Annotated in this window: 41 protein-coding genes and 3 pseudogenes; 18 read left to right on the top strand and 26 right to left on the bottom strand. The window is 59.4% G+C overall.

Annotated features, from left to right (window positions below):
* The first annotated feature begins 28 nt into the window (after positions 1–28).
* Both C482_RS03090 and C482_RS03085 read left to right on the top strand, forming a co-directional pair.
* Entirely contained in the window at positions 29–583 is a 555-nt protein-coding gene (locus C482_RS03090; RefSeq protein WP_006166009.1) for a pyridoxamine 5'-phosphate oxidase family protein, read from the top strand.
* Between the two features lie 220 nt (positions 584–803).
* Positions 804–2,225 (top strand): glutamine synthetase family protein, encoded by a 1,422-nt coding sequence (locus C482_RS03085; RefSeq protein ID WP_006166008.1) that lies wholly within the window; start codon positions 804–806, stop codon positions 2,223–2,225.
* A 9-nt stretch (positions 2,226–2,234) separates the two neighbouring features.
* On the opposite strand, the gene C482_RS03080 is transcribed toward C482_RS03085, so the two are convergent.
* On the bottom strand, positions 2,235–3,488 hold the full coding sequence (locus tag C482_RS03080) for a methyl-accepting chemotaxis protein (protein ID WP_006166007.1): 1,254 nt from the start codon (positions 3,486–3,488) through the stop codon (positions 2,235–2,237).
* Between the two features lie 104 nt (positions 3,489–3,592).
* Here C482_RS03080 and C482_RS03075 point away from each other — a divergent pair, with 104 nt between their 5' ends.
* Positions 3,593–5,635: an FAD-dependent oxidoreductase gene (locus C482_RS03075; protein WP_006166006.1), complete on the top strand. Its 2,043-nt coding sequence runs from the start codon at positions 3,593–3,595 to the stop codon at positions 5,633–5,635.
* 14 nt (positions 5,636–5,649) lie between these two features.
* On the opposite strand, the gene C482_RS03070 is transcribed toward C482_RS03075, so the two are convergent.
* From C482_RS03070 to C482_RS03055, 4 genes are read right to left on the bottom strand one after another with little or no spacing between them, the layout of a single operon-like run.
* Entirely contained in the window at positions 5,650–6,471 is an 822-nt protein-coding gene (locus tag C482_RS03070) for an ABC transporter permease (protein WP_006166005.1), read from the bottom strand.
* Entirely contained in the window at positions 6,468–7,448 is a 981-nt protein-coding gene (locus C482_RS03065; RefSeq protein WP_006166004.1) for an ABC transporter permease, read from the bottom strand. Before C482_RS03065 ends, C482_RS03070 begins: the two co-directional genes overlap by 4 nt.
* The gene (locus C482_RS03060) at positions 7,432–8,526 is read right to left on the bottom strand and encodes an ABC transporter ATP-binding protein (protein WP_006166003.1); all 1,095 of its coding nucleotides are present in this window, start codon (positions 8,524–8,526) and stop codon (positions 7,432–7,434) included. The genes C482_RS03065 and C482_RS03060 overlap by 17 nt, the downstream gene beginning before the upstream one ends.
* 21 nt (positions 8,527–8,547) lie before the next feature.
* Positions 8,548–9,609, bottom strand: coding sequence for an extracellular solute-binding protein (locus tag C482_RS03055; protein ID WP_006166002.1), 1,062 nt, complete (start codon positions 9,607–9,609; stop codon positions 8,548–8,550).
* A 185-nt stretch (positions 9,610–9,794) separates the two neighbouring features.
* Here C482_RS03055 and C482_RS03050 point away from each other — a divergent pair, with 185 nt between their 5' ends.
* Positions 9,795–11,174 (top strand): glutamine synthetase family protein, encoded by a 1,380-nt coding sequence (locus tag C482_RS03050; RefSeq protein ID WP_049896428.1) that lies wholly within the window; start codon positions 9,795–9,797, stop codon positions 11,172–11,174.
* A gap of 1 nt (position 11,175) precedes the next feature.
* On the opposite strand, the gene C482_RS03045 is transcribed toward C482_RS03050, so the two are convergent.
* On the bottom strand, positions 11,176–12,333 hold the full coding sequence (locus C482_RS03045) for an NAD(P)/FAD-dependent oxidoreductase (RefSeq protein WP_006165999.1): 1,158 nt from the start codon (positions 12,331–12,333) through the stop codon (positions 11,176–11,178).
* Positions 12,334–12,472: 139 nt separating this feature from the next.
* On the opposite strand from C482_RS03045, the gene C482_RS03040 reads away from it, so the two are divergent.
* The 3 genes from C482_RS03040 (at position 12,473) to C482_RS03030 (ending at position 15,980) form a co-directional block, all read left to right on the top strand.
* The gene (locus C482_RS03040; protein ID WP_006165997.1) at positions 12,473–13,114 is read left to right on the top strand and encodes a type 1 glutamine amidotransferase; all 642 of its coding nucleotides are present in this window, start codon (positions 12,473–12,475) and stop codon (positions 13,112–13,114) included.
* 132 nt (positions 13,115–13,246) lie between these two features.
* Positions 13,247–14,632, top strand: coding sequence for an aspartate aminotransferase family protein (locus C482_RS03035; protein WP_006165996.1), 1,386 nt, complete (start codon positions 13,247–13,249; stop codon positions 14,630–14,632).
* 202 nt (positions 14,633–14,834) lie between these two features.
* The gene (locus tag C482_RS03030; RefSeq protein WP_006165995.1) at positions 14,835–15,980 is read left to right on the top strand and encodes an NAD(P)/FAD-dependent oxidoreductase; all 1,146 of its coding nucleotides are present in this window, start codon (positions 14,835–14,837) and stop codon (positions 15,978–15,980) included.
* 684 nt (positions 15,981–16,664) lie between these two features.
* Here C482_RS03030 and C482_RS03025 read toward each other — a convergent pair.
* Entirely contained in the window at positions 16,665–17,477 is an 813-nt protein-coding gene (locus C482_RS03025) for an IclR family transcriptional regulator (protein ID WP_006165994.1), read from the bottom strand.
* 221 nt (positions 17,478–17,698) lie between these two features.
* Between C482_RS03025 and C482_RS03020 the strand changes: the two genes are divergently transcribed.
* The 3 genes from C482_RS03020 to C482_RS03010 all read left to right on the top strand — a co-directional run bounded on the left by C482_RS03020 (position 17,699) and on the right by C482_RS03010 (position 22,474).
* The gene (locus tag C482_RS03020) at positions 17,699–19,372 is read left to right on the top strand and encodes a cupin domain-containing protein (protein ID WP_006165993.1); all 1,674 of its coding nucleotides are present in this window, start codon (positions 17,699–17,701) and stop codon (positions 19,370–19,372) included.
* 123 nt (positions 19,373–19,495) lie between these two features.
* A complete protein-coding gene (locus C482_RS03015) occupies positions 19,496–21,007 on the top strand; it encodes an aldehyde dehydrogenase family protein (protein WP_006165992.1) in 1,512 nt (503 codons plus the stop codon).
* A gap of 459 nt (positions 21,008–21,466) precedes the next feature.
* Positions 21,467–22,474 carry a hypothetical protein gene (locus C482_RS03010; RefSeq protein WP_006165991.1) on the top strand — a complete coding sequence of 336 codons (1,008 nt, stop codon included), beginning with the start codon at positions 21,467–21,469 and terminating at the stop codon, positions 22,472–22,474.
* Between the two features lie 118 nt (positions 22,475–22,592).
* On the opposite strand, the gene C482_RS03005 is transcribed toward C482_RS03010, so the two are convergent.
* The 9 genes and pseudogenes from C482_RS03005 to C482_RS02970 all read right to left on the bottom strand — a co-directional run bounded on the left by C482_RS03005 (position 22,593) and on the right by C482_RS02970 (position 34,671).
* Positions 22,593–23,963, bottom strand: coding sequence for a PKD domain-containing protein (locus C482_RS03005; protein ID WP_006165990.1), 1,371 nt, complete (start codon positions 23,961–23,963; stop codon positions 22,593–22,595).
* Positions 23,964–24,219: 256 nt separating this feature from the next.
* Positions 24,220–25,548 carry a PKD domain-containing protein gene (locus tag C482_RS03000; protein WP_241431875.1) on the bottom strand — a complete coding sequence of 443 codons (1,329 nt, stop codon included), beginning with the start codon at positions 25,546–25,548 and terminating at the stop codon, positions 24,220–24,222.
* A gap of 257 nt (positions 25,549–25,805) precedes the next feature.
* Positions 25,806–25,919 (bottom strand): annotated as a pseudogene (locus tag C482_RS22205) (hypothetical protein); the annotation flags it as partial.
* Positions 25,920–26,107: 188 nt separating this feature from the next.
* Complete coding sequence (locus C482_RS02995; RefSeq protein WP_006165988.1) at positions 26,108–27,847, bottom strand: glycosyl hydrolase family 18 protein; 1,740 nt, start codon at positions 27,845–27,847, stop codon at positions 26,108–26,110.
* Positions 27,848–27,931: 84 nt separating this feature from the next.
* Positions 27,932–29,737, bottom strand: a complete 1,806-nt coding sequence (locus tag C482_RS02990) for a glycosyl hydrolase family 18 protein (protein WP_006165987.1) — start codon at positions 29,735–29,737, stop codon at positions 27,932–27,934.
* Positions 29,738–30,048: 311 nt separating this feature from the next.
* A complete protein-coding gene (locus C482_RS02985; protein ID WP_049896439.1) occupies positions 30,049–31,224 on the bottom strand; it encodes an ABC transporter ATP-binding protein in 1,176 nt (391 codons plus the stop codon).
* 197 nt (positions 31,225–31,421) lie between these two features.
* Positions 31,422–32,348 carry a carbohydrate ABC transporter permease gene (locus C482_RS02980; protein WP_006165985.1) on the bottom strand — a complete coding sequence of 309 codons (927 nt, stop codon included), beginning with the start codon at positions 32,346–32,348 and terminating at the stop codon, positions 31,422–31,424.
* On the bottom strand, positions 32,345–33,331 hold the full coding sequence (locus tag C482_RS02975; protein WP_006165984.1) for a carbohydrate ABC transporter permease: 987 nt from the start codon (positions 33,329–33,331) through the stop codon (positions 32,345–32,347). Before C482_RS02975 ends, C482_RS02980 begins: the two co-directional genes overlap by 4 nt.
* Before the next feature lie 59 nt (positions 33,332–33,390).
* On the bottom strand, positions 33,391–34,671 hold the full coding sequence (locus tag C482_RS02970; protein ID WP_241431871.1) for an extracellular solute-binding protein: 1,281 nt from the start codon (positions 34,669–34,671) through the stop codon (positions 33,391–33,393).
* Positions 34,672–34,851: 180 nt separating this feature from the next.
* On the opposite strand from C482_RS02970, the gene dgoD reads away from it, so the two are divergent.
* Positions 34,852–36,003, top strand: a complete 1,152-nt coding sequence (gene dgoD / locus C482_RS02965) for a galactonate dehydratase (RefSeq protein WP_006165975.1) — start codon at positions 34,852–34,854, stop codon at positions 36,001–36,003.
* Positions 36,004–36,353: 350 nt separating this feature from the next.
* Here the strand turns inward: dgoD and C482_RS02960 are convergent, their stop codons facing one another.
* Positions 36,354–37,055 (bottom strand): PIG-L deacetylase family protein, encoded by a 702-nt coding sequence (locus C482_RS02960; RefSeq protein ID WP_006165971.1) that lies wholly within the window; start codon positions 37,053–37,055, stop codon positions 36,354–36,356.
* Between the two features lie 78 nt (positions 37,056–37,133).
* Positions 37,134–37,880, bottom strand: a complete 747-nt coding sequence (locus tag C482_RS02955; RefSeq protein WP_049896427.1) for an IclR family transcriptional regulator — start codon at positions 37,878–37,880, stop codon at positions 37,134–37,136.
* Between the two features lie 93 nt (positions 37,881–37,973).
* Here C482_RS02955 and C482_RS02950 point away from each other — a divergent pair, with 93 nt between their 5' ends.
* The 4 genes from C482_RS02950 (at position 37,974) to C482_RS02935 (ending at position 42,715) form a co-directional block, all read left to right on the top strand.
* Positions 37,974–39,206, top strand: coding sequence for an aminotransferase class V-fold PLP-dependent enzyme (locus C482_RS02950; protein WP_006165968.1), 1,233 nt, complete (start codon positions 37,974–37,976; stop codon positions 39,204–39,206).
* A 64-nt stretch (positions 39,207–39,270) separates the two neighbouring features.
* The gene (locus C482_RS02945; RefSeq protein WP_006165966.1) at positions 39,271–39,651 is read left to right on the top strand and encodes a Rid family detoxifying hydrolase; all 381 of its coding nucleotides are present in this window, start codon (positions 39,271–39,273) and stop codon (positions 39,649–39,651) included.
* Positions 39,648–40,709: a glucose 1-dehydrogenase gene (locus tag C482_RS02940; protein WP_006165962.1), complete on the top strand. Its 1,062-nt coding sequence runs from the start codon at positions 39,648–39,650 to the stop codon at positions 40,707–40,709. Before C482_RS02945 ends, C482_RS02940 begins: the two co-directional genes overlap by 4 nt.
* A gap of 494 nt (positions 40,710–41,203) precedes the next feature.
* Positions 41,204–42,715, top strand: a complete 1,512-nt coding sequence (locus tag C482_RS02935) for an aldehyde dehydrogenase family protein (protein ID WP_006165961.1) — start codon at positions 41,204–41,206, stop codon at positions 42,713–42,715.
* Positions 42,716–42,777: 62 nt separating this feature from the next.
* Here C482_RS02935 and hutH read toward each other — a convergent pair whose 3' ends face one another.
* The 8 genes and pseudogenes from hutH to C482_RS22195 all read right to left on the bottom strand — a co-directional run.
* Positions 42,778–44,391 carry a histidine ammonia-lyase gene (hutH, locus tag C482_RS02930; protein ID WP_006165959.1) on the bottom strand — a complete coding sequence of 538 codons (1,614 nt, stop codon included), beginning with the start codon at positions 44,389–44,391 and terminating at the stop codon, positions 42,778–42,780.
* Positions 44,388–45,707 (bottom strand): imidazolonepropionase, encoded by a 1,320-nt coding sequence (gene hutI / locus C482_RS02925; RefSeq protein ID WP_006165957.1) that lies wholly within the window; start codon positions 45,705–45,707, stop codon positions 44,388–44,390. The genes hutH and hutI overlap by 4 nt, the downstream gene beginning before the upstream one ends.
* Positions 45,704–46,681: a formimidoylglutamase gene (hutG, locus tag C482_RS02920; protein ID WP_006165956.1), complete on the bottom strand. Its 978-nt coding sequence runs from the start codon at positions 46,679–46,681 to the stop codon at positions 45,704–45,706. Before hutG ends, hutI begins: the two co-directional genes overlap by 4 nt.
* Positions 46,681–48,522, bottom strand: a complete 1,842-nt coding sequence (gene hutU / locus C482_RS02915; protein WP_006165955.1) for a urocanate hydratase — start codon at positions 48,520–48,522, stop codon at positions 46,681–46,683. The genes hutG and hutU overlap by 1 nt, the downstream gene beginning before the upstream one ends.
* Before the next feature lie 360 nt (positions 48,523–48,882).
* Positions 48,883–50,604, bottom strand: coding sequence for a nucleoside recognition domain-containing protein (locus tag C482_RS02910; RefSeq protein WP_006165954.1), 1,722 nt, complete (start codon positions 50,602–50,604; stop codon positions 48,883–48,885).
* A gap of 7 nt (positions 50,605–50,611) precedes the next feature.
* Positions 50,612–51,955 carry an NAD(P)/FAD-dependent oxidoreductase gene (locus C482_RS02905; RefSeq protein ID WP_006165952.1) on the bottom strand — a complete coding sequence of 448 codons (1,344 nt, stop codon included), beginning with the start codon at positions 51,953–51,955 and terminating at the stop codon, positions 50,612–50,614.
* On the bottom strand, positions 51,952–52,230 hold the full coding sequence (locus tag C482_RS02900) for a hypothetical protein (RefSeq protein WP_152421958.1): 279 nt from the start codon (positions 52,228–52,230) through the stop codon (positions 51,952–51,954). The genes C482_RS02905 and C482_RS02900 overlap by 4 nt, the downstream gene beginning before the upstream one ends.
* Positions 52,231–52,719: 489 nt before the next feature.
* Positions 52,720–52,959 (bottom strand): annotated as a pseudogene (locus C482_RS22195) (IS6 family transposase); the annotation flags it as partial.
* A gap of 102 nt (positions 52,960–53,061) precedes the next feature.
* Here C482_RS22195 and C482_RS02895 point away from each other — a divergent pair.
* The 3 genes and pseudogenes from C482_RS02895 to C482_RS02885 all read left to right on the top strand — a co-directional run bounded on the left by C482_RS02895 (position 53,062) and on the right by C482_RS02885 (position 57,441).
* Positions 53,062–53,669: pseudogene (locus C482_RS02895) on the top strand (IS6 family transposase).
* 249 nt (positions 53,670–53,918) lie between these two features.
* The gene (gene aceB, locus C482_RS02890) at positions 53,919–55,220 is read left to right on the top strand and encodes a malate synthase AceB (protein ID WP_241431870.1); all 1,302 of its coding nucleotides are present in this window, start codon (positions 53,919–53,921) and stop codon (positions 55,218–55,220) included.
* Positions 55,221–55,830: 610 nt separating this feature from the next.
* Complete coding sequence (locus tag C482_RS02885; RefSeq protein WP_006165948.1) at positions 55,831–57,441, top strand: thiamine pyrophosphate-requiring protein; 1,611 nt, start codon at positions 55,831–55,833, stop codon at positions 57,439–57,441.
* The last annotated feature ends 230 nt before the right edge of the window (positions 57,442–57,671 follow it).

Genomic DNA, 57,671 nt, shown 5'->3' with positions numbered 1-57,671 from the left:
TTATCATACTGTTCGCCAAACAGGCGGTATGGTCGACTCTCCGAGCGTCGCATCCGACGATATCCGATATCAGGGCAAGGCAGTTGCCCACGAAGACTGGATCCGGGAGTTCCTAGCCGGCCAGGAAACGGGCGTTCTTGGACTCACCGACAGTGAGGAACCACACCTCGTCACACAATTGTTCGTCTGTGAGGACGATTCGATCTACGTCCACGGTGCCAGCGACGGCCGCGCCTACGACCTCGTCTCGAGTACCGACGAGCCACAGGCGTGTTTCACGACGAGCGAGATGGGCCGGTTCATCCCCGCGGCGGAGCCGGTGAACTTCACCGTCGAATACGCGAGCGTCGTCGCCTACGGTCCGATCTCGCTTCTCACGGAGCGAGCCGACAAACGGGACGTACTCGAGTCCTTCATGGACAAGTTCGCCCCACAGCTCACCCCTGGCGAGGATTACGAGCCGATGAGCGACGAGTCGATCGACCGGACAGCAGTCTACCAGCTTGCGGTCGACCGCTGGAGCGCCAAACGTGGTGAGAAGCCAGCGGATGAACCGGGTGCGTACGACTCCCCGCTCCGATGAGGGCTGTGAGACGAGTCATGGAAGTCAGCAGTGTCCCATGTCAACGAGTGACTTAATACGGTCGAGTGAGACGGAAGACGGTACGAACAGACAATGGGAGCAGACACCTTCGAGCATCGACGAGATTCCAGCACAGCGGCGGGATGCCAGCAACTAGCCGAATCGACTGTGACCGCCTGCGACCACCACCATACTGGAACCAACAACACTGGAGGAACCAATGACTGACGCGAATGAGCCAACCCCGAGTACGCACGCGGACGACCACGTTGAGCAAATGCTCGACCTGCTTTCGGACCCAGAGATCGACCACGTCTTCGTCGAATTTCCCGACATCAACGGCATCTCGCGCACCAAACAGCTACGCACCGACTACTTCCTCGACTCCTGGGAGACCGGGTTTCCGGTGAATCTCCTCATCCTCGCACAGACGCCGCGCAACGCCGTCCCCGAGGGCTCCGGCGTCGGCGAGGAGATCGACTACGGCGACGGGACACTCCGGCCGCTCCCCCACACGGCGTGTCGCCTCCCCTGGCGCGACGACGCGGCCCGCGTCCTCTGTGATGTCGTCGTCGACGGCGACCTCGTCGGTGCTTCCCCCCGGACTGCACTCGCGCGGGTACTCGAGTCCGTCCCCGACGAGCTCGACTTCGAGTTCACTGTGGGAAGCGAACTCGAGTTCTACCTGCTTGACGACGCGGAGTCTGGTTCGGGTTACGAGCCGATCACCTCCGACAAACACGAGTGTGTTTCCTGGGCGACTGAGGAGGTTTCGGCGTTCTACAACGATCTGGCGGCCTGGAGCGAGGAGTACGGCGCAACGGTGACGTCGCTCATGCACGAGCATGGTGCCGGCCAGCTGGAGGTGTTGTTCGAGTACGGTGATCCAATGGGGCAGGCCGACGACACGTTCGATTTCAAGCGTCTGGTCAAGCAAACCGGCCGCTGTCACGATCTGTGGGCGACGTTCATGGCCAAGCCGTTCGGCGGGCGCGCAGGGAGTGGGTATCACCTCCACATTGGGGCGTTCCAAGACGGTGAGAACGTGTTCGAAGCGGACGACGCTGGCTCTAGCGCTGGTACTGATACTGATACTAGCGCTAGCGCTGATGGCGACGAAGCCAGTAACGACGAGGGCACACTCTCACGGACCGGCCGCCAGTTCGTCGCCGGCGTCGTCGACCACGCGGACGCCATCGCGGCCCTCGGCACGCCCACCATCAACGGCTTCAAGCGCTACGAACGCGGCTCGTTTGCACCCTACACCGCCTCCTGGGGCTACGACAACCGCATGACCGGCATCCGAATCCCCTCGGGAACTACCCGCATCGAGAACCGAATCCCGAGCGCCGACGCGAACCCCTACCTCGTCATCGCCGCCACCATCGCGGCCGGCCTCGACGGGATCGAACGCAACCTCGAACCCGAGCCACCAGTCTCCGGCGACCCCGCCGGCGACCGGCCGCCGCTTCCGCAGTCTCCCGAACTCGCACTCGCCGCACTCGAGTCCGACGAGACGCTGACCGCCTCCCTCGGCGAGGACCTGATTCAGGCGTTCGTCGCTGCCAAGCGAGCAGAACTCGAGTCGTTCCGTGACACGGTGACCGACTGGGAGCGAGAACAGTACGTCGAGACGCTCTGAGCCGGTTTTCTATTCTGCGCCGATGGCCGAGGACCGGTCACGCTCGCGCGCTGGCTCTGCCTCACCGTCGCGCGCTGCAGACCGCTCCGGCGCGATCTGTTCGTATTCGTCGTCGACGCGCCAGACGTAGCCCTCGATGGCGACGACGTCGCCGTTCTCGTCGTACCGACCCCGACCCTGTTCGCGGACGCGAATGACGTCTCCGCTGGCTGTGTTCATCCGGTACTCGAGTGCGAACGAGTCGCGCCGGTCAAGGTGCTCCTGGACGGTTTCCCAGATCGCAGCCTGGTCGTCATCGTGGACGATGTCGTCACCGACGGAGACGTCGCCGCTAACGAGCTGTGCCGACGTGTAGCCGGTGAGCTCGGCGATACCTTCGGAGGCGAACTTCACTGGCCACCCCTTTTCGTTTTCGTTGCGGTAGGCGTATCCGGGGAGGTTGTCCACGAAGGACGTGATGTGTTGAATCCGCTGGCGCTGTGCGTCGGCGTCGGCGTCGACCGCTGCCATCTCCTGTTGGACCGTCTGGGCCTGCTCAGAGATCGTGTTGAGTCGCGTTGCCAGTTCGGAGACGCTGACGGCCTGATCGTCGTTCGCGTCCGCAATCTCGCGGACGCCGTCGCTCGAACGTTCGACGGCGCGCTGGATCTCGCCCAGCGCGTCGGCCATCTGGTCGACCTGCGCGATCATCTCCTCGACGGACGCTTGCGTTTCGGTGCCGCGTTCGAGGCCGGTCTCGATGTCAGTCGTCAGCCTGTCGAGGACCGAGCGGATCTCGGTGGCGTTCGACTCCGTCTCCTCGGCGAGCGCTTTGACCTCGTCTGCGACGATGGCGAAGCCGGCACCCGACTCGCCGGCGTGTGCAGCCTGGATGCTCGCGTTGAGCGCCAGTACGTGTGTCTGTGAGGCGATATCGACGATGATGTCAACGATTTCGTGGACCCGGTCGGTCTGTTCGCCAACGGATTCGACGGCTTCTAGGAGTCGTTCAACGTCGGCAGACGCCTGATCGGCGTGCTCGCTCACCGCTTCGCTCCGTTCGACGCCGCTCGAGGCGGTGTCCGACGCCTCTTCTGTCAGTGACTCGACCTCGGTCGCACTCGAGGCGACCTCCTCCATCGTCGCGCTCAGCGTGTCGATCTCGCGGCGCAGCGCCGCGAGTTCTGTTGACTGTGTTTCGGTTACTGCAACCGTCTCACCGATGCGCTCGTAGACGGTCTCGGTGTGCTCGAGCACGTTTTGCAGTTCGCCACGTTCGCTCATGTCTGTAGGTTATGTGATACTGGCATAGCAGTTGTGGCCGTGATACGTTACCGATCGGTCACGGTCGTCGATACATTTGTGGTGCATGGTACCAAGAGTCGAATATGGGACGCGAGAGCCTTTTCGACCCCTTAGCAATCGGTGGCGTTACGCTGCGGAATCGAATTATGTCTTCGGGCCACCAGACGACACTCGTCTCGGATCATCTCCCGACCGAGGACTTTACCGCATATCACCGGGCCCGCGCACAGGGCGGGGCCGGCCTGATCGTCCTCGAAGCTCACGCGGTCGACGAGAGCGGCCTGCTGACCTCGCACACGATCGACGCGAGTCGGGACGCCATCGTCGACGCCTACGAACCGGTCGCAGAACAGCTTCACGACGACGGCGCGGTTGTCTTCGCACAGCTCTTCCACGGTGGTCGCGAGCGATACACGGGCGACTACGCACCGCCGGCCCCCGCGCCGTCAGATACGCCGACCGACCGGCTGAAGGTCATCCCGAGACCGCTGACGACCGCGGAAGTCCGCGAACTGATCGACTCCTTCGCCGCCGCAGCCGAGCGGATGGATCGCGCCGGACTTGACGGTGTCGAAATCGTCGGCTCGCACAGCTACCTCCCAGCACAGTTCTGGAGCCCACACTTGAACGACCGCACCGACGAGTACGGTGGCGACCTCGAGAGCCGCTGTCGGTTTACCGTCGACATCGCCACCCAGATCAACGAGCGAACCAGCGACGGCTTCGTCGTTGGCGTCCGGCTGAGTGCCGAAGAACGCCACCGCCGCGGGCTCGACTTTTCGGAGACGGTTCCAATCATCGAACACATCGACGCCGCCTGCGATCTCGACTACTGGAGCGTCGTCGTCGGGAGCTCGAGTACCCACCGAAGCTGTAGCTACATCGTCCCGCCGGCGACGAAAGATCATGGCGTCGTCGAACAGCCCGGCAGAGCCGTCAAGGACCTCGTCGACGTGCCGGTGATCGTCACGTCACGGATCAACGAACCCGAAATCGGCGACCGGCTGATCCGGGAGGGTGCTGCCGACGTGGTCGGGATGACGCGAGCGCTCATCGCTGATCCGGCGATGCCGCAGAAGGTGGCGAGCGGTAACCGCGAGGACATCACACCCTGCGTCGCCTGCAACCAGGGCTGTATCGGCAGGTACCAGGCGGGGCTTCCGATCCGCTGTACGGTCAACCCCGAGACGGGACGTGAGCGCGAGTTTGCAGACGACGAAGCCGTTGAGACGGCTTCGGCCGTGACCGTTGTCGGCGGCGGCCCCGCTGGGCTCGTCTGTGCGACGACGGCAGCCGAACGCGGCCACGACGTGACACTCCTCGAGCAGGCGGATCAACTCGGCGGTCAGGTTCGTCACTACGCTTACCTCTCCCACCGCGGTGCGTTCGGCGAGTGGATCGACACGCTCGCGACTCGTGCAGCGGACGCGGGCGTCGACGTGCAACTCGAGACGCGGTTCGAGCCAGCCAATCTCGGGACCGCGGACGCCGATGACTCGACGGATGCGGTCGTGCTGGCGACGGGCGCATCGGGCCGCGTCCCAGACATTCCAATTGTTGACGATGCGCAGGTGTTGACGCCTGGCGACGTGCTCGCAGACACCGATAGCGTCCGCGGCGACGCCGTGCTCGTCTCGGACTGGGACGGCAACGAGGCCGCACTTGACGTGGCCATGGCCTGTTCCGAATCTGACCGGGCTGACAGCGTCGAACTTGCGACGGCGACCTACTCACCGGGCGAGAACGTCCAGCAGTACGTCCAGAACCAGCTCCTTGGCACGCTTTCCGACCGCGGCGTTACGTTCACTCCGAACACGCGAGTTGCTGCGATCGGTGACGCGGACGCGGATGCAAGTAGAACGGATACGGATGCAAATAGGGCGGGCACGAGCTCGACGGGGACTGCCACCGAGGTCGTACTCGAGAACATCCACAGTGAAACACGCGAGCGGCGGGACGATATCGACGTGGTCGTTTTCGCCCACCGCGGGGACGTAGCCTACGGGCCGTTCCGCGAGGCGGCGACGCAGACGGACGTGCCGGTCCATCGGGTCGGTGATGCCTGGGCACCGCGGTCGCTCGACGAAGCGGTTCGAGAAGGATACGAACTGGGGCGGGAGTTGTAGCGGTCCCGTTTTCGCTAGAACCGCCGCAACCGCGTCGCCATCGCCGCGATGACGATGCTGATGAGCAACACGATCACGCTGATCGCGTACACTTCTGGCTCGATGTCAGCTCGAACCATGCCCCAGATACGGACCGGTAGCGGCACTGCGCCGCTCCCACTGACGAAGAACGAGATAAGGAACTCGTCGAACGAGAGCGTAAAGGAGAACAGCGCCGCCGCCACGATGTTCGGCATCAGTGCCGGCAGCGTCACCTCGCGGAACGTCGTCAGCGGGTCCGCGCCGAGATCCATCGCGGCCTCCTCGAGTGTGCGGTCGAGGCCGATGACGCCTGCACCGACCACGAGCGTCGCGAACGGCAACGTGTAGAGCACGTGGCCGACGACGATCGGGACGAAGCCGCGGCCGATACCGAGCTGCGTGAAGAAGACGAACAGCCCGATCCCGTAGATAATGATCGGCAGCGTGAGCGGGACGAAGATGAGGTAGGTCGCGATTGGCCCCTTTCGCTTTGGCCAGTCGAATCGTGACAGGCCGAACGCTGCGACGACTGCTAGCACCGTCGAGATGATCATTACAACGATGCCGATCTGGATGCTCAGCCACAGCGAGCCGATCAGGTCGCTTCGGGTTGCGAGGCTCGCGTACCACTCGGTCGTGAAGTCCCAACGCAGCCCGTATCGGCCGGCGTCGAACGACATGAGGACGACGACCAGGATCGGACCGTAGAGGAACAGGTAGGTGAGCAACGTTGCGAGCTTCAGTCCGCTCCCGGCCCCGTCGTTCGGGTCAGAGTCGGACCCGACTCGATCGCGGATGGAGTCGGCGACGCTCATAGGCCACCTCCGCCGAGTCCGCGAGAGCCTTTCACGTCAATCCCCCATCGCATAGCGATCCAGATGGTCCCGAGGACGACGACGACCAAGATGACTGCCAGTGCAGCACCGAAGTTCCAGTTAAACGCGGTCCCGAACTGTGTTTCGATCACCTGGGCGTACATTCGACCGCTGGTGCCGCCGAGCAGCGACGGCGTCACGTACGCTGCGGCAGTCTTGATGAAGACGAAGACGCCACCAGCGAGCGCTCCAGGGAGCGTCAGCGGGAAGACGACTTCCCGAAACGCTTCCCAGCGGGAGGCACCGAGGTCGCGTGCTGCTTCGATCAGCGACGAATCGAGCCCCTCCATGCTCGCGTACAGCGGCAGGATCGTAAACGGCACGAAGACGTAGACGAGCCCGATGATACTCCCGACGTAGTTGTTCAACAGCGGTAACGACGGTAAGCCCACCGTCGTGAGCGCACTGTTGATGAACCCGTTATTCGAGAGGATCGGAATCCACGCGTACGTCCGGATCAGGTAGGACGTCCAGAACGGGATGATGACGAGCATCACGAGCGCGATCTTCCAGCGCTCGGGTGCGTGCTGTCCCAGGTAGTAGGTGATCGGGTACGAGATCACGAGCGACAACACCGTCACGATGACGGCGATCCCGATCGACCGACCCAGCAACCTGACGTAGGACAGCTCACTGAACTGTAGCGACGTAATCGCAGAGACATCGACGAACCGACTGAAGTGCTCGAACGTCAGCCCCGATGCGAACGGGTCCTCCACGAAGATGCTGTAGACCAACAACAACGCGACGGGAACTGCGTAAAAGACGGTTAACAGGAGGAGGATGGGGCCGAGGCTAATCGCGCCTTTGAACACCTCGCTGTCTGCCCACTCGAGTACCCGCTCGCGAAGCGTGCCGGTCTCGGGCGTCGGTTGTGGGCGGACCGCGTCCGCAGCGACGTCATCCTGTGAGGACATTGGTGTTCTCCTGGTCCCAACTGATCGTACACTCGCTGCCTGGCGTCGGGAGGTTGACCGTGTCGATCACCTGCTGTTCGAGGACGAGTTCGGTCCCGTCGATGGTGATGTGTATCTTCGCGACGTTTCCCTGGTAGATGACGTCCTCGACTTCGCCGCGGAGTGTGACGGCGGTCTCGTTTCCGTTTCCGTTTCCGGTTCCGGTTCCCGCCCCATCGCCAAGTGAAATCTTCTCGGGACGAATGGACACGGAGAGCGACTGGCCGTCTGCAGCAGCCGAAAGCGAGTCGATCGGGACGTCGACGCTCCCGCACTCGACGGCAGCACTGTTCCCATTCTCGACGTAGGTGCCATCGAGCAGGTTCGTATCGCCGATGAAGTCTGCGACGAATCGGGTCTGTGGACTTTCGTAGATCTCAGTCGGCGTGCCGCGTTGTTCGATTTCGCCCTCGTTGAGGATGATGATCTCGTCGCTCATCGTCAGCGCCTCTTCCTGATCGTGTGTGACGTAGACGAACGTGATGCCGAGTTCTTCCTGCAGATTCTTCAGTTCGACTTGCATGTTCTTTCGCAGCTTCAGGTCGAGCGCGCCGAGTGGCTCGTCGAGCAACAGCACCTCGGGCTCGGTGATCAGCGCGCGGGCGAGCGCAACACGCTGTTGTTGCCCGCCGGAGAGTTCGTCGATGCCCCGGTTTTCGATTCCCGGTAACTCGATAAGTTCGAGCATCTTTGCGATCCGTTCGGAGCGCTCGTCGGCAGGAACATCACGCATCTTTAACCCGAAGCCGACGTTCTCGCCGACTGTCTTGTGCGGGAACAGCGCGTAGTTCTGAAAGACCATACTCGTCGGCCGCAGATACGGCTCTTCCGTGGTGATGTCGTGGTCGCCGAGACGAACCCGTCCCTCCGTCGGCGTCTCGAAGCCGGCGATCATCCGCAGCGTCGTCGTCTTGCCACACCCGGAGGGACCGAGCAGCGTCACAAACTTTCCTTGCTCGACGGTGAAGCTAACGTCTTCGACCGCGCGAACGCTGCCGAAATCCTTCGTCACGGAATCGACGTGAAGTGTTGAAGTCATAAGTAGAGAATTTCTCGGCGATTAGACGGTGACGTCCGTCCAAATCTCGTCGTACGTCTGGATCTGATCGTCGGTGTTGTACGCCGGGAACTCCGTGTTCTCGAGTGCCATCTCGAGATTGTACTCGTCGAGTTCCTCGTCGGTGTAGTCGACGGCGTCGGAGACGACGATGTACTCCGGCCCCTCGAACCATGCACGGGGGACCTCGGAGATCATGTAGTCGATGAACTGCTCGGCTTCCTCTTTGTTTTCCGAACCGCGGGCGATGCAGAACGAGTCGATCCAGCCGATGGTTCCCTCCTCCCAGAAGGCGAGCGATACCGGTTCGTCTTCCGCTGCGAGGCGGTGATAGGCACCGTCCCACGACGTTCCAATCGACGCCTCGCCCTGTTGGAAGATCTGGATCGATTCCGCAGAGGACGTCCAGTAGGTGTTCACCAGGTCGACGTGTTCGTTTAACGCGTCCGCGATCGCGTCCAGATCTTCGGGTTCATCCGGATCTTGTCCGAGGTACTTCGCTGCGGTCCAGATCTGGGTCGCAGCGTCGTCACGGCTCGTAATCTCGCCGGCGTACTCATCGTCCCAGAGCACGTCGTAGCTGATCTCGTCACCGAGGTCGCCGACTTCTTCGTGGTTGTAGACTGCACCGTCGAAACCGAACGTCATCGGAACGGCGTACAGTTCATCGTCGAACCAGAAGTCGTCGAGTTTCATCTCCTCGAAGATGTGTTCGTCCCAGCCGGGAACGTTGTCCAGGTTGATTGGCTCGAGGAGGTCGTTCTGGTACGCGCGCTCGAAGTCTGCACCCGGTGCGGACGGCGTCCAGACGTCGTACGTCCCCTCCGGTGCGGTCTCGATCTGGTTGATCGCGTCGGCGTTCGACTCGTAGGTTTCGGTGTTGACCGTAATACCTGTATCCTCCTCGAACGGCTGAATCCAGCTGTCGTCGATGTACGCGCCCCAGCTGAAGTAGTTCACGGTGTCGTCGTCGCTGCCGCCAAGACACCCAGCAACTGTTCCCAGCGCCGCAGCACCACCCGTCGCGGTGAGAAATCGCCTGCGTGATTGCTTACCAATTGGCATGTCAACAGTTGTGTGGTATGAAATGGTAGTATTAATATCTATGGGTTGGGCTGAATGTGAAGCGACAATATCGTATGGTGATTGGATAGTATTCATTAAGACATGGGCCGAGAGATACGCTCGACAGTACTATCGGTTCGAGGAACCCATATTTTTAAGTCGTCTACACTACTTCAGTACTGTCAATGGCTAACACGGAGACACGGATGGAGTCGATGGTACAGGCTGACGAGATCAATCACGTATTCGTTGAGTTCCCCGATCTAAACGGCCTGTCCCGGTCGAAGCAGTTCGATGCCGACTACTTTCTCGAGTCCTGGGAGGACGGGTTCACGATGAATCTCGCCTTACTCACACAAACGCCACGAAGCGATGTCGTGGAAGGATCGAAGTACGGTGACGAGATTGACTACGCTGACGCACTTGTCCACCCGGACCCGCGAACCTGTCGGCGCGTCCCTTGGCGTGACGACGCCGTTCGGGTCATCTCCGACTTCGAGTTTCGGGGTCAGCCGGTCCCCGGTGCGCCACGAACCGTTCTCAAATCCGTCATCGAGCAGGTTTCCGCGACCGGACTCGATGCATTCGTCGGCAGCGAACTCGAGTGCTTTCTTCTCGAATCGGTTAGCGCTTCGGGGGCGGGAAAGCGGAATGGGAATGGGAATGGGAAAACTGGATCAGCACCGGGAGACCGAACCGGGGCGCACTACGTCCCAGCAACGAGCGACAAGCACGAGAACCTCACACGGGCGACAGAGGAGGTGTCTCCGTTCTACGACCGCGTCTACGACTGGGCGTCAGCGTTCGGATTGGATCTTACGACCATCCATCACGAGTTCGGTGCCGGACAGATCGAGATCCTTTTCAAGTATGGCGACCCGCTCGGCCAGGCCGACCGAACGTTTCGGTTCAAGGAACTCGTCAAACACGCCGCGACGGCCTGTGAGCAGCACGCGACGTTTATGGCAAAGCCGTTCACCGACCGGGCCGGGAGTGGCTACCACCTCCACGTGAGTCTTTTCGACGATGGCGAGAACATTCTCGACGGGGCCGACGGCGACCTCTCAGAGCGGGGTCGCCACTTCGTCGGCGGACTCCTCGAACATGCCGACGCGCTCGCTGCGCTCGGCACGCCGAACCTCAACGGGTTCAAACGCTACCAGCCGGGCACGTTCGCACCCTACTCAGCCTCCTGGGGCTACGGAAACCGGATGACAGCAATCCGCGTCCCCGGCCACGGAACGACCCGCGTCGAGAATCGGATCTCGAGTGCCGACGCCAACCCCTATCTCGTCGTCGCCGCGACACTGGCCGCGGGACTGCACGGGCTGGAGGCCGAACTCGAGCCGCCTGCGCCGTCGGAGGGGGACCCGTCCGACTCGCGACCGACGCTCCCCCAGTCGCCGCGGGAAGCGATCGCCAGTTTAGAAGCCGACGAGGTGCTCACGGAGTATCTGGGCGCAGATGTCGTCTCCGAGTACGCCGCACAGAAGCGCCACGAGATCGAGCGATTTTACAGCCAGACGACGGCGTGGGAGCGAGACGAGTACATCGAGACACTGTAGTCTACGGACCGGTTTCGGCCGCCGTCGGCGCGATGTAGGGGAACTCCCACGACGGATTCGGATTGAATCGATCGGCTCGATACGGTTCCAGCGGGAACGGTACGTCTTCCTCGGCGACATGTGCACGGATCGCGCGGCCGACGGCTGGCCCAGCCATGATGCCGAAACCGTGGAGCCCGGTTGCAACGACAAGCCCTGTCGGCCCGTTTGGCGGCGAATCGATAATCGGGAGGTGGTCCGGCGTCGCGGCATCCCCGGAGGGGCAGGTGTCATCAGTCGCGAGTCGCGCGTCGGTCAGCGCCGGGAGCCGATCCGGAATCGTCCCGGCGACGAGTCGTTTGAACCCCTCGACTGTCGTCGACCGGATCGATCCCGGTTCGGAGACGTAGTAAGCGCCTCCACCGACGTGAAGGTCTCCGTTGTGTTCTGGTCGCCAGTAGAGTCGCGACTCCTGGTCCCAGGCGATCGGATAGTCTTCAATCTCAGCCCCGGTCTCGAGGTTCGCCGTCTGGTAGCGGAACGGACGAACCGGGAGATCAATGCCGGCGAGTTCTGGCGTGCGCCAGCCCGCGGCGACGACGACCTGGTTGGCGCGGACCTCACCGTCGTCGGTTCGAACCCCGCGAACAGCTCCGCTGTCGACGATGAGCTCGGTCACCTCGGTGTTCGTCCGTATCTCTGTGCCCTCGTTTACCGCCTCGTCTGCCAACGTGGCCGCGTACGTGTACGGATCGACCCAGCCGGCGTCATCGAAGATGAGCGCACCAGTGTGTACTGATACATCGAACACCTCCGGGTATCGGTCCGCGAGCGACGCACCGTCGTGTGCCGTCACTGCGAAGCCGTCGTCCTGAAAATCTGTGGCTTCCTCACGCAGTCCTGAAAGCTCTGGTGTCGTCCGTAGCTGGACGAACGGCCGCTCGTAAAACGAGAACTGGCCGGTGCCGTCGAACTCCCGAAAGAAATCGATCGAGTACCGGGCTGCCTCCCGCCGCTCGGCGTAGTCCGCGACCACGGTGACCAGCCCCGATGCGTGACCCGTTGCGCCACTTGCGATCCCGTCGCACTCGAGTACCGTCACGTCGTGATCCGGCGACAGTTCACGAGCTGCGCTGAGTCCTGCGATACCGCCACCGATGATGAGGATGTCACCTGTCATTGGTTCGGTGCCGACCGTCTCAGCCGGCTCGTGTGATCATGTGACATGGGTGAACATAAGTGCTCCTCTCACTTTGACTGCCTTACTCCGATATCACTCCCCGTCAGAGTCATTACGGACGCACCCTATGTGTGGACCAATGATACTCGTCCTCGATCTGGAAGTGCAACCCGACTACCGCTATCTCGCACCTGAAATCGCCCGTTTGACGCCGGGAGAGACGGAGTACCGCGTGTTCGTTGACGAACCCGTTCAGCCGGACCTGGAACCATACGATGGCGTCATCCTGTCCGGCAGTACCGCGAGCGTTTACGACGACGGGCACGCCGACTGGATCGAACCGGCCGAAACACTCGTCCGCCGCTGTCGCGACGAGGGCGTTCCACTGCTCGGCGTCTGCTTTGGCCACCAGCTCATCCACCAGGCGTTCGGCGGCGTCGTCGAGCAGGACGAACGCCGCGCGACGTTCGTCGAACTCGAGTCCACTACTGCTGACGACCGCGCACTTGCTGACCTTGACCCCGTCGTTCCCGTCTTGCACGCCGACCTCGTCGTCGAGTCGGCTGATGCACTCGAGTCCACCGCGCGGACCGACTATAACGCACACTTCTGTAGCCGACACGCTGAGGCACCGATCTGGACCGTCCAGTTCCACCCCGAGTTCACCGAGCGCGTCCGCGACGAGCCAAGCGACTGGGCCGACGGCGACTACGCGTTCGAGGACTCGAACGCGACGCAGGTACTCGAGAACTTCAGGAACTACTGTCACGGTGACGAGTAGGATAATCGAACCGTCCAGCTCCACTCGACACGCGCTACCTCTCGTATCTTGTCTGAACTTTGACCGACATTCCGAATAATCTCCGGCAATCCTCCCAAAAGTATTAATAAAATACTCCCCTTCCCTCCTACAATGAGCCCTGGTGACAACAGGCATGACCACAGTCGACGACTTCGTGAGCAGACGCCACAAAGCGAGCAGTTACACGAGCGAGCGGCCGAGGTAACGCCGCTTGGCGTCGAATCGAACGTTAGATCGTTCGACCCGTACCCCTTCTACATCGAAGAGACATCGGGCTCAACGGTGACGGATATCGACGATAACGAGTATCTCGATTTCCTGCTGGCACTCGGCCCGATCATCCTCGGACACAACCATCCGGATGTCACTGCGGCGGTGAAAGCCACGGCCGAACGAGCCGATCTGACGGCCACGCCACAGCGGGTTGCGATCGAGTTCATGGAGCGAATCGTCGAGATGACGCCGAGTATCGAACAGGTTCGACTCGCGAACAGCGGGACCGAAGCGACGATGCACGCGATCCGAACCGCGCGGTCGTACACGGGCAACGACCTCATCGCGAAGCCGGAAGGCGGCTACGCCGGGGCACACGACTACGCGCTGATGAGCGTCTACGCGGACGAGGACGCGCTCGGGCCGAAGGAGCGGCCGAACACCGTTTCGTACGGAACCGGGATTCCTGACGTTGTCGAGGACACCGTCGTCGCGATTCCGTTCAACGACAAGGAGAACACCGAGGCAGTGTTGCGTGAACATGCAGACGACCTCGCGGCGGTCATCATCGAACCGGTGATGTTCTCTGCGGGTTGTCTGAAACCCCAGGACGGCTACCACGAGTTCCTCCGCGAACTCACGGAAGAACTGGACATCGTCCTCATCTGGGACGAAGTGATGACTGGCTTCCGTCTCGGACCGGCCAGCGCCCAGGGTCGATTCGGCGTAACGCCCGATATGACGACGTTCGCGAAGGCAGCCGGTGGCGGTTATCAGGTCGGTGGCTTCGGCGGCAAGCGCGAGATTATGGCCGAAATCGAACCGCCGGAAGACGAAGATGCTGAATCGTGGCACAGCTCGGCGTTCCACGGTGGGACGTACAACGGACACCCCGTCTCATGTGCGGCCGGGCTTGCCACGCTCGATGTGCTGCAAAACGAGGATGTCTACGAGCACATCGACCGGATGGGGGAACGCCTGTTCGAGGGGCTACAGGAGGTCGCCGACGACGTAGGACTTCCCGTCAACGTCCAGTACGTCGGCTCGATGGGTCAGGTGTACATGACCGACCACGAGATTCGCCACTACCGGGATACTTGGCACGCAAACAGCGAGCAGTACGCCGACTGGTGGCGCGAGGCAGCGGCCGGCGGCGCACTGTTTGGCAACCCGATGCAGAGCGAGCGCTTCTTTACGACCTACACGCACACCGACGCGGAGATCGACCGCGCGCTTTCGATCGCCGAAGACGCCTTCAATGCGGTGAATCACGAGTACGAATGACAGAACCGAATCGAACACCAGGCCCGAAACGAAGACCGACACCGATAGTGACCGTGTCAGCAACGATGGGAACGAGCATGATCACGACCACGACGACCGAACCAATCAGAACCGATTGCAAGAGAACTGAGAACGACCACCCTGGTCGTCCTGTGACCGAAACGAACACCGAATCGGCTCAACACAGCTCTGAGGTCCCACGATGACCGAGCGCGTTGCTATCGTCGGCGGCGGCGTCATCGGCTGTGCCATCGCACGCGAACTCGCTCCCGACTACGACGTTGAGGTCTTCGAGAAAGGACAACTCGCGAGCGAAGCCTCTGCACTCGCGGCCGGCGAGATCACGATGCTCTCGAGTTACGAGGACGAGCCAGCGATCGGCTGGCACGCCGTCGACTTCTTCCGTGAGTACGACGGCACCGGCGAGTTCTCCTACACGGAACTGCCGAGCATTGGGCTCGTCACGCCGGATCGCGAGGACGAAAAGCGACGGTACGCCTCACGAGTCGCGGCTGATGGCCTTCCCGTGCGCTACCTCGAACGCGAGGAGGCAAGCGAGCAATACCCCACGTTCGACTTTTCGGAACACGCCGGCGTCATCGAACACGAGGTCTCGGGCTTTGTCGACCCCTATACATTCGCGATTACGTTGCACCACGACGCGCGTGACGATGGCGCGACCTTCCACACCGACACGGCCGTTCACGACCTGCTCGTCGAGGACGGAGAAATCGCCGGCCTCGAAACCGAAGACGGTCGCGTCGAGGCCGACCACGTCGTCTGTGCTGCCGGCTGGCGCACACGAGAGTTCCTCCTCGAGTACACCCCGATTCCGGTTCGTCCCTACCGCACACAGTGTATCGTCCTTGAGCCAGAAACGCCGCTTCCCGACGGCTTCCCAATGGGCTGGTACCCCGGCAAGCATGTCTACTTCCGGCCGGAGCACAACGGTGACTTCCTCATCGGCGGCTGGTCGTTTGCCGAGGAGAATCCGGAGAGAGCGAGCAGCCAGGCGGACGCGGAGTTCCGTACTCACGTCGCCGAACTCGTCCCGACCTTCCTCGAGGGCTTCGAGGAAGCAGGTTACGTCGACGGGTGGGCGGGTGTCGACGGTGCAACGCCCGACACACGGCCGATTCTTGACACACCGGCGGACGCACCTGACGGGCTCGTCGTCGCCACAGGCTTCAACGGTCGCGGCGTGATGACCGCGCCGGTCGCCGCGACCGCCGTGCACTCCTTGCTCACCGGCGAGGATGCACCGTTCTCGCTGGACACTTTCGCCATCGACCGGTTCGATACGCGCAGCGACGACTTCGAGTTCATCAGCATCAGCGCAGGCGATTGAACTGCACGCAATATCTGTTGACTCCTTCACAGCAAGCCGACTCCGATCGGTTGACTTTTGCCTGCGGTCACCTCGTGAGATTCCGTACTACTTGTCGTGCCCGTCAACTTCACACATGGTAAAATGGTGGTGTAGTCACGGTGGGAGGTCGTTACTGTGAGACGATTGCGGGGCTGCACGAGAGTTAGCTACAATACCATCTAACGGACTCAATGTTGGATCGAGTTCAGCACTACTGCAGCCCGTTTTCGCACAATGTGAAATAAGTGGTAACGTCGGGTATGATCACCAGATGAATTGCTGATGAATTACAGAGGTACGAATGTAATCCTACACTAAAATCACAGAATCTGCGAGCGAATCTAGCGACAAGTTTGTGTCTGGGAGTGGACTAGGATGTTAAATATTAACTAAAGATGCTGAGGAACCGACTCGAGAGGGGCTGTGAACGGGTAGTCTTGTATTCAACTTTATCGATAGTTCGGTTTTCACACTGCGTGAAATGGTGATGGGGTATCGTCTGGGTTGCTCAACGATACGTGGAGCAACAGCTCGTAGCCGCCAGCGCTACCAGAGCGTTATTCGCAGTAGGGAGCGGATAATTAGACCGGCAGTGGCTTCCCTGTAGACCAGGACGACGGACACGATCACCACATCACGGTTGTCCCCCTCCACCCTTGCTCGTTATGACTTTGCTCGATAGTCGACCGACTCGAGTTGGGTTGCCAGATCGGTCTCGATGGTGTCGACGGTCTCCAGCAGGTTATCGACCATGTCGGCTTCGACGCCGTTTTCGTAGAAGTAGGTCGGCCAACCGATACTGAGTGCACCGAAGGGTGTCCCGTCGGGGAGTATGACTGCGGCGCTGATGTTTGAGAAGCCCTCGAGTACCTCCTGATGGATTTCGGCGTACCCCTGTTCACGAATCGTCTCCAGTTGGTCCTCGAGGGTCTCCCGATCGGTAACCGAATAGGGGGTCTGTGCAGGCATTCCCCACTGTTCGAGAATCTCATCGACGCGCTCGTCTGGGAGTTCTGCCAGGAGTACCTTCCCCGAGGCGGTGTTGTGCATGTGGTAGTATTGGCCGACGCCGCTCCAGGTGCTCTTGTCGGGGTCACCATACCCGCGTGGCTCGTGGATGACGTCGGCGATGGAGATAATTCGTCCATACTCTTCGACGAGGAACTCCACTTCCAGGTTCGTCCGTTCAGCGAGGTCGTTGACGCGCTGTCTAGCGGTGTTGAAAAGCGGCGTTCGGTAGTATGCCGAGCGTCCGAAGTGGAGGAATTTGAGTCCGATCTCGTACGTGCCGTCGCGCTCGACGAGCCATTCCTCATCACAGAGGGTCGCGAGGTGGTTGTGTGCCGTACTGCAAGCAATATCGACACCCTCTGCAACCTCTGATAATGTCGCCCGTTCGTGCTCCTGAACGAACTCGACGATCCGGAACGAGGTTTTGGTCGTTTGGACCGGCCGTGGCGTGCTGGTGTCGCCCATGGTGTGCAATCACAGTGCAGCTATAAAATGTTTCACCATAGGTGAAACAGTTGCACGGAGTCGCTGCTGCGTGTCATCGCCAGTCACCGGGTAAGATCCCCCGCAGCGCATGATTTATGGTCTCTGGATCAGAGATACACAATCATGGGTAAAAATACCATACAACGCCGGCACACCACTCGTCGAGCGACGACCCGCGACCCCGGTGGGGTGGCTCACCCATGAGCGACGGCAAGACGATCGCATTTTTCCCCGAGGCGGCGTACGGGCCAGCACTGAATTCGGTCGGCATCGCACAGAAGTGCCGCGAACTCGGCCACGAACCCGTCTTCCTCACCGATCCTCCCATGGCAGAAGTGTTCGAAGACCACGGCTTCGAGACCTACGAGGTCAATATGGCGGACCCGTCACTGACGCCCGAGGAGAAATCGAAGTACTGGGACGACTTCATCAACAAACACATTCCGAACTTCGATAAGGAACCGTCCGACCAACTCGACAACTACATTACCGAATGCTGGGACGCCATCGTCGAAACCGCGAAGTGGGCCCAACAGGACCTACCGGACGTACTCGACGAAGTTGACCCGGATCTGATCTGTGTCGACAACGTCATCCTGTTTCCGGCTATCAAACAGTACGGCGTTCCCTGGGTCCGAATCGTTTCCTGTTCGGAAAACGAGATTCCCGATCCCAACATTCCGCCGTACCTGTCGGGCTGTCGCGCGGACGACGTGGCGAGCCACCACGAGTTTAAGCGCCGGTACGACGAACTGATCGCGCCAGTTCATGACGACTTCAACGACTTCCTCAGAGAACACGGCGAAGAGCCGTATCCACACGGACTGTTCTTCGAGACCTCGCCCTATCTCAACCTCATCAAGTACCCCGAACGGCTACGCTGGGACCGCTGGAACGAACTCGACCCAGACCGGTTCCAGTACTTGAACGGCTGTATTCGAGACGAGAACGAGACCTACGAGGTCCCACCAATCGGCAACGAGGACAATCCGCTCGTCTACCTGAGCTACGGCAGTCTCGGCGCGGGCGATACGGAGCTGATGAAGCGCCTCCTCGAGTTCTTCGGCAGTCAACCCTACCGGTTCCTTGTGAACGTCGGCGAGTACAGCGACGAGTACGACGAGTCCCAGATTCCGGCCAACGTCGAAATCGACAGCTGGTTCCCCCAGCAGTCGGTCATTTCCCAGGCTGATGTCGTCATCCACCACGGCGGCAACAACACGTTCAACGAGTGTCTCTACTACGGGAAACCGGCAATCGTCATGCCCTACGTCTGGGACGGACAGGACAACGCCACGCGTCTCGACGAAACGAATCACGGCATCAAACTCCACCGCTCTGACTGGACGCCCGAGGAATTTGCAGACGCACTCGAGTCCTGCCTGACTGACGAGGAGATTCAGGCGAACGTCGCAGAGACGTCAGCTGACATGCAGAAACAAAGCGGCTCGAAAAAGGCAGCGACACTGCTCGATGACCTTCTCGAGGACCACTCTGAGGACACATCCGACCGCGACAAAGCACCGGCCGTGAGCATGCTTTCGAATCCGACGGAGATCGATAGTGATGATCTCGACGACTGGGGTCCCGTCCCGGATATGATCGAGGGCGAGTCTCACACGGCAGGGACGGTCATCTACAAGGGCCCTGACGGCGAGTCCGAAAGCGGCATCTGGACCTGTACGCCCGGTTACTGGGAGTGTACGGTCGAACGCGACGAGTTCTGCCACTTCCTCGAAGGCAGTGCGACGTATACGCACGAGGACGGCACCGTAACCGAAATCGAGCCGGGGACGATCGCGACGTTCCCTGCTGGCTGGACCGGCACCTGCCGTGTCCACAAAACCGTGCGCAAAGTGTACATGTGCCGATGACCGAGTGTCAGCTATGAAATCGCTCACGCAACCACAGGACAGGCGCATACAACCACAGCCCACACAACCACCGGGCAACACCCCAACTCGGGACGGAACACAGATGAATCGGGGTGGGTCGCAGTGACCGAGTTCGATCCGTTCGGTCGCCACATCTTCGCCGACGGCGCGTTTCGCGAGAGCGAGTCACTCGAGTCCATGGATGTAATTGACCCTGCGACCGAGGAATCTGTCGGCTCCGTCGCGGTCTGTGATCCCGACGAAGTCGAGGATGTCATTGAGGGAGCCGTGGAGGCACAGTCAGCGTGGGGTGACGAACCCGCGGGGACGCGCGCGGCAGCGCTCCACGAGGTCGCGGATTCGATCGAGGCGGACGATTTCGAACGCATCGCGACGCTGATGACGAGAGAGCACGGCAAGCCCTTCCCCGAATCGGAGGGCGAACTCGCGAACGTCGCGGGCATCTTCCGCTATTACGCCGAACTGGCGCGCGACGACCAGGGGAACGTCCCCGGCTCGACGCAGGCAGAGTCGTTCCAGTTCGATCGGGCGTTTCCCTACGGCGTCACCGTCCACATCGTCCCCTCGAACTTCCCCGTCCTGCTAACGGCCTGGACAGTCGCTGCCTCGCTCGCGGCCGGCAACGCTGTGATCGTCAAGCCGTCCGAGCAGACGCCGCTTTCGACGCTCCAGTTCATGGAGCACCTCCGATCGCTTCCCGACGGCCTCGTCTCGTGTCTCACCGGTCGCGGCGAAACCGCACAGGTGATGATACAGTCAGATGGAACGGACGCCGTCGCGTTCACCGGCGGCGTTGAAACCGGACAGAAAGTGAGCACAGCGGCCGGCGAACAGCTGATGCCCGCCGTCATCGAAGCCAGCGGCAACGACCCGCTCATCGTCACCGAACACGCGCCGATGGCGGTTGCGATCGCCGGCTCGACTACCGCAGCGTTCCACCTCTCCGGACAGGTCTGTACCGCCGCCGAGCGGTTCTACGTCCACGACGCCGTCCACGACGAGTTCGTCGACGGCCTCGTCGAAATGACCGAGGCATTGCGCGTCGGCAACGGCTTTGAATCCAGCGAGATCGGCCCGCTCGTGAGCGAGGCCGCCCGTGACAACGTCGAGCGACTGGTGGAAGATGCACTCGAGAAGGGCGCGACACTCGAGTGCGGTGGGCGCGTGCCGCCGGATCAGGAAACAGGCTTGTTCTACGAGCCAACAGTGTTGACGGACGTAACTCCGGAGATGGCTGTCGTCCGCGAGGAGGTGTTCGGCCCGGTTGCACCGATCTGTCGCGTCGAGAGCTTCGACGACGCACTCACGGAGGCGAACGACTCCGAGTTCGGACTGGGTGCGTCGGTCTTCACGACGGATCTCGAGGAGGCGATGCGAGCGTACGAGATTCTGGAGGCGGGCATGGTCTGGATCAACAATCCGATGATCGACAACGACGCGATTCCGTTCGGCGGCTGGAAACACTCCGGCATTGGCCGTGAACTCGGCCGCCAGGGACTGGACGCGTTCCGCCAGACGAAGATGGGTGTCATCGACTGGAATCCGCAGATCCACGACTGGTGGTATCCCTATTCGGACGAGTGGTTCTACGACACCGAGGACAAGCGGTTCTAAGGTTCTGAGGTTCGAAGTGGCGGCGGTTCGACGTTTACATCGGTGTTCTCTACAATAAAAATATACCGAGACGGTTCGCCGGGTGTCCAAGAGACATGGCCCATGGCAACTCCGACTTTCACAAGTACGGGAAGTGTGCCAACTCATGGTTATACAACCATACGATTGTAAACACTGGCGGCACAACTTTCTCTCTTCGAAACACCTCGAATCAAACTGCAACCGAAGGTCAGGTAACTACATAGGACAAGTCATCGTGATAACTTGGTGTCGGCCGCGATTCAACCGGTTCTATGTTTCGTCGTGTCGGAGAAGAGGAGTAAACGAAACGGCGCGTCCTTGATTCAAGGCGATCACAATGACCGATTGGTGTTTCGGTCCGCGAAACGGTCGGCAGAACTGGGAAAGTCGGTCCGACGACCCAAAGAATCAAATAGATTGCATCGAATCGTAGACCTGATGCTAGAGAAAGGGACGAGCTACTTCGGTGTCCGTGATATCGAACACGTTGAAGCTGATCTCGACAGATTTTGTGAACAGGGGCTAAACGCCGTGTTACATACGTTCAGCGAGTGCGACCGGGAATACTACACAGAGACGATGGCGGATATTGTCGCGGCGAGTCACGACCGTGATATGCGCGTGTACGTAAACCCTTGGGCGGTCGGTCGCGTCTTTGGTGGCGAGGCACTTTCGGAATTCGTCGGCCGTCATCCGGACAGTTGTCAGGAACTCTCAACTGGAGAGCGGATTCCAGCGGCGTGTTTCAACGATCCGACGTTCCGCGAGTACATGCGCGAGTGGACGGCTGACGCGGCCGAGATTGGTGCTGATGTCCTCTTCTGGGACGAACCGCATTGGTACATCCCCGAATGGTTCGATGACGAAATACCGGATGGATCATGGACCTGTCGGTGCACGTCCTGTCAGCAGCGATATGAGGAGCAGTACGACGAGGAGATGCCGGCAACACAAACCGAACAGGTCGATGAATTCCGCGAACAGTCACTCCTGTCCTTTCTCGACGAAATGATGGAACTGGCAGCCAACGTCGGTTGTGAAAACGCTGTGTGTCTGCTACCGAGCGAGGACGCCGACCACGGCCTCAGCGACTGGGAGCAACTCGCCGCAAATGACTTCCTCGACATCCTGGTGACTGACCCGTACTGGACCGTCTTCGATCGAGAGAGCGATGCGTTCGTTACAACCGCCACTGATACTGTCGTCTCGTTGGCCGAGGAGTACGACCTCGAGAGTCAAATCTGGATTCAAGGCTTTCGACTCGACAGCGGATCGAAGACGACCGACGACGTCCGAACGGCAACCCGTGCTGCAGTCGACGGCGGGGTCGACAGCGTCTTCATGTGGGGCTATGACGCCTGTCGGACGATTTCCAGTATCGCCTGTGAGGATCCCGACGCCGTGTGGAACGCGTATCTCGACGAGTTACCGTCCTCAGCACCGTAGCGGTGCTCGTCATCACGTCCGAGTACAGAACCCTACACGGCCGCCGAATGAGCCGACTCTCTCCTGACTCGAACTGCACGAGCCAATTTCCACGCCGGGACGTTCGCTTTTGCTGTCTTCACGCATCCCCTCCGTCTTCGAACGCGTAGAAGATGTCCGAAAACGCTCCGTCGTCGTCGTCGCCGAGGACCCACGGTGCGATGCTGTACATCCCTTTCTCGTTTGCAAAGTCGACGAGGTCGCTCGCAACGTCGGTCGTAATCTCGCCGAGATATGGCGTTACACCAACCATCGCCCAGCGTTCGTCTACGGACTTCTCGGGGTATACATCACCGAGGAACTCGACAGTCCCCTCGAGTGCGGACGTGATCGTCTCGAAGTTCTCCGGTTGGCCGTCGAAGTGCATCGTCATGGGTTGGACGTAATCGAGCTCGAGCCCCTTCTCAACGGCGTCTTCGATGAAGACCTTCCCGGGTGATTCCCCCGTGGAAACGATACCGTCAGGGGTTGCAGAGACGGTGAACCCGACTGTGACTTCGGGTCGCTCGTCAGTGAGTATCGCCAACGCCTCGTTCCGGATTTCGTGCAGATCGTCCGGTCGATCTGGGTCCTGTGCGTTTTCGTCGTCGATGTCGAGGTGTGTCGCATCAAAGGTGTCGAGGAGTGTGGCGTACGTGTCCGCCAGTTCGTCAGGGTCATCAGCGTCGCGTGCGACCATGGGACTCTGCCAACCGCCAATCGAGAGCCCAACCTCGATACCATTGTCCTGGAGCGTTGCTATCTCGTCAGCGTACGTCTCGAGCGATTCGCCCTCACACTCGCGGTTGGTACAGTTTGCGAGCCACGCGGGGGAGACTTCCCCGTCTCGGGAGGGATCGCCGATGAACGACATGATGACGCGGTCCGTGCTTCGACCGAGCGTGCCGTCAACGATGTCGTACCAGGTGCCCTGGTACGGGGTGTACACGCCTGCTGGTGTCGGTGGCTCTGCGTCTCCAACGTAGATCGCCGTCTGTGCGCTACCAGTATTGCCGTCGGTATCGGTCACCGTTAGGGAGACGGTATACTCTCCATCGGCATCGTAGGTGGTTGTGACGACCTCACCGTTTGCCGTAGTGCCGTCACCAAACTCCCAGTCGTAGCTCTCGAGTGCCCCCGTCGACTCGGTGGCATCGAACGTGACTTCCTCACCAGGGTCGGGAGTCGTGGTACTGGGGATAATCGACGCCTGCGGTCCGGGATCGTATTCGCCGATGCGTTCCCAGGGACCCCACTCACTCTCGCCGGGTTCGTCACCCTGGGTCCACCACTGGGCTTCCCAGACAAACCCATCATAAACGGCTCGGTCACCCGACGTATACACCGTATCTGGGTCCCATTCGGGATACTCGTTGGCCGTCGTACTTGTGGCAGCGCCGACGCTGACGCCGGCGACAATCGCTGATAGTGCCGATGCATTTCGAAGGACATCTCGTCGTGTTCGTTTCATAGATTGTCGGAACTGTTGTGCGGACTCCACGATTGCAAGTGATCCTCAGATTCGATAGACTTCGGAGTCCATTTTCTATCGACTACCGAGGACAGAGATACGTTATACCTACACAAACATAATAGTTTGGGATACTGTCTATTAAATACATAATTGTCGTCTCTCAACACAACCTTTCGTTCTCATCAGTGATCATGGCACCACTAGCCGACTCAAAAATCACTCACAGCCAGCACAAAAATGGGGGAGCGGTCCCTCAGTTCGCCACTCGGTTCGTCAGTTCAATCGCCTCAACGAGGTCGGTGTTGCGCTCGATATCCAGATCGTGTCGAAGCTCGACGTGACACGTCTCAACCATCGTCTCTACGAGTCGCTGTCGTTCCGCTTCGCCCTGATGACGGCCGCCCAAATTGTCACCAGTCCGGATCTCAAGTGACCAGTATTGGTCGGGATACGCAGTTCGGAACATGTACGGCGAATCGTGGAACGCAAGCCGAATGGCGAACGCAGAGAGGTCAACATCCGACCCCTCGTAGCGGTCGGGCATGTGTTCGTCATCTAGCATGACTTCGATGATGTCACGCTGGGGATGACCGACACCCGGTCCTGGCCGCTGCTCGTTATTGTAGTGGCCCGCGGACATCGTGTTCCCATATTTCGACGGTCCGACCCACCAGATGATTGCCCCATCAAGATGATACGGTACCTGACTGGTATTTTCGAAGATGAGCGCCTGATGACCGCTCCAGCCGTCACCATGAATCTCGGCTGTAACCTCCATCGGTGCGTTCGCGGTGAAACTGTCGCCGCCGAGTGACTCACCCGTCAACGGATGGGTGTCAGTTGCGATCGACTCGAGTAGCTGGTTGTCGTGATTGTACAGTATCTCGTCCGGGAGGTCGAAGTGCGATTCCCAGTCGTCACGGTCCTCTGGCTGGTCATGGACGGCATCACGTTCGGCGACCTCGTCATCTTGTTCGCCGATAGCGTCCGTGGGCCACTGTGACTGTATGAACTGCGATGGATCATTGCTCGCCGCCGTCGGGCCAGCCGTCTGCTCCCAAGCCTGGTCACGTCCAGTCCCCTGGAACGTCGGTGTCTCTGTCTCGTCGGGGAGAACCACCAGCTGGGGCAGCAACTGCGTCCCAGCGTGTCGTGGGAGTCCCGCCGCATCGAACTGCTGTGCCCATGGTAACGCCTGCGTGCCGAGCGAATCGAACTCGAGTGATCCGTCGCCGGCGTTGTTCTGAATCGCGTCGGTGTCGGCGTCGTAGTCACTCGCGTCATCTGGCAGCCAGAGATCGAACAGTTCGGGCAGGTAACGCTCGTCGTACCCCGAGTAGAACTCAGCGACTGTCGTCTCTGCCGTGATGTCACCGGGATCGTTGTCCTGTTCTTCGACGGTGAGTTGATCGCTCGTGGTGTCACTTTCGCCGTCGGTATCGGTGAGCGTGAGTTCGACGGTGTACTCACCTTCGTCATCGTACACGTGAGTGACCTGTTCGCCTGTGGCGTCGGTGCCATCGCCGAACGTCCACGCATAGGTCTCGATGTCGCCGGTGGAGTCGCTGGCATCGAACGTGATGGTTGTCCCAGGGTTGGGGTTCGTCGGGCTTGTCGTGAACGTCGCAACGGGTCCGTTGGGCGGTTCAGGATCAGGGTCGGACGAGTCGACCTGTTCCCAGGGACCCCACTCACTCTCGCCGGGTTCGTCNGGCTTGTCGTGAACGTCGCAACGGGTCCGTTGGGCGGTTCAGGATCAGGGTCGGACGAGTCGACCTGTTCCCAGGGACCCCACTCACTCTCGCCGGGTTCGTCACCCTGGGTCCACCACTGTGCTTCCCAGATGTGGCTGTCGTAAGCGACTCGGTCGCCTTCAGTGTAGACAGCGTCCGGCTCCCATTCGGGAAACTCCTGGCCAAGAGTGGTGCTCGTAGCGAACAGGAGTGCTGTCATTGACGATGCTCCCCTTAGTACGTTGCGTCGGGTTCGTTTCATATGTATCTTGATGTATGGTTGGCGGTTGGAAGTCGTACAGTCCGTGTCGTCTTCGGTGGGTGGTCGAGCAGTGTTCGATCGGTTGCCGGTAACGGCGGCCACAGCGAACCGGTCGTGGTTCTGTGGCGAGCCGGTTGGGAGGGTGTTCAGATATTCTGGAGAATCGTATCGAGGAGCGTTTCGTTCCAGTCCTGAGCGAGTTCCCAGAACATCACACCCTGCATACCGCGTTCTTTGGCGAACTCAACTTTCGCCTCAATTGCAGCCTCGTCGTCGTAGCTGATGAAAATCCCCTCGTCTTCGTTGACGAGATAGGGGACCTCTCCCATATCGTGGCGGTTGACTTCCCAGGCGTCGTCGTCGCGCATGTTTTCTTCGATGTCACCGAAGTCGAACGCGCCGGTCGCGTCCTCGCCATCCTCGAGAAGGTGGTGCCAGGTTCCTTCCGGGAGACCGCTGTAGTTCCCGCCGAGCTGGGGCGGACTCTGCCACTCGCCGACGGAGAAGCCGCGGCCGTAGAACGGCATTCCGAGCACGAGTTCGTCGTACTCGGCGGGATCGGCGGGCGGGTACTCCCACTGGCCGGGCCAGTAGCCTTCTTCACCGTGATCGCCACCCCACAGCTCGTCGACGGAGTATTCCGCCCAGTACTGTTCACCGTCTGGGTAGACGTCACGATCGTTTGTCGGATGCGTGTCGGGCCCGTACAGCGGTGCGTTCAGGCCGATCGTGTCCATCCACTCGCCGGTGAAGTCGTAGGCCATGACGTACACCGAGTCACAGATTTCGCCGATCTGGTCGTGTCGGAGGCCGCCAGCGTTCCAGTCGGACCCACCGTTTGCGACCGACAGGTAGTAGTACTGGCCGTCTTCGACAGCTGCGTCGTCGAGCGCCTCGCGGAGCGCTTCGAGTAGCAGGACGTGGTTCTCGTAGTCGTCGTCGTTGCCACACTGGCACTGACCTTGTTCCGGTCCGGGGTGTTCCCAGTCGATGTCGACGCCATCGAAGTTGTACTCGCGCATCAACTCGACGCAATTGTCTGCGAATGTTTCACGCAGTTCCTGGTCGGCAGCGATGGTGTGGAAGTTGTCAGACAGCGTCCAGCCGCCGACCGAGAGGTGGAATCGACAGTCGACATCGTCTGCCAACGAGGCGAACTCCGCTAAATTCTCCTCGTGCGTCTGGCGTGGAACGTCGAATTCGGTTTCGTCGTCTTCGGGTGGGAAGACGTTCCCCTCCTCGTCGAGTGCGATGAACGCGTACAGGACATCGGTCACTTTGTCGAACGGAATATCGCTTGGATAGTAGTCCTGTTCCTCGTTTGCTTTCCAGCCTGGATAGTATCCGACGACCTTGAAGTCGTCGCCGGGACCGTCAATTTCGTCCGCGACAGTGAGATCGACCGACGTGGTGTCGGTGTCGCCATCCTCACCAGTGACCGTCAGTTCGACAGTAAACTCACCGGTCTCCTCGTACGCATGCGTGACGTGTTCACCGCTTGCTTCGGTTCCGTCACCGAACGCCCACTCGTAGGTCTGTATCTCCCCGTCCGACTCAGTCCCGTCGAATTCGACATCGTCTCCGACTTCGACGAACGTTGCGCTCGCTGTGATTGTCGCGTCTACCGAGGGCGGCGCGTCCTCCTCGTCGACTTCTTCCCAGGGACCGAACTCACTCTCGCCGGGTTCGTCACCCTGGGTCCACCACTGCGCTTCCCAGACCGCACCCTCGTAGGTAACGCGGTCACCGTCAGTGTAGACGGTATCAGGGTCCCACTCGGGATACGTCTCGTCCTGTGTGGCGGCAACCGAACTCGCGCCGATTCCAGTGAACAGGAGTGATGCAGTCGATGCGTTTCGTAACAGGTCTCGTCGTGATCGTTTCATAGCTCGTGTGTTCGTGATCGTGGTGTCGCAGTTGTTCTCGTTCGTGCGTCCTGCGAGTAGCTGTCGTCGTGTTGTTCTCCACCGCTACTCGTTGAGTGTCTCCCAGAGTGTGCCAATGAGATCTCCCTCGTACGTGTCACCACCAATCGCCCACAGCATCGTTCCGCCGTAGGGTGAGTCACGGAGCCAGTCCATTTTGGCAGCCATCGACTGTTCCGTTTCGTGGGAGATCATCAGTCGTTCGTCGGCGTTGAAACTCCAGGCGGTGACGGCGTCTTCGTCGTAGTACGTCTCCCAGCCGTCGCCAGTGAGGTCGACCGGATTGCTTCCCTCTCGGCCGTCGCTACCAAGGTCGAACCACTCCCAGACGCCAGCGTAGCTGGTTCCCTGTGCGGGGTCCCAACTCGGGTACGAACCGTCACCGCTTGCGTCTGCGCCTTCTCCCTCGTACTCTTGGAACAGTCCGTCGTCCTCGCCGGTCCCGAAGCCATCCGCAGGTGGCTGGACATCAGTCCAGCTACGGCCGTAGAACGGAACGGCCATGTTGAGCTGATCGGGGTCCCAACCCTGATCCTCCCAGTACTGCAACGCGTACTCAGCGTTCCAGACGTGAGAGTCCTCGAACGGGTCGTCTGCGTTCTCGGATAGCGGGGCGTGATGACCCGTCGTCTCGCTCCAGATGCCTCGGTAGTCGAAGGTCATTACGAGCAGGAAATCAAGCAGGTCCGAGAGCTTGTCGTGCTCGAGGCCGTCGTTGCCGTCTGCAATACCTTCGACAACTTCGGGATTCGCGCTGACAGCAGCGGTGAGTTCGTAGGGCTCGTCCCGATCGGGATCAGCTGTCGCGGCCGCATCAAGCTGGTCGCGGACCTCCTGACAGAGGAGCGTAAACCGTTCCTGATCACCCTCACGGACGGTGTTGTCGACGTCACAGACTGGATCGTCCGCTGTACAGCCGCCACCACCGGGGAACTCCCAATCGATGTCAATGCCATCAAGGTTGGCACGTTCGACGAAGTCGACGCAGTCGCTTGCGAACCGCTCACGGTTTTCCTGCGTCAACGCTGTGTCCGAGAAGTACTCCGAGTCACCCCACCCACCGATCGAGAGAACGAACTTCGTGTCGTCACGTTCGGCGGCGTACTCGGCGAACGTCTTGCCACGATCCGGCCCTTGCCAGTCTTCCTCAGCAGCGAACACCTGCTGTCCGTGGCTGTCGCCGACGAGTTCGACGGAACCGTCCTCCTCGGGTCGTGCGAAGGCATACTGGACGTGTGTAACCTGGTCAAACGGGATGTCGACGGGGAGGAAGTCACGATCGTATTGTGCCCACTGGCGGTAGTAGGCGACGACACGTTTCTCGTCTGACGACGGATGACCAGCGGTGATCCGGATCGAATCAGTGTCGGTTTCGCCAGCAGCGTTCTCGACGGTCAGCGTGACATCGAACTGTCCCTCCTCAAACTCGTGTGAAACCGTTTCACCCGTTGCGCTTGTCCCGTCACCGAAATCCCACTCGTAGTGGTCTATCTCGCCCGTTGACTCGCTGGCATCGAATTCGACTACTTCACCAGGGTCGGGGAACTGCGTACTGACCGACAGCTGGGCGGTTATGCCGTCTTCGTCGTCATCGTCATCATCGTCGTGCTCTTCGATTTCCTCCCAGGGACCGAACTCACTCTCGCCGGGTTCGTCACCCTGGGTCCACCACTGGGCTTCCCAGACAAACCCATCGTAGATAACCCGGTCGCCATCGGTGTAGACGGTATCAGGATCCCACTCAGGGTACTCTTGCGATTGCGATGCTGCCGTGGCACTTCCACCAAGTCCGGCGAGGAGTGCCGAAAGCGTCGTTGCGTTTCGTAATACGCGTCTGCGTGTTCGTTTCATAGACTGTCTGCCTGGAGTATCCACTCCACATTAGCTACGGTTACCGTAGCCAATCAGACACTCAACCTTCTAGGATAAAATAATATTGTAATATTTGTTATATAGATAGTGTTATTTCAGGACTATGTGTACGATATGCAACTGGTGGGACAACCGACTCTCCCAGTGACTGTCTTTCCCATCTATAGCGGCACGGCATGACGATATTGACCGTCCAGTTGAGCTGTGTTTCACACTAGCGGTACGTCTCTGTCGAGAATAGCCCATGCGAAAAAAGCCCATACGATACGAACAACCACCTACTGCGGCGATCAGGATCTGCCTGCTGTCTCAGCAAACTGCGTCGTCTCTTCGGTTGCTGTCGAGTCGATCGGTTCATCACTGTGCTTAATCGCAGTACCCGTCTCCGCGTCAAACAGATGTATTTTCGCCTCCGGAACGAGAAGCGAAACAGTATCATCTGCCTGCACTCCTGGGTACCCATCAGTCGTAACAGTAATCGACTCGCCACCGATATCGAGATACACGTTCGTCACATCACCCATCGGCTCAGTCACTGTTACCGTCGCCTCAATCAATCGGTCCGACTGCGGATGGGCATCTGGTGTACTCACAAGTGACGCGTGCTCCGGTCTGATCCCTAGAACTAACTCGGTACGCTCGATCTGACCGGTAACCGACTCAGACAGCGATAGTGCGAACCCAGGATGCGAGAGAACTCCATCCTCAAGATCAGCCTTGACGTCAAGGAAGTTCATCGGTGGCGAACCGAGGAAGCCAGCAACAAACTGATTCGCCGGTCGATGATAGCACTCGAGTGGTGTCCCAACCTGTTGGAGTTCACCGCCGTCGAGAACGACGATTCGGTCACCCATCGTCATCGCTTCGGTCTGGTCGTGAGTGACATACACCGTCGTCACGTCGAGGTCGTGCTGGAGTTGCTGGAGTTCGGTACGCATCTGTGCACGGAGTTTCGCATCGAGGTTCGAGAGGGGTTCGTCCATCAGGAAAACCTCTGGATCGCGGACGATGGCCCGGCCGAGGGCGACACGCTGTTGTTGCCCGCCCGAGAGCGCTTTCGGTTTGTCATGTAAGAGGGACTCAATACCCATCGTGTGTGCCGCGTCTTTGACCCGGTCGTCGATTTCGCTCTCATCGAGGTCCGTCGACATTTTCAGGCCGAACGCCATGTTCTCGCGGGCAGTCATATGTGGGTACAACGCGTAATTTTGAAACACCATGGCGATGTCTCGTTCCTTTGGCTTCTGTTCGGTGACATCTTTGGTACCAAACGTAATCGTCCCATCGGTCACCGTCTCGAGTCCGGCAATACATCGTAGCGTCGTCGACTTGCCACACCCAGATGGACCGACGAAGACGACGAATTCGCCGTCGTCGATGGTGAGGTTCAGTTCGTCAACGGCAACGATCGACCCATTGGCGGAATCGTACACTTTCGTGAGATCGTCGATAGTAACGCGGCTCATTGTATTGTGGTTCTGATTGTCGTGTTCGTGGTAGTGTGGGAATCGCGTAGCGTCCATCCCATAACGAGTCCGTCAAAGCGGTCCGTGATGGTGCCGTCTCGATAGGATGGGCGCGTGTGCGTCGTGGTCGTCTGTCGCTTCTTCGTGATCATTTGCGCAGTAAGGTAATGAGAGTTGTGGTCGCATACCACTGCCCGTTATTGCTTCACGCTTCCCTCCGTGAGCCCCTCGACGATCGGCTTCTGGAAGAGGACGAACAAGATGAGAATGGGGGCCGTCGCAACCGTAGACGCCGCCATCATCTCGCCCCAGTACGCCGTCGTCTGGGTTTCGAAGCTCTGGATACCAATTGCAAACGGCGTCACGTCACCTCCTGCAAGCACCGATGCGAACAGGACTTCGTTGAACGCAACGAGGAAGACGAACATTCCCGTTGCGGCAATCCCGGGCGCAGCCATCGGCAGAACGACACGGACGAGTGCCTGGAACCGTGAACAGCCGTCGACGCGAGCAGCTTCCTCGACCGCTGTCGGGATCGAATCGAAGAACCCGCGCAACATCCAGACTGCAACCGGGACAGTAAACGTCGTGTAGACGAAGATGATCCCGTGGTAGGTATCGATGAGCGGGAACGAGAGCGTTTCCTGCACCCAGATGAATAACAGGAACATTGGCAGTAAAATCAAGATACCAGGGATCATTTGCGTCCCGAGCAACGCCCCACCCACCGCACTCTTTCCAGGGAACCGGTAGCGTGAGAACGCGTATCCACCGAGACAGCCAACAGCAAGTGCGAGCACGGTCGTCACGGTCGCGATGATGAGGCTGTTGACGAAATAATCGAACACCGGGAATCGTCCCCACATTGTGACGTAGTTCTCGTACTCGAGTAGCGCCAGGATGAGCGTCGGATCACTGAGTATGTCCGTGAACTCGGCGCGGTCGAACGGAAGCAACGACGGCTCGGCCGCAGTAATCTCAGCCCGAGTTCGGAAACTCGAGAGGATCATCCAGTAGATCGGAAACAGCGCGTAGAGCAGCAGACAGCCGAGTGCTGCCTTTGTGAGGAGGCCAAATAACACCTCTTTTCCTGCTTCCGTCAGTCGGAGCTCGTCGGGTATCATCGGCTCTCCTCCGTGAAGTCTTCATCGAAGAGATACTTGTAGTAGAGCATCGCCATCGTCATTGCGATCGCAAAGAGGACGACACTCATCGCCGCTCCGCGTCCGAACTGGAAGTTCGAGAACGCGAACTCGTAGATGTACAGGATCGATACCTGTCCAGCCTGCGGTGGTTGGGAGCCAAGGAGAACGAACGCCGACGTGAAGTTAATCATCGTCCACAGCATCATCAACAAGATGACCACTGCGGACACTGGCTTTAGCTGTGGGAACGTGATGTATCGGAACCGTTGCCAGCGACCGGCACCGTCGATCGATGCCGCCTCGTACAATTGTTCTGGAATCGACTGGAGTCCGGCGTACAACATGATCATGACCAGTGGGAACTGCGTCCAGGAGTGGACGAGGATGAGCGACCAGATCGCGTTATCACCGATGAGCCAGTAGATTGGCTCGTTGATAATCCCCGTCGACAGTAGTATCGAGTTGATGATCCCGCTCTGCTGCTGGAGCATCATCCGCCAGACGAGCAGTGTGACGACGGCGGGTGCGACCCACGGAAGCAACAGGAGCGTTCGGGCAGCAAACCGGCCTTTGAACCGCTGGTTCAAGACGAGCGCTGCGGTGAGCCCCAGAACGTACGTCAGCACCAACGTGCCGACGGCAAAGATGATTGTCTGGCGAATCGAATACCAGAACCGGCTTCCGATGACTGTCCGAGGATCGAGAACGTACTGATAGTTCTCGAACCAGACGAACGGTGCCTCATACCAGTTGGACGTGTATGCGGAGTCGACGCCCATGACACTAATGAGGGCCCCCCACATAATCGGGATAAAGTGGATGATGAACATCATCACAAGGCCCGGTAGCAGTAGCTTGTACGCGTACCGCTGTTCCTCCGTTAACTGATTATACAGCGGGAGGTATCGTCCAATCTCGATATCGGCGAGTTTGTTTCGAACCTGAGTAACTGGTGTGGTCATGTGCTGTCGTCACGGACTATTTGGAGCGAAATCTCAGTGCGATACACTGTTGGTCACTCTCATTCGAGCGTTTGTTCTGCAACGCTTGCTGCCTGGTGGAGTGCATCCTCAACATCGCCCGCTTCGAGATCATCAGTTACTGCACTCTGGAGCACCTCGAAGACCATACTGTTGAGCTCACTTTCGATCTCTCCCCACCCGATAACTTGTGGATACGTTCGGGCGTGTGGGAACACGTCCTCATCGAAGGTTCGATAGAGGTCGTTGTCAAAGTACTCCGTCTCGAGCCCTTCCGGATTCGTCGGGAGGAATCCAACCGTACTCGAGACGGCGGCGTTCGGTTCGGCCCGGAGGAGATACTCGATCCACTGTGCGGCCGCAGCCGGTTCGTCGGTCCAGGGATGAATACCGAGGAGTTCCATGCCGAAGAACGTTCCTCGGTCGCCGCCCGGTCCAGCGGGTGGGGCCGATACCGAGAGGTCATCGATCGAGTTCCCGTCTTCCTCGTAGGCGGAAACCGTTCCGAGTGCACCCCACGTACTGGCCATCTGTCCGCCGGTGAACGCTCCCTGAATGTCCGCTGCTCCCCATTCAAGTGTTTCCGACGAGAGGACACCGTATTCGGCGTACAGGTCTGCATAGAACTCAAGCGCCTCGACGCCTTCTTGACCGTGAAACGCTGGTTCGGAGTAATCGTCGGTGAGCAACTGGCCGCCATTTTGCCAGAGGAACATCGCGAAGTTTCGAATCGGTTCGTAATCTGAACCCATAATGGCGAAGTACTGGTCATCGCCGTCGTAGGCGTCAGCCTGATCAACCAACTCGTCCCAATCGCTTGGCGTCCCACTGACGCCACCTGCCTCGATCCGCTCATCAACCTGTTGATAGGCACGTGGACCCCAGAACCATGGGATACCGACAAGCGTATCCTGGAAGGTTGCGACATCGATCGCACCCTGTTCGAACGTGTCTGTCGATGGCAAATGCTCCGCAACTGCGTCCGATTCTAGATCCATCCAGCCGTCGGCGTTGTACTGTTCGGGAATCCACGTGGATGCGATTTCGTGAACATCAGGGCCGCTTCGACTCATAATATCACTGATGAGTGTGTCCTGTGCTTCACCCCAGCCGACGAACTCGTATTCGACGTGAATGCCGGTCTCTTCCTCGAAGCGTTGGGTGTGTTCATCGAAGAATTCATCGAGACCTGGTGCATCCATATACCGCGTTTCAATTGTTGTTCCATCCGACCCGTTATCCCCACCGAGACAGCCTGAAATGCTAAAAGCAGTCGCTGCACCGGTTGTTGCGAGTACCTTCCGTCGGGTATGTCTTCTCATGGCTAGACCTCGATTCGGTGTTATGATACAAGATATATAACTATTTTCCTTGATAACGAATTGGTTTGGTTTGTGGCTAATATCGGAGAAACGGGAGGGAAACGGGTACAGAACGTGAGAAAGCAGCGAAACCAGTTGGTACCACATGGATATATACCCTGTTGAGATAATATGTTTGGTATGGAAATCACCGGTTACGAACTGTTTGAAGTACCCCCGCGCTGGCTCTTTCTCAAGGTCGAAACTGATGCCGGCATCGTCGGGTGGGGAGAGCCGATCGTTGAAGGGCGTGCACAGACGGTCCGAACTGCGGTTAAAGAAGTGATGGAGAGCTACCTCCTCGGACAGGACCCGCACGCGATCGAAGATCACTGGCAGGCGATGTACCGTGGCTGTTTCTATCGCGGTGGCCCCGTCCTGATGAGTGCGATCGCCGGCATCGATCAAGCACTCTGGGACATCAAGGGAAAACACTTCGACGTGCCGGTCTTCGAACTACTGGGCGGGCGAACGCGAGACAAAATCCGCGTTTACCAATGGATCGGTGGTGATCGAGTCAGCGACATCGGATCCGAGGCAAAACAGCTCTCAGAAGCCGGCTATACGGCTCTGAAGATGGATGCTTCGAATCAGATGCGTCACCTCGAACCGCCGAAAGTAGTCGACGACATCGTCGACCGTGTTCGACATGTCCGCGATGTCGTTGGCGAGAAAATGGATATCGTCGTCGACTTTCGTGGCCGTATCTCGAAATCACTCGCAAAGCGAGTCATTACCGCCCTCGAGCCGTACGACTTGCTATTCGTCGAGGAGCCGGTCCTCCCAGAGAATCTCGAGTACGTTCCGGAACTCGCACAAGCAACGACTGTTCCGATGGCAACCGGTGAGCGGCTCTATTCTCGGTGGGACTTCAAACCGCTATTCAAACGGGGCGGAATCGATGTGATCCAGCCAGCAGTCTCACATGCAGGTGGAATTTCCGAACTTGTTCGAATCGCCGCGATGGCAGAAGCCCACGACGTTGCCGTCGCACCGAACTGCCCACTTGGACCGATCGCACTCGCTGCGTCGCTACAGGTAAGCACTGCAATCCCAAACCTGTTGATGCAAGACCACGGCTTCGACATCTACCCAGCACCAAAGAGCGCGGCCGATCACTATCTCCACGATGCATCGGTCTTCGAGTTCGACGATGGCTATCTCGCACCGCTTTCGAAAGCCGGACTCGGCGTGGAAATCAACGAATCAGCTGTCCGTGAGCGTTCCCGACAGGGCCTCGACTGGTCGAATCCGATCTGGCGACACGAGGACGGCAGCATCGCTGAGTGGTAACGGAGACGACCATCCTACAGTACTAGCGACAGAACTGTTTCGGCACACGAAACACAACCGCACCGAGTGGCGACTGTCCAGTGACCGGCGAGCAGTAACCGCCAAGCCATCAGGAACCACTGACATCTTGCTCTCCACTACCACAATTCGTCCCTGTTTCGTCAGACGAAACAAAAATAGTCATCAGATAACAAATCTCTCCAACAGACGCCACTATTTTACACGCGTATGAGTGTAATCCGTCAGGACAGAAGGGAATTCGTTTCGATGGCCGAAACACGGATGGCGGAACACGGGTGTGGACACTGGCAACGATATCGTTGATTACCAGCACCAGCATTATCCGACGGTCAACCGAGGTACTCTTCGGCCTGTTCGTGAAGCGGGACGTACCCTTCGGCGCTTGCAACACCTGTTTGTTTGCCGAGTGTCGTATCTTCAGCAGCAACACCGTCGACGAGATTATCGAATTCACCATCGATCCCGCCGTGTTCTTCGAGGAACGAAACCTGAGATTCGTGTGCAGCGATTGCCGCCGCTTTTTGGTCCTCGTACCCTGTGATATCGATCGCGACCGACGGGTCGAACGACGATGTCGGTTTGCCGAAGAAATACACATTGTCCGGATCGCACGGGTCGTGATCGGTTTCGACAAGCGGCAACGAGGCCATGTAGTAGGCATCCGTGACGAGACGTGCAGTGACGCGATGGTCCGGATGGAGGTCGTCTCGATAGTGAGTGAGAATCAGATCCGGCGTATGCTCGCGGATCGTGTCGACGAGTTCGAGCCGGTTCTCGAGTGAGTACTCGATACGGCCGTCCGGAAAGCCAAGAAACGTTACGTCGGTTGCGCCGAGGTACTCGCCCGATCGGCGCGCCTCTCCTGCCCTCGTCGCCGCAACCGACTCTTCCGTCGTCTCGAACCCACCATATTCTCCCTTGGTCATGTGTGCGATCGTGACTGTATCGCCACGGTCGGCGTGCTTGGCGAGCGTTCCGCCACAGAAGATGTCTGCGTCATCTGGATGCGCAACGATTGCTAACAACTCCATTGCAACAGCGATGTTGCGGGCGATCTGATTTAATTGTTACCTCTCTGGAAAAACAAGCACGAACTGTCTGGCCGTCTGTTACTCGAGTGCTGACGTGAGCGTTCGACTCGCACTAAGGAGCAGTCCAGGAATGTTCTCCTCGAACCGTTTGCCCGAGAGTTCGTCGGCCTGGCCAGAGACGTAAACGGCACCGGTCGTCGACGCGGTCTCAATGCTAACGGCAACGCTGTTGACTGACGAAAATTGTTCTTGGCGCTCGAGCGAGAAGCCGCGTTCGCGTATTCGGTCGAGTTCAGACTGGAGTTCGGCCTCGTCAGTGATTGTCTGCTCGGTCAGCGCTGGAGGCGATGAAACGATCGATTGGACTCGGTCAACCGGGAGCGACGCGAGGATCGCTTTTCCAGCGGCACTGCAGTGAAGGTAGCGCGTATTGTAGGCGGGGAACGCTCCACTGTGGTGGTGATCTGCACAGTACACGTCGACTGCGATGCCGTCTCGTTCGACAACGAGTCCAGCGACTTCGTTTGCCATTTCTGCGAGGTCGTCGATCTGCTCGCGAGCAGCATCAATGAGGTCATTGTCCCACTGGACACGTCGTGCGCAGTCAAGAAACCGCACTGACGGTTCGTACTGGTTTCCAACTTTGTCGACGTATCCGAGGGTTGCAAGCGTGGTCACGTGTTTGTACACTGTACTTTTTGTCATCGCTGTTTGCGATGCGATTGCTGTGACACCCATCGGCTGGGGTGCATCAACGAGTATGTCGATGATGGCCATTGACCGAGCCGTCGCGTCGATCGTCTCTGTGTGTCGCTTTGAACCCATACGTCGCCCATGTGGGTACGCCATTATGAGTGTTTCCCGCACCGAAACACGCCGAAACCGAACGTTTTTATTTACTATTCACGTGGTACTCTCATGGATCGAACTGCGGAAGACGAATCTATCTACGATGAGTTGGGCGTTCCAGCTGTCATCAACGCAACCGGGACAAAGACGCGTATCGGTGGAAGCCGAATTCGACCCGAGGCCCTTGAGGCGATGGCCAGAGCCGGTGAGTCATTCGTTAGGCTCTCTGATCTGCAAGCTGAAGCAAGCAGACGTATTGCAGCCGTTACCGGCGCAGAGGCAGGATACGTAACGAGCGGTGCTGCGGCAGGTCTCCTCCTCGGTGCTGCAGCCGCCATTGCGGGGACGGATATCCAGCAAATGGATCGTCTTCCCGAGACAGACGATGTACCTGACGAGATCATCATGCCACGAACACACCGGACCGGCTATGACCACGCATTTCGTGCTGCCGGTGCAACTATTGTCGATGCGGGAACCAACGACAGAGAGCTCGGAACCGGATCGACAGGCGTTGAGCCCTGGGAAATCGAGGCCGCGATCACCGAGCAGACAGCCGCAATCGGGTACGTCCAGAAACCGTACACCGAACCACCGCTTGAAACCGTGGCGGCAATTGCACACGAACACGACATCCCAGTTATTGTCGATGCGGCAGCAGAACTACCGCCAACTGAGAACCTCTCGCGCTTCATCGAAGAGGGGGCAGACCTCGTCGTCTTCAGCGGCGGAAAGGCAATCCGCGGCCCACAAACGACTGGCATTGTAGCCGGCCGTGGGGACCTCATCGAATCGGTTGCGCTACAACACCTCGATATGCACGCGGCCGACTCAGTCTGGAATCCGCCGGCCTCCCTCATCGACGGCGACTCACTCGAGGGAGTCCCGCGGCAGGGGATCGGCCGTCCGCTCAAAGTCGGCAAAGAAGAACTCGTTGGACTGCTCGTCGCACTCGAGTCGTTCCGCGAGGAAGACCAGGCGGCTCTGGCCACGTCCTGGCAACAAACTGCCGCGCAGATTGCGGCGGAGCTTTCTGAGGTTGCGGGATTTGAGACGAGGATTACCGCCGAGAGTGACGTGTCTGTTGCACCGGAGATCGTCGTTCACGTCGATCCAGGCGAGGCATCGCTGTCCGCTACGACGCTCGTTGGCGACCTTCGACGGGAAACACCACGAATATTCGTTGGTGCGGATCGTCTCGACGAGGACGTGTTCACGATCAATCCGATGTGTCTCACGGAAGACGAAGCCGCACACGTCGTGGCACGTATCAGCAATCGGGTGAGCACGTGTAACCAGTGACGGTCGTCGATGGTTCTGACAATCGAAATGTACATTACTGGTGGAGAAAATTGTAGGTGTAGGTATGGAAGAAGTGTCAACAGCCGACGCACCGGCGAGTATTGGCCCGTTTTCGCAAGGTTTGATCGACGATGGAAGGGTATACGTCTCCGGACAGGGACCGATCGATCCTGAGACGGGCGAGATCGTCGGCGACGATATCAAAGCGGAGACACACAGAACAATGAAGAACATCGGTGCCGTCCTCGAAGCAGCTGACAGTTCACTCGACGATATCGTGAAAGCGACTGTCTTCGTCCGCAATATGGACGACTACAACGCGATAAACGAGGTTTACGAGACCTACCTGAGCGACCCCTATCCCGCACGCAGTGCTGTCGAAATCGACGACCTACCGGTCGATATCGGCGTGGAAATCGAAGTGATTGCACGGGTGAATCAATGAAAGCGATCGGCGTTGAACAAGGGAGTGCTGAACCGACGTTGCTCGACGTTCCGGCACCGACCCCCGATGACGGCGAAGCGTTGCTCCGAACACACCGTGTCGGTATCGACGGCACCGATTTCGAGGTGCTTGAGGGCACTCACGGTGGCTTTCCAGCCGGCGACGACTACCAGATCCTCGGTCACGAAGCCGTCTGCATGGTCGAAGATCCGAACGGAACCCAACTGGATCGAGGTCAGTTCGTCGTCCCAACTGTACGACGACCGCCAGCAGAGTCGAACGAATACTTCGATCGCGGCGAACCAGACATGGCTCCCCCGGAAGACTGTCTGGAGCGTGGCATCGATGGTGCCCACGGCTTCATGGCTGAATACGTCACCAGCCCCGCTGAGTATCTGATCCCAATTCCCAACGAGCTTGCTGATGTTGGCGTCCTGATCGAACCGATGAGCAACACGGCCAAGGCCCTCGAACTCGCGTTCTCCTCACGAGGAGTACTCGAGTGGGAACCAGAGCGAGTGCTCGTACTCGGGAACGGGCCACTCGGACTGCTTACGTTGGCAATGGTACAGCCGACCGTCGAGCACGCCTACTGTCTGGGTCGGCGGGATCGGCCGGATCCGACGATCGATATTATCGAGGAGTTGGGTGCGACGTATGTCGACTCACGAGAGACGTCGGTGTCGGAGATTCCAGACGTGTACGAACCTGTTGATCTCGTCTATGAGGCAACCGGGTATGCACGCCACGCCTACGACACGATCGATGCGCTCGGACCTGGCGGTGTCGGCGTCTTGCTCGGACTCCCGAACGACTGGACGTTCGAGATCGACGGCGGTGCTCTCCACCGCGAGTTGGTTCTCAAGAACAAGGCGCTGCTCGGCAGCGTCAACTCCAATCTCCGTCACTTCGAATCAGCACGGGAATCGATCACAACACTTCCCGAGTGGTTCCTCGACCGCATCATGACCGATGTCTTCCCTCCTGAGCGCGCAGAAGAGGCGTTCGCTGGTGGTGACGACCGTATCAAGACCGTCATCGAGTTCGAGGCGCTGTGAGATCCCACAACTGCAGGCCGCTTTCCCTGCCACTCGCTGACAACTACTGAACGAACCGGTTGGTACTGGACCGACTGGAACTGGTTGGGACCGCTCCCACGTGGTGACCAACAGTCGATCACAACTCAAAGTGAAACGCAGCGTGAGGTTCCCGGTCCACTATGGGCGAGAATGAACGACAAAACCGCAGTACAGTCGCCGAGGCGGACGTACGTCTATCGCTTACACAAGACTGCGTCGTTCATACGAGCTCTCGAGACAGTAGATACTTGTTGTCTACGATTGACCACAATACGATAAAGGTGCCTATAGTTCAATATCCTCTATATTATACAAACCTAGTTCAGATTTAAGTGTGTACGTTGTATTAGCAGTGATATGGGTCCGATGCTGACACGGTTCGCTGGCACGACGCCTGCCCCCTGGCTAGCGCCATCGGCTACTGCGCTTGTCTCCACCGTGCCAGCACAACGACACACGTACCCACATGAACTATGACCAGCGATCACTCACTCATCCAACGACACGAAACAGCAATCGACGAAGCAACCGCTCCCCTCACCATCGACCACTGGATCAACGGTGAGAGCGCCGAGCCAGCGTCCGACGAGCGATTCGAAACGATCGATCCCGCAGCCGCGGTGCCCATTACGACCGTCGCCAGCGGCACCGCAGCCGACATCGACGATGGAGTCGAGGCGGCCAGCGCCGCTGCTGACGGCGAGTGGGGAGAAACGACTGCCCGCGACCGGGCCACGCTCATTTCCGAATGGATGGATGTCTGCCGTGAGCACGTGGACGAACTCGCCCGTCTCGAGTCTCTCGACGTCGGCAAGCCGCTCGCGTTCGCCCGCGACGAAGTCGAGGAGGCACTCGAGTTCTTCGAGTACTACGCGTCCGTTGCACAGGCGGGCCACGGCGAGCAGATTCCGGTCGGAACGGAGAACCACGTCTACACGCGAGAGGAGCCCTACGGCGTCGCGGGGCTGATTCTCCCCTGGAACTATCCGCTGTCGCTGGCGGGCTGGAAGGTCGGCGCTGCGCTGGCCGCGGGGAACACGGTCGTCGCCAAGCCATCCGAGCAGGCACCGTGTACGATCACCCGTTTGGCACAGCTCTCCGAGGATATCTTACCTGATGGCGTGTTCAACGTCGTCAACGGCTTCGGCGAAGACGCTGGTGCGCCGCTGACCGAACACAGCGGTGTCGACAAGCTCTCGTTCACTGGATCGGTCCCGGTCGGCCAGCAGGTGATGAAGGCTGCCGCCGCCGATATCACACCGGTGACGCTCGAACTCGGCGGTAAGTCTCCGTACGTCGTCTTCCCCGACGCGGATCTTGAGGCGGCCGCCGAGACGGCCGCGGCTGGTATTTACTACAACACCGGCCAGTCGTGCGACGCGTGTTCGCGAGTCCTCATCCATGAAGACGTAGAAGACGAGTTTACCGACCTCTTCATAGAGGCAGCCGAGTACTGGCAGCCCGGCGACCCGCTTGTCGACGGCACGACGATGGGCCCGCTCACGTTCGCCGACCAGTACGAGAAGGTCGACGACTACGTCGAGATCGGGCAGGAAGAAGGGGCAACCCTGCTCGCCGGTGGCGAACCGCCAGCAGCCGAGGCACTCGAGGAGGGCTGGTTCTACGAGCCCACGGTCTTCGGTGACGTGGACAATGACAGCCGCCTCGCGCAGGAGGAAATCTTCGGCCCAGTACAGTGTCTCATCACCTTCGAGAGCTACGAGGAGGCGATCGAACTGGCGAACGACGTACCCTACGGACTCGCCTCGGGCGTCGCGACGCAGGACGCCAGCCTTGCCCATCGTGCCGCCGCCGATATCGAGGCAGGCAGCGTCTGGATCAATGAGTATCACGGCGGCGGTGTTGGCATCCCGTTCGGCGGCTACAAAAAGTCGGGTATCGGTCGGGAGTGTGCGCGCGAAACGCTCGAGGAGTACACGCAGACGAAGGCGATCAACGTGGCGCTGGACGAGCCGGAACTGTAGCAGACAGCGCCGTGCGCACGCGTATTCCGTATTCGGAACTGATCAGGTTCTCTGGGTCCGTCTCATCGCTGAGCGTCAGCACTGAGCTTGCCGACTGCGTCGTCGATCACGCCGGTCTCGATCAGCGACGCGATTGCCTTCATGTCGGTGTCCGGTCGACGGTCACCGGTCAGCGGCGGGACAACCTCACGGACCGTCTCGTAGGCGTCACTCGTTCCGTTGCCGAGCGATTCGTCGACGTACTCGGCCGCCTCGGCCGCACAGAGGAGTTCGGTGGCGACGACCTGGCGAGCACGGTCGAGCACCCGCCGCGCGTTGACTGCTGCCGTCGCGCTCATGCTCACATGATCCTCTTGGCCGCCCGAGACGGGCGTGTTGTCAGTCGCCGCACGGCCGACGCTTCGACACTCGTTGACCAGCGAGGCGGCGGTGTACTGGGCGATCATCAGCCCGGATTCGACGCCGGAGTCTTGCGCGAGGAACGGCGGCAGGTGCGATTCCTGCAGATTCGGGTTCACCAGCCGATCGGTCCGTCGTTCAGCGACAGCGGCAAGGTCAGTCAACACCGCGATGAGGTAGTCGAGTCGATGGGCGAGCGGTGCACCGTGGAAGTTCCCACCGGAGACGACCGCAGCCCGGTCCGTCCCCGAGGCGCGGTCGTCGAGCTCCTTCCGCGGAAAGACGAGCGGGTTGTCCGTGACGCTGTTGAGTTCGATTTCGACAGCCTCGCGGAGGTGAGCCACGGCGTCTCGGACCGCGCCGTGGACCTGTGGGAGACAGCGAATCGAGTAGGCATCCTGCACGCGGTCGCAGTTGCGGTGTGATTCGACGACGTCCGAGTCGGCGGTTAGCCGCCGCACGGCGCGCGCGCTCGCCGCCTGACCCGTGTGCGGCCGTACCTCATGGATCGGCTCGGCGCAAGCGGCAGTCGTTCCCATCGTAACCTCTGTCGTGAGGGCACCGGCGGTGTCCGCCGCGCGACAAAGTCGTTCGGCGTCGTCGACGAGCAGGGCTGCGAGTCCGAGCGTCAACTGGGTCCCGTTGATAAGCGCGAGTCCCTCCTTCGCCCTGAGTTCGACCGACTCGAGTTCCACTGCTGCGAGCGCCTCGTCACCGGGGAGGCGCTCGGTCTCGGATGCAGCGGAACTGCCATCAGCTGCGTCGCCGCCTGTCGAATCGGCCGGCACGTCGGCCTCGCCCTCACCGATCAGCACGAGCGCGAGGTGTGCGAGCGGTGCGAGATCGCCCGACGCGCCGAGACTTCCGCGCGAGGGGACCACCGGATGGACCTGCTCGTTGAGTAACGACGCGAGCAGTTCGACCACGCGGAGACGGATGCCGGAGTAGCCTTTGAGCAGCGCGTTGAGCCGTGTGACCATCATCGCTCGGATTTCCTCGCGAGAGAGCTCGCGGCCGACGCCGGCGGCGTGGCTCCGGACGAGGTTGGTCTGCAGTTCCGCAACTCCTGTTCGTGGGACCTGCGTGTCGACGAGTTCGCCGAAGCCGGTGTTCACGCCGTACACTGGGTCACCGACCTCAACGATATCCTCGACTCGCTCTCGAGACGTTCGAACACGTTCACGGGCCTCGCTCGCGATCTCGACAGCTTTTCCGTGACGGGCGACGGCGACGACCTCCTCGATCGTCAGCGAGTCACCGTCGAGGGTGACAGTCATCGGTCCACCTCCGTCCCGGCGCGGGAGCGATAGGCCGGTTCACCACCGATTAGCGCCCGTTCGACGACCGACTCGTCGAACCGGTAGGGGACGTGGGCGTGCGATGGCGCGTCCAGAACGAGCAGGTCGCCCGGTGCGCCCTCGCGAAGCGTGCCACAGCCAGTCGGCACGCGATCAATCTCCGAGCGGGGGGCACCCAACGCGAGCCCGCCGCCGTAGGTTCCCGCGCGGACGGCCTCCGCAGGGGAGAGCCCCATGCCGACGCAGGCGAGCGTCAGCGCGAACTCCATCCCCGGGGCGTAGCAGTTCGGGTTGAAGTCCGTCGCCACGGCGACCTCGCTTCCGGCCGCGAGGAACTGACGCGGTTCCGCATACTCGGTGCCGAGCGCGAAGGCAGTTCCAGGCAGCAACGCCGGAGTGACATCCGAGTCTGCGATAGCCGCCGCGTCCGAGTCAGTCGCCTGCAGGAGATGGTCCGCGCTGACGGCGTTCAGCTCCGCCGCGAGCTGACTGCCGCCGAGATGGGCAAACTCCTCCGCGTGGATTTTCGGTTCGAGTCCGTGCTCCCGCCCGGCCGTGAGCACACGCCGCGAGTCCTCGACCGAGAAGACGTCTTCCTCGCAGAAGATATCACAGAAGACTGCGTGCTCCGCCACTGCCGGCAACTGATCCTCGATGACCTGGTCTACGTAGTCAGCAGTCGACTCGTCCTCCGGAACTGCGTGTGCGCCCATGAACGTCGGAATCACACGAACCGGATGGGCCTCAGCCGCTCGGCCGACGACCTCGAGTAGCCGTCGCTCCGTCTCCGTATCCAGTCCATAGCCTGACTTCACCTCGACCGTCGTCGCGCCGAAGGAGAGCATCGTGTCGAGACGTTTGAGGAGTAACTCGAGTAGCTCTGCATCACTTGCATCCCGGCACGCCCGGACGGTTCGGAGGATGCCGCCACCCTCCTCGAGGATGTCCTGATACGGTTTGCCCCTGAGTTTGGCTGCGAACTCGTCGGAGCGGTCGCCGGCGAAGACGGCGTGTGTGTGGCTGTCGACGAAGCCGGGGAGGACCGTCTTCCCGCTCGCATCGATCGCTTCGGCTGCGTCTTCCGGCGGGTACGTTGCCACGATGTCGTCAGTAGGGCCGACGGCGACGACTTCTCCGTTTGCGATTGCAACTGCACCGTCCTCGATCCGTTCGAGAACGTCATCCGGGTCGGCCGGCGAGCCGTCAGCGCCGGGGTGGGAGCCGTCAGTTGTTCCCGCGGCTGGTCCGATCACGAGTTCTGATGCGCCGTAGATGACGGCGTCGGCGGCGGTCATCGGTGCTCACCTCCGGATGCCTGCAGCAGTCCCGCCAGTGCGTGTGCAACTGTTCTAGCTGCTGCACTCACTGTTCGCTCTCCCTCGTCTAACGGTGGCGCACACTCGACGATTTCGATGCCTGCAAGACGGTCGTGGCTCGCAAATCGTCGAACTAATTCGAACAGTTCGCGGGTGGTCAGCCCGCCGGGTCTCGGCGCGCTCACCCCTGGCGCGTGAACCGCGTCGAGTACGTCGCAGTCGATGCTGAGATAGACTGTATCGACAGCCGAGACGGACTCGAGTACACGGTCGGCCGCGCCGTCGAGATCTGACCCAACTGCCTCTGCTGTGACGATGTCGCCCTCCTGCCCCTCGAGGAACGAGGCATACGCCGTCGACGTCTCGAAGTGGCGCGCGCCGACGCAGGTGTAGGTGTCCAGGCCGGACTCGAGTAGCTCCCTGTACGGCGTCCCGCTGGTTGGTTCGTCGTGGACGTGGCGAACGTCGAGGTGGGCGTCGAAGTTGATGACGCCAACGGAGTCGCCATGCTCGAGCAGCGGGCGGACGTTGGGGACCGTCAGCGAGTTATCGCCGCCGAGGAAGATCGGGGTTGCACTCGAGTCGTGAACAGCGTGAGCGACGGGTTCGATTGCGGATCGGATGGTCGAGAGCTCAGTATCGCCGGTCTCTGCCGGTTCCCCCGTCTCAGAATCGAGGGATACGTTGCCGTAGTCGCCAATCCGTAACTTCGAACATGGCCCGGCGTCGAAGTGGTGCGTTTTCGCCCCTGCGAGAGAGTCCCGGATCGCGTCCGGCCCCTCGCTCGCACCCGTGCGACCGATGACTGCAGCGTCGAACGGCTCGCCCACGAGCACCGCGTCGATGCCGTCCAGATCGTCTGTCTCGACTGGCTCCACGATTTCGCCGAACGTCTCGTCGGTGGGGTCACTCGAGCGCGAGGCCCACGCGACATCGGATGGCTTCGTTTGCATTATCGGTCCTCCGTTGGCTCGGACTCGGTTTCGGACTTGGACTCAGACACCGACTCCGGCTCTGACACAGCCTCCCTCTCTGCGTCTGCCATCGGAACGTGCACGTTCGATTCGGCGGCTTCCTCGAGTGCCTCCTCGTAGCCGGCGTCGGCGTGGCGGATGACACCCATGCCGGGGTCCGTCGTGAACACGCGGCGAGCCTTCTCGGCAGCGAGCGATGACCCGTCAAGGACGACGTGATTGTTGGTGTGCAGCGAGTTTCCGATGCCGACGCCGCCACCGTCGTGGACGCTGACGATGTCGGCACCTGCAGACGTGTTGAGTAGCGCGTTGAGAATCGGCCAGTCGGCGACAGCATCGGAGCCGTCCTGCATGGCCTCCGTCTCCCGGTTTGGACTCGCGACGCTGCCTGCATCGAGGTGGTCGCGTGTAACGACGACTGGCGCGGAGATTTCGCCCTCGGCAACGAGGTCGTTGATCCGCAGTGCGAATCGTGCTCGTTCTGTCAGGTCGTCCGGATCATCACCGGACTGATAGCCAAGCCAGCAGACACGGCTTGGCAGTCCCTGGAACGAAACCTGGTCCTGTGCGAGGTCGATCCAGCGGTGGAGATGTTCCTTCTCCGGGAACAGCTCTTTGACGGCGTCGTCGGTGCGGTGGATATCAGACTCGTCGCCGGAGAGGGCGACCCAGCGGAACGGCCCCTTGCCACGACAGAACAGCGGCCGAATATACGCCGGAACGAAACCAGGGAAGTCGAACGCGTCGTCCATGTTGCGATGCTCTTCGACCTGCCCGCGGATGTTGTTCCCGTACTCGAACGCGACCGCACCGCGCTCTTGCATCGCGAGAATGCCCTCGACGTGTCGTTCCATCGTGTCGAGGCTCTCCTTGACGTACGTTTCGGGGTCTTCCTGGCGCAACTCCTCGGATTCGGAAACAGTGTAGCCAGCTGGGTAGTACCCCTCGAGTTCGTCGTGCGCACTCGTCTGGTCCGTCACGATGTCCGGGACGAACTCCCGTTCGCGCAGTTCGTCGAACATCTCCGCCGCGTTCATGTGCAGCGCAACCGATAGCGGGTCGCCCTCGGCCGCTGCAGCCTGGGCTAACTCGAGTGCCTCGTCGATGTCGTCAGTCTTCTCCATGCAGTAGTCCGTCTCGAGACGGCGGTCGATCCGGTCCTCGTCGACCTCGGCGGCGATGCAGACGCCGTTGTTCATCGTCACGGCGAGCGGCTGAGCACCGCCCATCCCGCCGAGACCGGCGGTGACGGTGATCGTTCCGCGAAGCCCTTCGCGGTCGGGGAAGTGCTGTCGGGCCGCCTCTGCAAGCGTCTCGAATGTTCCCTGAATGATTCCCTGGGTGCCGATGTAGGCCCACGAGCCAGCGGTCATTTGCCCGTACATGATCAGCCCCTTCGACTCGAGTTCGTGGAAGTGGTCCCAGTCGTCCCACTTGCCGACGAGGTTCGAATTCGCGATGAGCACGCGCGGTGCGCGCTCGTGCGTGGTGAATCGTCCGACCGGTTTGCCGGACTGGACGAGCAGCGTCTCGTCGTCCTCAAGCGTCCGGAGCGACTCGAGGATGGTGTCGTAGGCGTCCCAGCTTCGGGCTGCGCGGCCGGTGCCGCCGTAAACGACGAGATCTTCTGGTTTCTCGCCGACTTCGGGATCGAGATTGTTGTTGAGCATGCGTAGTGCGGCTTCCTGTCGCCAGCCTTCGCACTCGATCTCCGTGCCCATCGGTGCGCCCTGGTACTTCTCCCACTGTGCAGATGGCGTGCCGATGTCGTGTGCAGCGTCGTCGGCCACGTTGTCGTTCGTCGGCTCCTGTGTGGTCATACCAGTCTATTCACTCGCACTGACTGAGAGCATAGTGTTTCCATACGGATACTGGTTTAAGTACTGGTGTGCCAAATTTTGGTATGTGGGTGTGTACCGGTTCGGCAGTGGATGCCCATACGCGCAGTTGACGTCTCGAACGGACACCAGCATCGAGTCGTCCCTCACAGCGCACGGCTGTTTGCTCGTCCCATCGCTTCGATACGAGGGCGGAATGAAGGTCGCCCTATAGTAGCCACTGCAAGTCACTGTACACCTGATCGCACGGCAGCTATGCGATCAGTGTGTAACTAGTTGTAGTTGTTACTATAGACGGCGACAACCTGAGTGCGTTCTACCGCGGTATCGCCGCTGATTATTTCAGCCACCCAGCAATCTCCCACCCCAGGCAATCGCGATCGCAAAGCAGATCGCAGCGCCTGCTTGTCGCCCCATCATCGTCAGTGCCCACTGGAGGGAGACCTCTCGAGCAACGGTAAACGCGGTCACGAGGCAGGGGAATAGGACACCCGCGAGATACACTGCCACGAGTACCTCCAGCGGTGATAGCGTCGTTGTAACGCCGCCTTCGGTCAACAGGGCGATCCCATCCTTTCGGACCGAGGCCAACACGACGGTGAGCGCCGCTTCCGCCGGCAGGTTGAACAGTCCCATTACCGGACCGAGAACTCCACCGAGGGCGTCTATCACACCGACCTCGTCGAGCAGCGCGGCGACGAACGTGATGCCGACGAATACGGGTAATGCCTTCACCACGAACTCCCGAAGCGCACTCCAGGTCTCACGAGCGACGGCACGTGGATCGGGCCAGTTCAGAAATGTCCGTCGCTCGATCACAGTGTGGGACTGTCTGGCTTCCGATGGGGCGATGACGGCGACGTACACGAGCGTCGTCACGGCGAGCACAAGCAGGTACGGCCCGACGAGCCAGCTCATCCCGACAGCCGCGAAGACAGCGAGCGTCGCGGGAAACTGGTACGAACACGCAGAACCAAACGAAATCGCTGAAATCGTCGTACACCGCGTGCAATCACTACACGATCGGGTGTTGATCACCGCGGGGACGTTACAGCCAAAGCCCATCACCACTCGGACCAGATCCCGACCAGTGAGTCCGACTCGCCGCATCGTCGGGTGAAGCGCAACTGTCATTCGCGTCACGAGTCCCGTGTTCTTGTACACGCCGATGACCACGGCAAAGATCAGCATCGTCGGACCTGCCCACACGAACAGGAATGGCCCCATCGAGAGAAAGCCGTACTGACTGGTGAGCATCGTCGCGAGGGGTTCAGGGAACGTTGTGGCCCACGCGACCACCGGCTCGAACGCCGCCCCGACGATCGGATCGAGTTCCCCCGCAAGCGTGTTCGCGAACCAGACCGCAATTGCCGCCGGAAGGAGCAACAGTCCGATGCTGATCGCTGGTCCGACGTACGGCCATTCGAACACGCTTTTTGGCGGTTCGATCTGCTGTCCGACCGTGCGCCTCGCCTCGCCCGCGAAAATCCCCGGCTGCTCGAGCGCCCGCACGATCCGGGAGAACTCGTCGGTCGGGCCGTGGGTTGAGTCGGCATCGACGGTTTCGGTCCCGCCATCCGTAATCGGTCGCGACACGTTTCGAGCATCGACGGGAACGATGGGAACACCGATATCGGCACTCACCGTTTCGAGGCCCCGTCGAGTTTCGGTAGTTGCTTCGACCTTGTCCCAGAACGTCACCACGACAGCACCGAGGTGGTCATCAACCAGCGGTAACAGGTCCTCGAGATCACGATCGAGAGCAGTGGCGGGAACGACGAGCAACACGGTTTCGTTCTCGTCGACGTGTGACAGCGCCTCGCGGGTTGCCTCAGTGTCGGCGTCGAGAACTATCCCCGGCGTATCGACGAACTCGTATCGTTCGGTGGTGTACCGCTCGCTCCGAACGGTCGTCCCCCTGAAGTTCCCGCTCGTCGGCCGGTCGCCAGTCAGTGAGGCAACGAGTTCCGACTTACCGACGCTCTCTTTGCCGACCACGACGACCGTTTCTCGGTCGGTACCTTCATCTCGTTTCGTCTCTCGGTCGAGTTCTTGTCCGGTCATTTATTCACTAGTCGCAATCGCACATATCCGGTTCACAGCACGATAGGTCCTCGAGGTACATGTTCTGCTCCCGATAAACATCGAGGGGACCAGTATCGACGCCGAGCCGGCTCCCGATCGTTTCGGCGACAATTGGGAACCGAGACCTGAATTTGTAGATGAAACAGAACTTGACGCCGTTGTGGGTGATGTCCGGTCCGGCGAGGAAGAGCCCGGGGGTCGTCGGTGATTCGTCCCGCTCTGTTAGTTGAACTACCTCCTCTTTGCGGGGGAAGTGATCGGCAACTGGCCCCAGATTAGAGCCGAAACCCGTCGCCAGAATCGGGCGTGTCGGCACCGTGTACGCCGAGGATTCTCCCTCGTCGAGCTCGTAGCCGTCGGCAGCACGGGCTCGAATCTCGAAGCAGCCGTCTTCGTCACGGCAGACCGCTTCGACGACGGCACCGCCTTCGACGAACAGCCGATCGGTGTCCGCCACCGACTCAAGTCGTTCGAGGGTGTACGGTGACAGCACCTCGCTCGGATCGGGTCCGCGACGTGCCCACGGCTCGCCGCGATCGAGTATGCGTACTCGGCACCCGGCCTCAACGAGCGCGACAGCAGCGTCGATGCCGCTCTCGTACCCGCCGATGATCAGGAAGGAATCCGCACTGTTCGCGGACGCGTGGTTTACCCACGACCTGACCTCACTAGTGTGGACGCACGACTCGGCACCGGGAAAGACATCCGTTCGGGGCGAACCGAACTGTCCGGCTGCCCAGACGACGTACTCGCTGTGAACGGTCCCTTGGCTCGTTTCGAGGACGAATCCGTTGCCGTTCGGCTGCTCGAATACACCGTCGCTCTCCTCGTCGATGCTGACTTCGTTGTTGCTGTCGATTTTGTTGGCTGATTTGATGTCGAGTTCGTCTCCAGACTCACTTTCGGGTATCGTTCCACCGTCGACGGCCGGTACCGCTGTGTCCTGACCGGTTGACGCACTCGCTCTGGTTCCGTCGTCGCTCTGGAGTCCCACTACTTCGACACCTGTCTTGACTGAGAGTTCGTGGAAGTCAGCGACTGCCTCGAGGTAGTCGGCGTACTCCTCACCACGTGGGTGTTCCCGGTCCAACGTGACCGCCGGCGATGTCGTCGGCGTTATCGCGTTCAGGTCGGTCAACCCGAAGCTATTGCTCGGGAACGACGGGGTAATAAACTGCATCTCGTCGGGCCAACGGCGAAACGACGCCCCAACCTCCTCACGCTCGAGGAGCACCGTCTCCAGATCGAGTAGCGATAACGCGACGCCGATACCGATTCCAGCGGCCCCCGCACCCACGACTGTCACGTCGACGGAGTTGGGTACTGTCATTGGGCGTCCACCAGTCTCGATTCGTCACTCGTTTCCCGTTCACTGGATTCACGCTGGCTTGTGGCTCTCGTCGTGCTTTCGTTTGTCGGGCACGTGATCCGGTAGTAGACGGTTCCTCCGGTAACGGTTGCTGCGAGTCGACTCAGTAACCAGTACGAGCCGCCGCTCACGATCGCTGCGATCAATACCGCTACTGCCAACTGGTGAACGAGGAATCCACCGGTCGCCAGTGCGATCGACCCACCGACAAAGAGGCCGGAGAGGATCGTCGTCACCGTGTACCTCCGCTTACGATTGCGGTCGTGCGCTATCGAATCTGCTGTCATCGGTGCGTGCTCACTAAGTTACTAAATACGACCAAGAGTTTATTAAACTTTGCAAAATAAGTATATAGAAGTCATAACTAGCCGTAGTGAGTACGAGTAGTATAGCTCTTCTTCTACATTCATCCCCAGCGACTCTTCCGCTGCCGGGTACCGTCTCTTCAAAGAAGTAGCGATGTGGGAGTTTGTGGAATTGGCACAGTCTAGTTTACACCTCGACTGATGGTTGGTTGTTGAGTGTCCGGGCTGGTCACTGTGTGGTATAGAAGTGGACAAACTGTTCCACCCACCCGCTATAGTAGCCACTGCAAGTCACTGCGCACCTGATCACACGACGGCAGCGCTGTTCGGAGCGAGTGAATTGAGCGAGAACCGTGAACGTGCGATCAGCGTGTAACTAGTTGCAGTTGTTACTATAGTGCTTACCCGACTGCCGACCTACGAGTTGTGGGTGCAGCCAATCCACATTTTGAGGGTGTGAAACCACTTTTCGATATGATTTCGATCAACATACTCAAGGCAATTATTCACTCCCAATTGAGGTGGTGAGGTCAGGTATACAGTACCATCGACGAGAAGCACAACATCGGAGAGGTCGTCTCTCTCGGAAAGTATGCAGAAACGCAGTAACTGGAACGGTTTCTCGCCGGTCAACGGTGCTACGTCAAGAATGAATTTGGTTGTGTTTAGTTAAGACAGAAGGATGAGCGAGGTGAGTTTTAGCGGGTCTATAGCAGAAATCACTCCTCTCCGTGGTTGTCGTGACTGAATTGATTAGACTTTGTGGAGCCAGAGCGGTCACTGTGTCGGTTGATGGAACGAAATATTCGATTCCACCTGGCTGATATGTCTATTTTAAACACAGTTTTGATATATGTGGGATCGATGCCTAACGATCGCGGAAAGCTGTCCACGACTGGACAGAAGGTCGATATACAGCCGACCAGCGACGCGAATCCGAGTCATGTCGCGCTCGACGAGACGGTGATCCGAATCAACGGTCCGCAGTTCTGGCTGAAAGTTGCTGTCGGTCCCAGGACGAACGAACCTCTGTGTCTGAGGCGCTTTACAGGAACTGTGGCAGCATTGACGAAACGTTTCTGCAAGAGCTTTGTGAGAGACACGACGTCTCTGACGCTGTGTTTCTCGTCGATCACGCCAAGCAGCTAGCGGTTGCACTGCAGCAAGCAGGGCTCCGGTTTCAGCCCGTTCAACATGGAAATAGGAACACTGCTGAATGTGTTTTTATAGAAATAAGACGATGTACCTCCCAATTTAACAACACCTTCAGATTTGCCGATCCAGCGGCTGCCGAAGCATGGTTGCAAGCCTTCGCCAGCTGGTGGTACTCGCTAAACTACACACGAAGATTCTCACATGACTGTGGTTGACTGTCCAATATATACAAACGCTATTGCGGTTATTTACCGACCAACTAGCCCCTGTTTACAGAAGTACGGTTGTAATTGGATGCACTATGTGGAGTGTTATTGGAAGAGAGTGACCAATATGAGTCCGAATAAAGACATCTTATTTGTATATTTTGAACGCCCCGATATACAGACTAGTAGCCATTGAATTGGTTGCCGGATACCTCACATTTAATGCGGACCGATGTGAGATCTTACATGGTTCGAAGTATGCAACGACAGTACCAGCGGGAATTCGTGCGTACGTTCTTTACATCTCCAGCAGCAGTGGATGGTGAGGAGGATTCGGCGAAGATGCTCCGGAGTGCAGCACAACTACGTGGATTACAAGCACCGGATGTCTGGGTGCCGGATAATGAGGACGCAACCGCACCAAACATGCGCGAGGAGGGGGTGGGGAACATTATCGAAGTGGTTGCTGAGCATGGTGCCGAGTTCCCCGGTGAGATCCATCCGCGGGTAGTCTGGCACCGTGATTCACCGTCAACTCGATATCAGGGGTTCCAACAGCTGCAGGAGCTAGCTGATCCTGCAAACGGTGCAATCGACCATCTCGACGGCTTCGTTATTCCGGAAGTCGGTGATATTGATGACTGGAAGAAAGCCGACGAGTTTCTCACCATTCTCGAACACGAGTATGGACTCGAGACAGGGAGCCTGTCGATGTCGGTGATCATCGAGAGTGGCGAGGCCGAACTGGCCATGGGCGACCTTCGTGAAGAAATTGGTAAACCTTCGAACAATCTTGAACGACTATTCCTGTTAGTGGATGGTGAAGTGGACTACACGAAGGACATGCGTGCGATGACGCCAACTGGAGAACTGCCCGCCTGGCCGGAACTGCGACACAACACGTCTCGTGGGGCCAGCGCAGCTGGCCTAATCGCCATTGATGGACCCTACGATGACATTCGTGATATCGAGGGGTACCACGAACGAATGACTGCGAATCGAGCAAAAGGTATGCTCGGTATTTGGTCGCTCACTCCCGGCCAAGTCATCGAAGCCAACACAGCGCCTCTTCCACCGGACACCGGTCAGTGGCGGTTTGAGGTCGATGACCGGGAACTCGAGTTGGACGGTGCAGATGGGACGCAGGTCGTCACCAGTGAGCGGGTTTCTGTCGACGAGACTGCTTCCGGGTCGTATCGATTTACGGTTGGCGACGATCACCAGGAACTCAGCGACGCAGAACTCCGTGAGGAGTTGCTGGATCGAACCGCCTATGTGCCGAGTATGACCGATATTGTCGACTCGATGGAGGAATTCGAAGCGGCGAAGGAAGCAGGGAAGGGTGCAATCGCGATGACACGCTCGACGACGCTCGAGATTGACGGCGTCGAAATCGAGATCAGCAAGGATCGGATGTGGGACGAAGCGACGTATCTTGCTGCACAGACGCCGATTACGCTCTTCCAAGATGTCTACGAGAACCGACCAGATCAGCACGAGGAGTTAGAGGAGTTGTACGGGGAAAATATCGTCGAACGTGCCTTGTCTGTCGGTCAATAATCACCGACGATATCAGTTGTTCTTTGATTGCGTGTAAGCTTACAGAGGCTGTGTTGTAACTGGGATATCGTGTTCCGGTATCGCGGATGTGAACAGAATGGTGGGTGCAGACACGCAGAAGGGAACGAACACGACGAGTACGACGAATGTGCTGACGGTCACATGTCGCCGTGAAGGTTCTGACGCGAGGTTAAGAACCGCACCGACTATTCGTAAGTCAATAATTGAATGGGTCATAACGGTAAGTCAATAATTGAATGGGTCATAACGTATTTATCGCACCTTGCCCAATTAATTGGTAGTGGGTTTCGCCTACCATGGCTGTCAACCCACTGGTCTGGTGATGGTGTATCACTCCTCAGCCATGTGGTGTGGCCATCACTTTCGATCCCTGGAATCGGTTTTCTGCAACTGATTTGATGTTTTCCCTCTCGTAGAGCCGGCAGGGTATCATCAAGCACCGTAGATAACTCTTCCAGATAGCAATCTACCAATTACTATGTGGCTTTTCTGTCTCGGACGGAGTACTAGAGACTACTATCGGTAGTACCTCTACGATGAGACACACCCTCACATTTATATTCGTCGAGACTAAGCACTCAGTTGACGGATGAACGTTACAGATGTGATAGCACACATCCTCGCAGAGGAGGGTGTCGAACACTTGATTGGATTTCCGAGCAACCCGCTATTCGATGACAATGCCGCTGAAGAAGCTGGCATTCGGCCTATTGTCGTTCGCCAAGAACGCGTCGGCGCTCACATGCTCGACGGAATTGCCCGCGTTACTTCTGGCGAACAGGTTGAGGCGTTTGCCTGTCAGCATGGCCCCGGCACTGAAAATTCGATCGGCGGGGTTGCCCAGGCGTACGCTGAATCCGCTCCGTTCGTGGCGCTTCCGGCGGGCTATTCGCGCTCGAAGACGAACAGCGATCCGAAGTTTAGTTCCCTGATTAATTATCAGCACGTCACGAAGACAACCGAGCAACTCACTGACCCTGATGCAGTCGAGGAGACGCTTCGACGTGCGTTCCAGGCAGCCCGAACTGGCCGCCAGCGACCGTCACTGGTCGAAATTCCAAAGGATGTCTTCCGTGAAGAGGTTGACGGCGTTGATTACACACCCACGTCGTCGACCCGTCCAGCTCCCGATCCACACACGATTCCCGAGATTGCCGATGCACTTCTCGGAGCTGAGCGACCTGTAATCAATGCCGGTCAGGGTGTCCACTATGCAAAAGCCTGGGAGCCCCTCCGAGAGCTCGCGGAACTCCTCGAAGCGCCGGTCGCAACCACACTTAACGGGAAGAGTGCGTTCCCCGAGGACCATCCACTCTCACTGGGTGCCGGCAGCAAGAGCGAACCGCGAGCACTCAATCACTTCCTCGAGAGTGCTGATGTGGTCTTCGGCATCGGCTGTAGCTTCACGAAGACTGCGTACGGCATCACTGTTCCCGAAGACAAGACCGTGATCCACGCGACGCTTGACGCCGGCGACATCAACAAAGACGTCGACGCCGACTACGGGGTCGTGGGTGACGCTAAACTGACGCTCGAAGCCCTCTGTGATGAACTCCGGGATCGACTCTCGGGTGACTCTCGTGGTCGGTTCGACGAGGTGGCAGCCGAAATTGAGGACGTCCACCAGGAGTGGCTCAAGGACTGGCAGCCAAAGCTCACATCGGATGAAACGCCGATCAACCCGTATCGAGTCGTCTACGAACTGAATCGCGTGCTCGATAAAGACAGTGTCATCGCGACTGCTGATGCTGGCAACGCGCGAGACTTCATGGCACCGTTCTTCGAGGTGACTGAGCCGTTATCGTACGTCGGCTGGGGGAAAACCACTCAGCTTGGATACGGACTCGGGCTCATGATGGGTGCGAAACTCGCTCGTCCCGAAAAGACGTGCGTGCACGTGATGGGAGATGGCGCAATCGGCATGGTCGGAATGGACTTCGAGACGGCCGTTCGAGAAGATATCCCGGTGCTCGAGATCGTCCTGAACAATTTCGAGATGGCAAGTTACGATACGCCGTTCTCGGGACATTATGCGGATCACGCAGAAGCATTGGGCGGCTACGGGGAACGAGTTTCGGACCCCGACAACGTAGCCGAGGCGATTCAGCGTGGGGTCGAAAAGAACGACGAAGGGACACCAGTTCTGCTGGAGTTCCTCACTTCCAAAGAGACCGAACTTTCACGTCCAGATCTCGCGTAGTGACGTGTCCCTGTCACCGCACATGGCCGTGGTTGCCGACCCCGCTTGCGGCTAACTCACGTTGAGTTATTCTCGTTCCTTCAATTTGGTTCACTCTTTTTCTCTCCTGTCTATATCTTCGATAGGACCGCAGTCCGTCTCAGTCGTCTGCTGGTGCAGCGCGAGAGGTCAACTCAACTGGCTCAGCGTCGACCTCGAGCTCGTCGAGTGCAACCTGGGCGGCGCGCTTG

Source organism: Natrialba chahannaoensis JCM 10990 (assembly GCF_000337135.1).
In the GTDB taxonomy this organism is placed as follows: Archaea; Halobacteriota; Halobacteria; order Halobacteriales; family Natrialbaceae; genus Natrialba; species Natrialba chahannaoensis.
This window is presented reverse-complemented; position numbering and strand designations above follow the sequence as displayed.

Excerpts from the sequence above, each read along its gene's own strand:
- C482_RS03090 (WP_006166009.1), top strand. The coding sequence starts at position 29 with ATGGTCGACTCTCCGAGCGTCGCATCCGACGATATCCGATATCAGGGC.
- C482_RS03085 (WP_006166008.1), top strand. The coding sequence starts at position 804 with ATGACTGACGCGAATGAGCCAACCCCGAGTACGCACGCGGACGACCAC.
- C482_RS03080 (WP_006166007.1), bottom strand. The coding sequence starts at position 3,488 with ATGAGCGAACGTGGCGAACTGCAAAACGTGCTCGAGCACACCGAGACC.
- C482_RS03075 (WP_006166006.1), top strand. The coding sequence starts at position 3,593 with ATGGGACGCGAGAGCCTTTTCGACCCCTTAGCAATCGGTGGCGTTACG.
- C482_RS03070 (WP_006166005.1), bottom strand. The coding sequence starts at position 6,471 with ATGAGCGTCGCCGACTCCATCCGCGATCGAGTCGGGTCCGACTCTGAC.
- C482_RS03065 (WP_006166004.1), bottom strand. The coding sequence starts at position 7,448 with ATGTCCTCACAGGATGACGTCGCTGCGGACGCGGTCCGCCCACAACCG.
- C482_RS03060 (WP_006166003.1), bottom strand. The coding sequence starts at position 8,526 with ATGACTTCAACACTTCACGTCGATTCCGTGACGAAGGATTTCGGCAGC.
- C482_RS03055 (WP_006166002.1), bottom strand. The coding sequence starts at position 9,609 with ATGCCAATTGGTAAGCAATCACGCAGGCGATTTCTCACCGCGACGGGT.
- C482_RS03050 (WP_049896428.1), top strand. The coding sequence starts at position 9,795 with ATGGCTAACACGGAGACACGGATGGAGTCGATGGTACAGGCTGACGAG.
- C482_RS03045 (WP_006165999.1), bottom strand. The coding sequence starts at position 12,333 with ATGACAGGTGACATCCTCATCATCGGTGGCGGTATCGCAGGACTCAGC.
- C482_RS03040 (WP_006165997.1), top strand. The coding sequence starts at position 12,473 with ATGATACTCGTCCTCGATCTGGAAGTGCAACCCGACTACCGCTATCTC.
- C482_RS03035 (WP_006165996.1), top strand. The coding sequence starts at position 13,247 with ATGAGCCCTGGTGACAACAGGCATGACCACAGTCGACGACTTCGTGAG.
- C482_RS03030 (WP_006165995.1), top strand. The coding sequence starts at position 14,835 with ATGACCGAGCGCGTTGCTATCGTCGGCGGCGGCGTCATCGGCTGTGCC.
- C482_RS03025 (WP_006165994.1), bottom strand. The coding sequence starts at position 17,477 with ATGGGCGACACCAGCACGCCACGGCCGGTCCAAACGACCAAAACCTCG.
- C482_RS03020 (WP_006165993.1), top strand. The coding sequence starts at position 17,699 with ATGAGCGACGGCAAGACGATCGCATTTTTCCCCGAGGCGGCGTACGGG.
- C482_RS03010 (WP_006165991.1), top strand. The coding sequence starts at position 21,467 with ATGCTAGAGAAAGGGACGAGCTACTTCGGTGTCCGTGATATCGAACAC.
- C482_RS03005 (WP_006165990.1), bottom strand. The coding sequence starts at position 23,963 with ATGAAACGAACACGACGAGATGTCCTTCGAAATGCATCGGCACTATCA.
- C482_RS02995 (WP_006165988.1), bottom strand. The coding sequence starts at position 27,847 with ATGAAACGATCACGACGAGACCTGTTACGAAACGCATCGACTGCATCA.
- C482_RS02990 (WP_006165987.1), bottom strand. The coding sequence starts at position 29,737 with ATGAAACGAACACGCAGACGCGTATTACGAAACGCAACGACGCTTTCG.
- C482_RS02985 (WP_049896439.1), bottom strand. The coding sequence starts at position 31,224 with ATGAGCCGCGTTACTATCGACGATCTCACGAAAGTGTACGATTCCGCC.
- C482_RS02980 (WP_006165985.1), bottom strand. The coding sequence starts at position 32,348 with ATGATACCCGACGAGCTCCGACTGACGGAAGCAGGAAAAGAGGTGTTA.
- C482_RS02975 (WP_006165984.1), bottom strand. The coding sequence starts at position 33,331 with ATGACCACACCAGTTACTCAGGTTCGAAACAAACTCGCCGATATCGAG.
- C482_RS02970 (WP_241431871.1), bottom strand. The coding sequence starts at position 34,671 with ATGAGAAGACATACCCGACGGAAGGTACTCGCAACAACCGGTGCAGCG.
- dgoD (WP_006165975.1), top strand. The coding sequence starts at position 34,852 with ATGGAAATCACCGGTTACGAACTGTTTGAAGTACCCCCGCGCTGGCTC.
- C482_RS02960 (WP_006165971.1), bottom strand. The coding sequence starts at position 37,055 with ATGGAGTTGTTAGCAATCGTTGCGCATCCAGATGACGCAGACATCTTC.
- C482_RS02955 (WP_049896427.1), bottom strand. The coding sequence starts at position 37,880 with ATGGGTTCAAAGCGACACACAGAGACGATCGACGCGACGGCTCGGTCA.
- C482_RS02950 (WP_006165968.1), top strand. The coding sequence starts at position 37,974 with ATGGATCGAACTGCGGAAGACGAATCTATCTACGATGAGTTGGGCGTT.
- C482_RS02945 (WP_006165966.1), top strand. The coding sequence starts at position 39,271 with ATGGAAGAAGTGTCAACAGCCGACGCACCGGCGAGTATTGGCCCGTTT.
- C482_RS02940 (WP_006165962.1), top strand. The coding sequence starts at position 39,648 with ATGAAAGCGATCGGCGTTGAACAAGGGAGTGCTGAACCGACGTTGCTC.
- C482_RS02935 (WP_006165961.1), top strand. The coding sequence starts at position 41,204 with ATGACCAGCGATCACTCACTCATCCAACGACACGAAACAGCAATCGAC.
- hutH (WP_006165959.1), bottom strand. The coding sequence starts at position 44,391 with ATGACTGTCACCCTCGACGGTGACTCGCTGACGATCGAGGAGGTCGTC.
- hutI (WP_006165957.1), bottom strand. The coding sequence starts at position 45,707 with ATGACCGCCGCCGACGCCGTCATCTACGGCGCATCAGAACTCGTGATC.
- hutG (WP_006165956.1), bottom strand. The coding sequence starts at position 46,681 with ATGCAAACGAAGCCATCCGATGTCGCGTGGGCCTCGCGCTCGAGTGAC.
- hutU (WP_006165955.1), bottom strand. The coding sequence starts at position 48,522 with ATGACCACACAGGAGCCGACGAACGACAACGTGGCCGACGACGCTGCA.
- C482_RS02910 (WP_006165954.1), bottom strand. The coding sequence starts at position 50,604 with ATGACCGGACAAGAACTCGACCGAGAGACGAAACGAGATGAAGGTACC.
- C482_RS02905 (WP_006165952.1), bottom strand. The coding sequence starts at position 51,955 with ATGACAGTACCCAACTCCGTCGACGTGACAGTCGTGGGTGCGGGGGCC.
- aceB (WP_241431870.1), top strand. The coding sequence starts at position 53,919 with ATGCAACGACAGTACCAGCGGGAATTCGTGCGTACGTTCTTTACATCT.
- C482_RS02885 (WP_006165948.1), top strand. The coding sequence starts at position 55,831 with ATGAACGTTACAGATGTGATAGCACACATCCTCGCAGAGGAGGGTGTC.